Here is a 56,767-nt window from a genome sequence, read left to right on the forward strand (position 1 = left end):
GTCGGCCAGGATCAGGCGGTCGCCCACCCGCGCCCAGTTGTCCTCGGCGGCGTCCGTCACCGTATAGAGGCCGTAGGCGATGTTCTCGCCATAGGCGATGGCGCGGTTCGCCGGGATGGTCCAGGGCGTGGTGGTCCAGATCACGACCGATGCGCCTTCGAGATCGGCATCGAGGGTGTTGGTGATCTTGAACTTCACCCAGATCGTGGTGGAGGTCTTCTCGTGATACTCCACCTCGGCCTCGGCGAGCGCGGTCCTCTCGACCGAGGACCACATGACCGGCTTCGAGCCGCGATAGAGCTGGTCGCTCACGGCGAACTTGATGATCTCGCGGGCGATCTGCGCTTCCGCGTCATAGGACATGGTGAGATAGGGATGCGCCCAGTCGCCGCCCACGCCGAGGCGCTTGAACTCCTCGCGCTGCACGTCGATCCACTTCTCGGCGAAGGCGCGGCACTCGCGGCGGAATTCGACGATCGGCACCTCGTCCTTGTTCTTGCCCTTGGCGCGGTATTCCTCCTCGATCTTCCACTCGATGGGAAGACCGTGGCAATCCCAGCCCGGCACGTAGTTGGAGTCGAAGCCGAGCATGCCCTGCGAGCGGACGATGAGGTCCTTCAGGATCTTGTTGAGCGCATGGCCGATATGGATGTTGCCGTTGGCATAGGGAGGTCCGTCGTGGAGCACGAAGCGCGTGCGGCCCTTCTGGACCTCGCGCAGGCGCTCGTAGAGCTTCATCTCGTTCCAGCGTTCCAGGAAGAGCGGCTCGCGCTGGGGCAGACCGGCCCGCATCGGAAACTCGGTCTGGGGCAGGAAGAGGGTTTCGGAATAGTCGCGAGCGGCGCTCTCAGGTCTGTCGGTCATAACGGTCAATCGATCCAAGCGGCCCCTGATCGTGGGGCTCCATTCAGGCTGTATTTGAGGCGAACGGCAAAGATCCCGGACCTTCGCGGATTACGCGAGGGCCGGGCCGATAATTCGCGAAGGCCGGACACGGGCCGGGGCTTGAGCCTGAAAATCCATGGGCATGGGAGCCTTTTAGCAGCGCCGGGACGGATAATAAAGCGTGGTGATTTGCGCTCTCGATCCCTATCTTAGGAGCCAGATCACCACCAGGCCCACCAGGTTAGGATTGACCCATGGCAGACATGACCACCACGGAAGGCAAGCGCTCCAGCGCGGGCTTCGACCTGACGCCCCCCTCCTCGGACGAGTTGCGCAGGCTCGTGGACGACCTCGACGACGAGGAGCGCCGCGTTCTCCTGGAGCACGGCACGGAACGTCCCTTCTGCGGAATCTTCAACGAGGCCAAGGAGAAGGGCACCTATTGCTGCCGCCTCTGCGGGCTGCCGCTCTTCAAGTCGGGGACCAAGTTCGAATCCGGCACCGGCTGGCCGAGCTTCTTCAATCCCATCGACCGTGACCACGTCGCCTTCGTGCGCGACACGAGCTACGGCATGGTCCGCACGGAAATCCGCTGCGCCCGCTGCGAGGGCCATCTCGGCCACGTATTCCCGGACGGCCCGCCCCCGACCGGCGAGCGCTACTGCATGAATTCGGTCTCGCTGCGCTTCGTGGCGGAGGGCGACCCGCTGCCCGACGATCTCGGCCGGGGCGCTCCCGAGGGCCAAGCGTTCTCCTAGAAGTGTTCGTCTAATCGATCATCGACGGGGTTCGGTCGGCCTTCAGCATCCGCTTGGCCTCTTCCGAATCCCGGTCCATCTGCGCGATCAGCGCCTCGATCCCGTCGAAGCGCTCCTCGCCACGGATCCAGGCGACGAACTCCACATCGACCGTCCGGCCGTAGAGATCGCCCGCAAAATCGAAGAGATGCGTTTCCAGCAGGGGCGCGCCGTTGTCGAAGGTCGGGCGGCGGCCGAAACTGGCGACGCCATCGACGAGCCGCCCCTCAACCGAGGCACGGACGGCGTAAATCCCGTGGTGCAACCGGCAATCCTCGGGAAGGCGCATATTGGCCGTGGGATAGCCGAGCTCCCGGCCCCGCTTGTCCCCATGCCGGACCTCCGCGCGCACGAACCAGCGATAGCCGAGGAGCCTGTTCGCCGTCGCCACATCCCCGGCCTCCAGGGCCGCGCGGATGGCGCTGGAGGAGACCGGCTCCGTCCCTTCCACGATGGCGGGGGCGACGAAGCAGTCGAGCCCCCGCTTCCGGCACAGATCGGTCATCCGCTCCGGAGTTCCCTCCCGTCCGCGCCCGAAATGGAAATCGTGGCCGATGACGACGCCCGAAAGGTGGAGGTCCCGGGCCAGCCGGTCCACGAATTCTTCCGGATCAAGGGATGCGAGCCTCTGGTCGAAGCGGAGCACGAAGGCGCCCGCAAGGCCGAGACGGGCGAAGATTTCGAGCTTGACCGGCTCCGGCGTCAGCCGGAACAGGGGCTTGTTCGGCTGGAAGAAGAGGCGCGGATGCGGCTCGAACGTGACGGCGGCGGCCGGGCGGCCGGAGCGCAGGGCGATCTCGAGCAGATGCCGATGCCCGCGATGTACGCCGTCGAAATTGCCGATCGCCGCGACGGCTCCCTTCAGGCTCTCGGGCACGGGCTCCCCGTCGCGGCAGACCGCGAAGGAGGGGGAGACCGGTGCGAGAGCTTTGTCGGAGGGCATGAAGCGGGTCTCTACCTCAACCGGCAGCAGCGTCAAGGAGGCGCTCAGGCCTCCCAGGACAGCACGTCCGTGATGGCGGTCGGCATGACGGGCTGACGGTCGGCCCAATCCTGGACGTGATCGGAAACGAGATCGCCCTTGTGGAGGCCGAGTTCCTCCGCGTGAATGCCGCGGGCGACCATCAGGGAATCGATGCCGAACCCGACCGCTCCGGCGATATCCGTCCGGATCGCGTCGCCCACGGCCAGGATGCGCTCCTTCGGAATGGGGCAATGAATGAACCCGGACGCCACGGCGAGCGCCCGCTCATAGACGGGCGCGTGCGGCTTGCCGGCATAGAACACCGTCCCGCCCATCTCTTCGTAGGCGAGCGCGATCGTGCCCGCGCAGGGCAGGATCATATGGCCGCGCTCCACGATGAGATCAGGATTGGCGCAGACCATCAGGAGATCGCGGCGGCGCATGGTTTCGAGACGCTCGCGGTAATTCTCGACGGTCTCGCGCTCGTCATCGTCGAAACCGGAACAGACCACGTAATCCGCCTCCTCGATGGAGCCGAAGCGTACGGGAAGGCCGTCGTACATCGGCATGTCCCGAGGCGGGCCGATGTGGTTCACGACCTGGTCGATCCGCTCCTCGATGGCAAGCCGCGTCAGGTCGCCCGAAGTGACGATGGCGTCGTAGGCGGTGCGAGGAACCTTGAAGCCGTCGAGCTGCGTGCCCACCGAGGCGCCGGGGCGCGGGGCGTTGGAGACGAGAACGACGCGGCCTCCCTTGGCGCGGAAGCGCGTGAGCGCCTCGCCCGCCGCCTCGTAGGCCCTCACGCCATTGTGCAGCACGCCCCAGACGTCGCACAGGATGAGGTCGTAATTCTCGGCAAGAGATTTCAGGCCCTCGACGAGAGCGGGACGGGAAGAGGCGGTCATGGGATCTCGCTGGTGATGAAACCGGGCGGGTAGGCCCTTGCGGCCCTCAAGTCAACCAATTCGGCTCATCCGGCCCGTCGCAAACCCGCCTGCGTCCCCTCGGGAGAAGCCGGTTGTGCGGCGGCCGCGCCCAGCACCTCGGCCCGGACCGGGCGCGGCGCGGCGAACACGAAGCCCTGCGCCAGGGGCACGCCGATATCGGCCAGAACCGGCACCATCTCCTCGTGCTCCACATGCTCGGCCACCAGCCTGATTCCCTCTCGGCGCAGAGCCGAGGCGAAATCGCGTACGCCGAGCTCCGGCCTCAGGCGATGGGCCTCGTCGCGCCCGGCGGCCACCAGGAGTTCCGCCGGCAGCTTCACGAAGCGCACGCCGAGATCGGAGAGCTCCCGGGCGTCGAAGCGCAGATCGGTTGCCGTGTCGAGGGACAGAGGCACGCCTTTGGCCTGCAATACGCTCAAGGCTTCCCGGCGCTCGGCGTCGAGGTCGCGCCAGCATTCCTGCGGGAATTCGAGAACGACCCGGCCCAGGATCTCGTGAGCGGAATCCATGATGCCCATCAGGGACCAGAGGAAGCCCGGCTCCCGCACGGAATGAGGCGTCAGGTTCATGCAGACGATCGCCTCGCTGCCCTTGGCCAGGAGGTGGCGAGCCACCGCCATCGCGCGGCCGAGGACCCGGCGGTCGAATTCCGGTGCGCGGCCCAGGCGCTCGAGAACGCCGAGGAACTCGGAGGGGCCGAGGAGCGTCCCGTCCGCGAGGCGCAGGCGCGCCAGCGCCTCATAGAAGCGGATCTTGCGCTGAGGAAGCCCCACGATCGGCTGCAGGTGCAGCTCGATTCCGTCCGCCTCGAAGGCCTGCATGATCTGCCGCATCCGGCGGATTTCCTCCTCCGGCTTGCGGGTCATGGGCTGCGGAGCGGGCCGGATGGCCGGGGTGGCGTGCGGAGCCGTCTGGGGCAACAGGACGGGGGCCACCCTCTCCTGCCGCTCGCTCTCCGGCGCCGGAGAGGTCTTCAGATGGCCCTTCAGCTCGGCCACGTCGCGATTCTGGGTCGCGACATTCTTCGCCAGCTCGCGCACCACGCCTCCGAGCAGGCCCACGGTCCCGGTCACCTCCGCCATGGTCGTGCGAAGGGTGGGCGTCCCCACAGGGGCAGCCTTCAAAAGCTCTTCGAGCTTGGCGAGCCGCGCGCTCACGTAAGCGAGATCGTCTCTCGCAAGCTGCGTGGCGCTGAAAGCCTCGTCGGCCCTCTTCCAGGCCAGGACGAAGCCCGCGGACGCCGCGATGCCGAGGAACGTCACCAACGGCACGATCGCGGCCATGGGCAGAAACCCGACGGCCGTTCCCGTCATGGCGAGACTTGCGAGCGCGAGAGCGAACAATTTCGCTCTCTGCTCCTTATCGATATGGACCTTCTCGGTCACCATGGGTGCCCCCGCTCCCCTGGTTCGGCGAAAATCGGCGAATCAGCAATTCGGCGATGGTGTACGAAAAGAGTCTCAGGCCACAAGCGTCGCGATCGAACAATAGACAACAACTTTGCCACGCCTCCGCTGCCGGACCCGCGTGGCTCCGGAAGGAGACCCCGATGGAAGAACCCCGCAAGGACCTTTTGATGCAGGTCGACGGCATGACGTGCCAGGGCTGCGTCAACGCGGTCACCAGGGCGATTCAGCGCCTCGATCCCGAAGCCAGGGTCGATGTGGATTTGGACCATGGCCGCGTTCATGTGGTCACCCGTGCGCAAAGCGTCGAAGTTGCCCGCGCCCTCGACGCGGCGGGCTATGAGGCCCATGCCATGACGGGCTGACGCGGGGCTTGCGCCCGGACGCCGTCGGCGCCACGGGCCATCGCGGCCATGGACCGCGCCTTCAACGAACACCGCCTGATGCTGCCGTCACCGGCGACGCCATCGCCCTGTCCCCCTCCTCGCCACTGGGGAGCAGACCGGCGAGATCGCAGACAGAGTCCGCAACGTGATCTAGGCGGTAACTTGAGATGATGAGATAGTCGCTTTCGGCGCATCTGCTTCGCATACGCCGAAAGTATCATCAGCTCCTCTTAGTGATCATCACACATGCCGAAAAGAATACGCGTCGGAGATGTCCTGAAAATCGCAGCCCCGGGCGAGCCTATCTATTTGCACTATTTAGGCAGGCACCCATCATATGGGGATGCGGTAGCCGTCAGCACCGTGAAAAACGGCGACCAAAACTCGACCGGACCAGATCTGTTCAAAGACAGCTATTTCATTTTCTATCCAGCGGCCGCCGCGCTCAATCAAGGCATGGCGACTGTTGTTGGAAACCTGGCATCGCCCGGTATTCCCGAGCGTATGAGGAGGCCCGGCGCAAGAGTCGGGGGCCGCATCAAAACCTGGATCATTGAGGATGCCGGAGGAGACATCGCAGTGAAGCAGGAACTGACGAACGAGGAGGCGAAATTACCTATAGCAGTAATTTGGAACCACGAATTTCTGCTACACCGTGTGCACGAGGGGTGGCGACCGGAGATGTTTACCTAGCGCGTCGTGCGGAAAAGCGGATGAACTCCTGGCTGCGGCACAACCGGGAGCCTAACTCAGGAGGCCGATGATCTCCTCGGCCGATTGCGGCCGGCCGAGACCGTATCCTTGCCCTTTCTGGCACCCGAACTGCCGCAGCGCATCGATTTGCTCCTGCGTTTCCAGCCCCTCCGCCACGGTCCGCATGTCGAGGCTGGCGGCCATGGCGATCACGGCCTGAACGATGGCCACCGCTTCTCGGTCGTGCGGCACGCCGAGAACGAAGGAGCGGTCGATCTTGATCGTGTCGATGGGGAGTTTCCGGAGATAGCCGAGAGACGAGTAGCCGGTGCCGAAATCATCGAGCGCGAAGGTGACGCCGAGAGCCCTGAGCTTGTTCATGACCGCCCGGACGGAGACGTTTTCCTGGATGAACAGGGACTCGGTGATCTCGAGTTCCAGCCGCTGCGCAGGAAGGCCGGACCGGGCGAGAGCATTGGCGACGATCTTGGTCATATCCCCGCGTTCGAACTGGGCCGGAGACACGTTGACGGCAAGTCTCACCGCCCCCGGCCAACGGGCAACCTCCTCGCACGCGCGGTGCAGAACCCACTCGCCGAGGGAATCCATCAGGCCGATTTCTTCGGCGACCGGGATGAACTCGTCGGGCGGAACGAAGCCCCGTTCGGGATGAGGCCACCGCATGAGCGCTTCGACACCGATCAGCTTGCCGCCGGTCAGTTCGAATTGAGGCTGGTAGACCACCTGGAACTGCTGGCGCGCCTGCGCATCCCAAAGCTCGACTTCCAGCTTTTGACGCGCCTGGAGAGCCGCATCCATCGAAGCCGCATGGAAGCAATGGGAGCCGCCCCCCGCCCTTTTCGCGCGATAGAGGGCCGTATCGACATTCTTCATGATGATCGCCGGGTCACGCACCGCCTCCCCGAGCATCGCAATGCCGATGCTCGCGCCGACCGTGAGCCGCGTGCCGCTGACCTGATAAGGATCGCTGAGATGCTCGATGAGGTGCTGCGCCAGCAGCGCGAGCTCGTCCGCCTCCACCGGCCCCAGCCAGAGCGCGGCGAATTCATCGCCGCCGAAGCGCGCCAGCAGATGTGGCGAGGGCACCAGTTCCAGGCCGCGACGGGCAACGGCCTTCAGAAGCTGGTCTCCCATAGCGTGGCCGAACGTGTCGTTGACGGTCTTGAAGCGGTCGAGATCGAAGTAGAGCACCGCGCCGGAGCCCTTCCGGTCGAGAAGGCTCCCGAGAGCTTCCATGAAGTGATGGCGGTTCGGCAGGCCCGTCAGCGTGTCGTACCGGGCAAGATATTCCAGACGCTTCTCCGCAACCCTGCGATCCGTGATATCCCTGAAGCTGAGGCACACGACGAGGCGGTCTGCGGAGGCGGATCCATCCGCGGTCACGCCGCCGGACAGGCGAGAGGGCGTGACGATGTACTCGATCACGCGCTCGCCGGGCCCGCCCCCATGCAGGGACATCTCACGCAGTTCCGCCTCCTTCCAGAACTCCTGGGAGCAGGCGGAGATGGCCTCGCGCATGGCAATCGCCAGTTCCGCCGGCACGAGTTCCTTGACGAGACGCCCCTTCCAATGGCGACGCTCCCGCGGTTTCAGGATCCTGGCCGCGGCCCGGCTGACCGCTTGGATGGTCCCATCCTCGTCCGCGACGACGATCCCCTCGAAGCTGTCCAGAATGACCTGGTCGAGCACGACTTGTGCATGATCCTTCTCGGTGTTTGCGACGAGGAGGAGGATCCGGCGCAGGTCGATCTCCCGTCCGATCGTCAGTGCCGCATAGCCGAGGAAAGCGACATGCCAAGCCGACGTGTCCAGGGCGACAGGGCGCCAAGCCTGCAGGGAGAATGCGGCAGTTTCGACGAACGCGGCGGCGAGGGCGAGGGCGAGGAGGACGACATGCCACCTGAGCCGCCGCACCGTGAACATCAGAAGCGCCATCAGCGCGAGCCCGGCTGCAATGATGGCCCGATCCGCTTCCTTCAGCGCCCGCCCCTGCAGAACAGTCTCCGTGCCGATTGCCTGAAGAAGTGACCCTGAAACGAAGCCATGCTTCGGCACCTGAAAGAAATCGCGCAGCTCAACCGCACTGGCGCCGATGATCACCTTTTTGCCCTGCAGCCGCCGGGCCTCGATCCGTCCCTGCAGGAGGTCGACCACTGACATGCGGTCGATCTCCCGAGCCGCGATACTGAAGTCGACGAGGAAGGCGGCCGTCGTGGGCGGAGCGCCCCCATACAGGGCCGCGACGGAGGGCAGGAGTTCGCCGTCGATGATGTTTCCATAGGGATAACGCCGCACGTATCCGTCGGAATCCGGCTCGATATTGACGCTGGCTAGCCAGGAATGCGCCCGGAAACGTTCGAGCGGGCGGTTGGAAACGATGCTGTTATCCTGGAATCCCGCCGCCCGCTTCTGGTTGAAGGCCGCCATAATGACGGTGCTTCGCGCATTCCGCAGCGCCTCCTCCAGCGCCCTGTCGTCAACTTCGTTCGAAGGTGCGCTGAAATCGACGTCGAATGCGATTTCTGACGGGCTCAGGCGATCGATCGCTCTGATCAGGTCTGCATGGATGCGCCGGGGCCAGGGCCACACGCCGAGTTCCGCGATGCTCTTCGCATCGATCTCGACAAGCGCGATCGCGCCTGTGGGCGGCCTCGAAGAAGCCGAGAAGCGAATTCCCGTCAGCGTATCATGCAGCGGCTTGAGAACGCCTGCATGATGGAGCCATCCGGCAACGAGCCCGACGATGCAGATGGCGAAGGCGTGTCGGGGCACGGATGTCTCTCAGGACGGAAGGACTGGCAGTGCGCGATCGGTCATGAGAAGAGGGCCACCCTGATTGGCACGCCTCAATGGCGCCCTCCTCCTCTCCCATTGCCCCCGCCGTTGCCGCCTCCGTTATTGCCGCCGCCATTATTGCCACCGGCGTTGCCGGCGTTATTACCACCAGACCCGTTGCCGGCATTGTTGCCGCCTTTGCCGCCGGAATTGCCGTTGCCCCCTGCATTGCCGTTGCCGTTACCTCCTGCGTTGCTGTTGCCCCCTGCATTACCGTTTCCGCTGCCGCCTGTGTTGCCGTTGCCGCCTGTATTGCCGCCGCCTGGCCCGCTGCTGCCCTTGCCGCCCCCGGTGTTGCTCCCCTTGCCACCGCTGGTTCCGCCGTCCGGACTACCAGTGCCGCCACCCTTGCCGTCCGCTTTTCCACCCGCGCCCTGGTTCCCCTTGCCGCCGGTATTGCCCGCATTCGTGGAATTCCCGCCAGGCTGCCCTGCCTTTCCCGCGTCGGAGTGGAGACGCTGGGGAGTTCCATGCGTGGACTGGCTCCTGTCCTCCTTGCTCGTCCCTCTGATCTGAAGCCCCTTGCCGTCGGAGAGGTTCAGCATAGCCCTCTGGCCCGCGGCAACGTCGGCGACTGAACCGCTCCTGAGGTCGGAAACCTCAACGAGGCCGCGGTCGACTTTCACGTCTGCGGCTCGGGAGGAAACCGATACGGTGAAGTGGGTCCCCTTGACGACTGCGGCGAGAAAAGGCGTTTCGACGGAAAAATGCCTGACATTGCGCTTCTCGACCTCGTACTCGGCCTGCCCTTTCGGTTGCTGGATAAAGGTGGTTCCGAGGAAGGACGAGTGCCGGGACGAGATGGTCGCGTTGGGACCGATCACGATCATCTCCGCGCCGCGCTCGAGCTTGGCCCGGGCATTGTGGCCCGTCGAGAAGGACGCGCCATCCGGAAGGGTCATCCCGCTGACGGCCCGCTCTGCCGAGGCGTTCGGAGCCGTGACCCAGGCGTCTCCGGAAACCTTGGCGATGATCCAATCGCTCGCCAGGACGGGCGAGGCGGGCAGAACCAAGGCGATGAACAACGCGATCCGAGGCAACATGGAAGACTCACAAGAAAGTTGACGACAGAAAGGTTTTCGGGCCGACGACCCAGCAATACTTGTTATGTTATTCTGATACCAATGTCGATAGTCTGTCCGCCCGATCCGGCGCGGAGCACCCGGGCTCTCCAGGAATACGGCCTGATGGCACGTCACCGGCGATACCGCCGACCTCCCGCCCCTTCGTCATGGCCGAGGGCCAGATTGGCGACAAGTTCATCTAAGCGAGCAAGGCAGGGCTTGAGATTCCGCCTGTCATAGCTGGGCCAAGCCATGACGGGTTAGGCTTTCCCTAAGCCACACCCCTTGCCTCACGCTGCCATCCCAACATATAACTATATTACATTTCCGGGCGATGGCCTCTATGACTTTCAGCCTCAAAAAGCGAACATTCTCGAGATCCGATTTCGGGTTTTTACTTCTGACGCTTTATTGCCTCGCTGTCCTGAGCTTCTTCCTCATCGGCTCCGGCGCTGTCTGGCTTCGCTCGTGGGGGCCGGCAAAGCTCAGAACCTTCTTCATCCCTGCCGCCTCCATGTCCCCGACGCTCAATCCGGGGGACTACGTCCTGGGAGCCATGTATTCCTGGCAAGCACCCAAACTGGAGCGGGGTGATCTGATCTTTTTTGATGCCCACCTGAAGGCGACCCACCCGAGCGTCGTCTGGATCAAACGCATCGTCGGCCTGCCGGGCGATCATGTGCAGGTGATCTCCGGTCGCCTCCACATCAATGGCCAGGTGGTCCCCCGTGAGCGGGCAGACGATGATGTGATCGACGATTTAGACGGTCGGCGAGTCCAAGCCAGTCAATACGAAGAAACCCTTCCCGGGGGAAAGAGCTACCGCATCATCGAACGTGATGGGGACGACGCTTTCTACGACCAGACGAAGCTCTTTGAAGTGCCCGAGGGCGAAGTCTTCGTGATGGGGGACAATCGAGACAACTCATCCGATAGCCGCGCTATCAGTCCCGGGCGGATATCCGACGTGATCGGGCATCCTATCCTCATTTATTGGTCCAAAGATCCGCGCCGGATCGGCTCCGTGCCGCGCTGATTGCAACAACCCTTGCCCCTCCTGCCCGCACAGGTTAGGACGCAGCACGTTTTTCCTCGATAACGGCTGCTGTTTGAACCCATGTCCAAGGCCGACAAGATCAAGGCCCGCGCGCCGCGCGGCTTCGCCGACCGCACTCCCGCCGATTTGTCCGCTACCGAGCGCATGCTCGCGGCGATCCGGGAATCCTACGAGCTTTACGGCTTCGAGGGCGTCGAGACGCCCTTCGTCGAGTATACGGACGCGCTGGGCAAGTTCCTCCCCGATCAGGACCGCCCGAACGAGGGCGTGTTCTCGTTCCAGGACGACGACGAGCAGTGGCTGTCCCTGCGCTACGACCTGACGGCTCCGCTCGCCCGCTACGTGGCCGAGAACTTCGACGCGCTCCCCAAGCCCTATCGCAGCTATCGCGTGGGCTGGGTGTTCCGCAACGAGAAGCCCGGCCCGGGCCGCTTCCGCCAGTTCATGCAGTTCGACGCGGACACGGTGGGCTCCGCATCCGTCGCGGCAGATGCCGAAATCTGCATGATGGCCGCCGACACCCTCGAAAAGCTCGGCCTCAAGCGCGGCGATTACGTTATCAAGATCAACAACCGCAAGGTTCTGGACGGCGTGCTCGAAGCCATCGGCCTCGGCGGCGAGGACAAGGCCGGCCAGCGTCTCACGGTGCTGCGCGCCATCGACAAGCTCGACCGTCTCGGGCCCGAGGGCGTGAGCCAGCTTCTGGGCGCGGGCCGCAAGGACGAGAGCGGCGACTTCACGAAGGGCGCGGAACTCTCCCCCGACGCCATCGCGCGCGTTCTCGCCTTCACCTCGGCCAAGGGCGAAAGCAACGCGGCGACCGTCGAGAACCTGCGCGAGGTCGTGGGCTCTTCGGCACGGGGCCTCGAAGGCGCTACCGAACTTGCCGAGATCGCCGCCCTCGTGGCCGCCTCCGGTTACGAGGATCGCGTGACCATCGACCCGTCCGTCGTGCGCGGCCTCGAGTATTACACCGGCCCCGTCTACGAGGCGGAGCTGACCTTCCAGGTCCAGGACGAAGACGGGCGCCCGGTCCGCTTCGGCTCCGTCGGCGGCGGCGGGCGCTACGACGGCCTCGTCGGCCGGTTCCGCTCCGAGCCCGTTCCGGCGACCGGCTTCTCCATCGGCGTCTCGCGCCTGCTCTCGGCGCTTCAGATGATCAAGAGCCCCATCGTGTCCGGCGCCGACAAGCCCGGCCCCGTGGTGGTGCTCGTCATGGACAAGGACCAGGTCGCCGCCTACCAGCGCATGGTCTCCGCCCTGCGCCAGGCGGGCATCCGCTCGGAGCTCTATCTCGGCTCGTCCGGCATGAAAGCGCAGATGAAATACGCCGACCGCCGCCAGAGCCCCTGCGTGATCATCCAGGGCTCCAACGAGCGCGAGCGCGGCGAAGTGGAGATCAAGGACCTGATCGAGGGCGCCAAGGCGGCCCAGGCCATTGCCTCCAATGCCGAGTGGAAGGCGGCCCGGCCCGCCCAGTTCTCGGTGGCGGAAGACAAGCTGGTGGAGGCCGTCCGCGAGGTTCTCGGCCGGCATTTCGGGTAAGCTCCGGCGCGCCGGGAACCCCTTCGCTCTGCTTGGGGTTGTCTTCTGAAGCTTGACTATCAGGAGACCCCCATGGCGAAGGCCAAAGACAAAGAGAAGAAGAGCAGCAAGAAGAAGAGTACCGGCACGAAGCTGGCGAAGACGGCCAAGAAATCGGGCCTGATGGATCTGATCAACACGGATCTGGGCCGCGAGATCCTGGCGGATGCGCTGATCGCCGCCGCCGGCGCGGCCGCCGCAGCCCTCACGAAAACCCGCACGGCGAAGAAAGCCGGGGCCGCCGCGGCCCATGCGGGCGCGCAGGGCGCGGACCTCACCCAGACGGCGGCAGGCGCCGTGGCAGGCGTCGTCACGGAGGCCGCCCGCCATTTCCTGCCCGCCGGCATCACAGGCGCGGCGGAGGAAGGCGACGCGAGCGCCAAGGGCGAAGGCAAGAAGGTGAAGTACGTCCACCGCTCCAGCGACCACAGCAAACGCAAGACCTCGAAGGCCAAGAGCGACACCGCCCAGAAGGGGTGAATGCTCGCTCCCGCAGCCCTGAAGGGCGCTCTTTCCCGTCATCCCCGGGCTTGTCCCGGGGATGACGATATGGGCCGACGGGGCCTCCCCAGATTCCCTCCCATTCACCCTTCCCGCTGAAAACGGTCGCCATCCTGGCCGAGCGTTGCTAGAGAGCATCCGGACAGAAGGATTAGGCGAAGCCAGTGACGGAGACGGATGCCATTGTCGCGCTGATCGCGCTTTTCGAGCGCGAGGGTTATGCGCGTGTCGAACCGCCGGTTCTGCAGCCTGCGGATGTGTTCATCGACCTTTCGGGCGAGGACATCCGGCGGCGCATGTTCGTGACGCAGGATGCCTCGGGCGCGGAGCTGTGCCTTCGTCCTGAATACACCATTCCCGTCTGCCTCCAGCATCTCTTCCATCGGGGAGCCCAGCCCTCCGGCTACGCCTATGGCGGCCCCGTCTTCCGCATGCGCCCGAACGAGAGCGGCGAATTCCTGCAGGCCGGGCTCGAATCCATCGGCCGCACTGACGCCGCCGCTGCCGATGCAGAGATCCTCGGGCTCGCCCTGGAGGGATTGAGCCTGATCGGCGGCTCGGCCCCGACCGTGAAGATCGGCGACATGGGCCTGCTTCATGCCCTCATCGACGCCCTCGGCATCGCGCCTGCCGCGAAGCGCCGGGTGATCCGGGCCATCGTCTCCGGTCAGGGGCTTGCGAGCCTCTCCGAGACGGAAGGTCCGAACGCCCAGGAGCATGCGGGCCTTCTCGCAGCCATCGAGGGTCAGGCCCCGCAGGCGGCCAAGGCCTTCGTGGAAGACATTCTCTCGATCGCGGGCATCGCCACCGTGGGCGGGCGCAGCGCGGGAGAGATCGCCGAGCGTTTCCTGGCCCGAGCCGCAAACCGCTCCGGCCTGTCGGAGGACGCCCGGCAGGTTCTCGAGCGCTACCTCACGATCGAAGGCGATCCCGATCAGGCGGCGGATGCGGTCAGAACGCTCGCCAAGGACGCGGGGCTCGACCTCGGCGCGGCCGTTGGCCTCTTCGAGGAGCGCACCGGGTTCATGGCAGCGCGCGGACTCGATGTCGGCGCCTTCTCGTTCGCCGCCACCTTCGCCCGCAACATCGACTATTACACCGGCTTCATCTTCGAGGTTCAGGATACTCGCCGCAGCGACGGCAAGCCCGTCGTCGGCGGCGGACGCTACGACCGGCTGCTGGAGCATCTCGGAGCCGACAGCCCGATCCCGGCCGTGGGCTGCTCCTTCTGGCTCGACCGTATCGTGGGGAGGCCCTGATGACCGATTCCCCTCTCATTCTGGCGGTGCCCTCCAAGGGCCGCCTGCAGGAGAACGCAGCGGCGTTCTTCGCCCGCTCCGGCCTCGTCTTCTCCCAGTCGCGGGGCGCACGTGATTATCGCGGCACGCTCAAGGGCGTGCCCGATGTGGAGGTGGCGTTCCTGTCCGCTTCCGAGATCGTGACGCAGCTCGCCTTGGGCGCGGTGCATCTCGGCATTACGGGCGAGGACCTGATCCGCGAGCAGATCGCCGACGCGGACGAAGCCGTCGAGCTGCTCACCCCGCTCGGCTTCGGCCACGCCAATGTGGTGGTGGCGGTGCCGCAGGCCTGGATCGACGTGCGCAGCATGGCCGATCTCGACGAGGTCGCGGCCGATCTTCGCGCCCGCCACGGCCGCAAGATGCGGGTAGCCACGAAATACGTGAACCTCACCCGCCGCTTCTTCGCCGAGAAGGGCATCGCCGACTATCGGATCGTCGAGAGCCTCGGCGCTACCGAAGGAGCGCCGGGCGCGGGCTCGGCGGAGCTGATCGTGGACATCACCACGACGGGCGCCACGCTCGCGGCGAATGCCCTGAAGATCCTGGACGACGGCGTGATGCTGCGCTCGGAGGCCAATCTCGCCGCCTCGACCCGTGCGCCCTGGTCCGACCGGGCCCGCGCCGCCGCCACCGCCGTGCTCACGCGCATCGCGGCCGAGGAAGAGGCGCGCAACAGCCGCGAGATCCGCGCCGCGCTTGATCCGGCCAAGGCCCCAGCCCTCGCCGCCCTCGCGCGGGACTTCGACGCCACCCTGCCCTACGGCAATGCGCTCGGGCGCGAGATCGTGCTTCATTGCCGCGTCTCCGCGATGTTCGACATCGTGGGGGCCCTGCAGGGGATCGGAGCACAGGACATCACCGTGCGTCCTTTCGACTATCTGTTCCGCCCCACCAATGCGCTGACGGAAAAGCTTCTGAAGCGGATCCGCTGACGGTCATGGCCTGAAGCCCCTTCATTGAGGCTTCAGCTTGTCCGTGACATTAATGGGCATAGGACAATATCGCTCAAGGCGTTGCCTCCAAGGTCAAGGCCTCTTATGGTTCCGGCGTTTTTTATGATGAAGAGGTTCCGATGAACGCCCTTCGACTTGCAGCACTTCTGGCGACCTTCGCAACCATCTCTGCGGCCCAGGTTTCCGAGGCCGATGCTCAGAACGCGGCAACGCTCGGCCGGCCCGCGGGCCCGACCCGCCAAGTGGATGCCAAGGTTCCGCAGCCGGGCGCCAGCGGCAAGATCTTCCCCCTCAACTCCTCCTGGGTGGCCGTGAGCCTGAACGGCAAGCCGTTCGGCGGCGAGCGTCCGAGCTTCCGGCTCGACGACCAGATGCGCGCCACCGGCTTTTCCGGCTGCAACACCTATTCCACCACCGCCTATCCCCTGCGTGAGCAGGGTCTGGCCGTCGCGCCCTTCGCCGTGACGAAGAAGTCCTGTGACAAGGCCGCTATGGCCATCGAGCAGGCCTTCCTCATGGCGCTGCGCACCTCCGGCAAGTGGGACATCCAGGGCCGCAACCTGATCATCAAGAGCCAGACCGGCGAACTCGTTCTCGAGCGCTCGCTTTAAGACGGATCTGGTTTTCACTTAAAAGGCCGGCATTTCTGCCGGCCTTTTTCTGTTGCTTCCGATGTCATCACCGGCCTTGTGCCGGTGATCTCGATCCGTGTAGCGCGACGCTCATCAGAAACGGGATGGCCGGGACAAGCCCGGCCATGACAAAGCGAGGATATCCTACTCGGCCGGCTGCGGCTGCATCATGTCGACGGGGGTCGACAGGCCGCTCTCGGCCCGCTTCAGGTCGATGCGCCGGTCATGGTAGCCCAGCAGCGTCGAGCGGTGGCCGATGGAGACCACCGTCGTGTGCGGCAGCCTGTCCTTGATCACCTGGTAGATCTCGGCCTCGGTCGGCTCGTCGAGGGCCGCCGTGGCCTCGTCCAGCAACAGCCAGTCGGGCTTGGCGAGGAGCGCGCGGGCGACCGCGAGGCGCTGCTGCTCGCCGAGCGACAAGGTCTGGCCCCAGGCGCGCTCCTCGTCGAGCCTGTCGGCGATCTGCGGGAGCTTCGCGGCGCGTAAGGCATCCGCGATCTCGGCATCCCCATAGGCCTCGGCATGCGCCGGATAGGTCACCGCCTCCCGCAGGGTCCCGATCGGGATGTAGGGCCGCTGCGGCAGCAGCATCATGCTTTGCCCCTGCGGGATCAGGACCTCGCCTTCGCCGAAGGGCCAGATCCCCGCGATGGCGCGGAACAGGGTCGACTTGCCGGAGCCCGACGGACCCGTCATCAGCGTGCGCTCGCCCGGACGGAAGGACAGCCCATCCGCATGCATCAGGGTGCGGCCGTCGGGTAGACGGACATTCAGGTTCCTGAGGCGCAGCTCACGGCTTGCCGCGGGCGTGATCGCGAGCTTGCTCTCGCCGCCCACGCGCTGCGCCGAGGCAATGGCCCCCTCGAAGGTGGTGAGACGGTCGAGCACCGCCTTGTAATCGGCAAGGGTGGTGTAGATCTGGATGAAGTAGGTGAGCGCCGATTCCACGCGCGAGAAGGCCCCGACCACCTGCTGCATCTGGCCGAGCGAGATCTTGCCGATGAAGTAATAGGGCGCGGTCAGGATGTAGGGCACCACGACGTTCGCCTGGAAATAGGCGGCCGTGAAGGTGTTGAGCTTGATCAGCCGGACCACGATCTGCATGTAGTTCTCGACGATCTGGCCGAAGCGCCTGGCCAGCCCCTCCTTCTCGGCCGGTTCGCCCGAGAGAAGCGCTACCTGCTCGGTGTATTCACGCAGACGCGCGAGGGAGAAGCGGTAATTCGCCTCCACCCTCTCCTGCTGGAAGTTCAGGCCGATCAGAGGGCGGCCGATGAGATGCGTGACCCAGGTGCCGAGAATGGCGTAGCCGGCGCAGACCCAGACCAGCAGGCCCGGCACCTCGAAATCGGTTCCAGGGAAGGTGAAGCCCGCCGAGATGGTCCAGAGGATCGCGACGAAGGAAACGAGCGTTGCGGCCTGGTTCATGAGGCCCACGGACAGGGAATAGGTGCTCTCGACGAACTTGCGCAGATCTTCCGAAATGCGCTGATCCGGGTTGTCCGCGCCGCGGCCGATGAGCTGCATCCGGTAATGGGCGCCCTCGCCCAGCCACTCCCCGACATAATAGGTGTTGAGGAACGCGCGCCAGCGGATCGTGAGCACGTTCTGCAGCAGGACTTCCGTCAGCGCAATGGCGACGAAGACGGCAGCCAGGGGCATGAAGATGACGAAGAGCTGATACCAGAAGGCCGCCGCATCCTTCGCTTCGAGCGCGTTGAACATGTCGCGCGAGAAAAAGCTGAGGCGAACGTTGAGCGCAACCTGCATGAGATTGATCGCGATGAGAATGGCGATCATCCATGTGCCGATGGTACCCTCGCGGGCCCGGACGAGGCCGATGAAGGGGATCCGGATGACGCTGTCCGCCTGGGAGGCGAGATAGCGGTCGGTGATGCGGCAGATCGTGCGGACGACGGGCACGAAGGACAGGCCGTAGATGAGCGCCCCGAAGGCCGTTGCTCCGAGGGCCGAGGACGGCGGCGGGACATAACCCGTGTAATCGCCCGTGATCGCCCCGGTCGCAGCGCCGAGGATCAGCACGACGAGGACCACGTGGGTTGCCGTGAGCATTACCAGGAAGATGCGCAGGAACTTCGGGATGTCGCGGCCGATCATCAGGATGCCGGCCAAGGCCAGGGTCGAGAGCGGCAGGTAAACCGGAACATCGACCGCTCCGGCCAGGGATCCCCCCAAGACCGCCAAACCGATGAGCGCCAGCGCAATGGTCGCCTTGATCATTCTTTTCTCCTGACGGGGAACCGCTCTTCGGCTCCATAGGAACATAGCGCAGCCCGATCAACTGCGCTCGTGGCGAAAGCAAGGAGAAATGTCCGCATGACCGGGGCAATCCCCGGTTCGTGATGTCGCGGCACGAGGACTCCCTAAGGGAATGGAGGCGCTAAGGACGTTCTTCAGAACAGACTATCCTTTTTATAGAACAATTCAGTTGACATAGAGAACGGCATCGCCCATGTGTCGGAATGACCCGAACGTTGACCTCGAAGGCGACCCTATGAACGCCCCCCTCGCATATCTTGGCGATCAGCCGTCCCAGCGCCTGATCCCGGCGGAGCCCATCGTGCGCCTGGAGAAGATCTCGAAGACCTTCCCGGGGCGGGACGGCCAGCCCGTTACGGCCCTGCGCGAGATCGACCTCGCCGTGCCGCAGGGATCGATCCTCGGCGTCATCGGCCGCTCCGGCGCCGGCAAGTCCACCCTCATACGCCTGGTGAACGGGTTGGAGAAGCCCACCTCCGGCAAGGTGATCGTGGACGGCGCGGATATCGCGGCGCTCCCGGAATCCGCCCTGCGTCACGCCCGCCGCTCCATCGGCATGATCTTCCAGCACTTCAACCTGCTCTCCTCCCGCACGGCGGCGGAGAACATCGCGCTGCCTCTCGAGGTGGCAGGCTACGGCAAGGCGGAGATCAGGACCCGGGTTGAGGAATTGCTCTCTCTGGTCGGCCTGGCGGACAAGCGCAACCGCTATCCGTCCGAATTGTCGGGCGGGCAGAAGCAGCGCGTCGGCATCGCCCGGGCGCTGGCCACGAAGCCCAAGGTGCTGCTCTCGGACGAGGCGACCTCCGCCCTCGATCCGGAGACCACCCGGTCGATCCTCGACCTGCTCACGCGCATCAACGAGGAACTGGGCCTCACCATTCTTCTCATCACCCACGAGATGGCGGTGATCCGCACCGTCGCCCGCGAGGTCGCGGTGATCGAGGGCGGGCGCATCGTCGAACAGGGCGACGTGTTCGAGGTGTTCACCCGTCCGCAACATGAAGTGACGCGCTCCTTCCTCGGCGACGAAGCCGGCCGCGTGCTGCCGCCCTACGTGCAGAAGCGCCTGCGACAGGAAGCGTCGCCGAACAGCGAGACGGTCATCCGCATCGGCTTCCGGGGCCCCCATGCGACGGACCCCGTCCTGGCGAGGCTGGCGCGGGAGCAGGGCATCGAAGCCAACATCCTCTCCGGCGCGGTGGACGAAATCGCAGGTCGGCCATTCGGCACCCTCGTCGTGAGCGTCCCTGCCGCCGCCGCGCAGACGACACTCGAATTCCTGAAACAGCACGGTCTCGACACGGAGGTCCTCGGCCATGTCGCCTGAGATGATCCGCCTCATCGCCAGTTCCACCGGCGAAACGCTCTACATGGTCGCCGTCTCGGCGCTGATCGCCACGCTCTTCGGTCTGCCGCTCGGCGTCTTTCTCGCCACCAGCGGCAAGGGCGAACTGTTCGCAGCCCCCTGGGTGAACCGCATTCTCGGCGTGATCGTCAACGCGACGCGCTCGACGCCCTTCATCATTCTCGTCGTCGCGATCATTCCCTTCACCCGCCTGATCGCGGGCACCTCCATCGGCACCAACGCGGCCATCGTGCCGCTGACGATCGCCGCGGCCCCCTTCATCGCCCGCCTCATCGAAGGCGCCATCCGCGAGGTGGATCAGGGTCTCGTCGAAGCGGCGCGCGCCTTCGGCGCGAGCCCACTGCAGATCGTCCTGAAGGTTCTGATCCCCGAAGCCCTCCCCGGCATCGTCCTCGGGCTCACCCTCGCCATCGTCTCGCTGCTGGGCTTCTCGGCCATGGTGGGCGCGGTGGGCGGCGGAGGCCTCGGCGATCTCGGCATCCGCTACGGCTACCAGCGCTTCATGCCGGAAATGATGCTCGCTGTGGTCGTGGTGCTGATCGTGCTCGTGCAGGCCGTGCAGAGCATCGGCGACCGCCTCGCCCGCCACCTCAACAAGCGCATCCGCCACGGTTGATCTTTCCCATCTCTCGGACCTCGCATTAGGAGTACCCGCATGTCCCTGAAGAAATTGGGCCTCATCGCCCTTCTCTCCCTCACCGCCCTGCCGGCCGCCGCGCAGACGCAGACGATCCGCATCGGCGTCACTCCCGGCCCGCACGCGCAGATCCTCGAAGCCGTGAAGCCCATCGCGGCCAAGAAGGGCCTCGACATCAAGATCGTGGAGTTCTCCGACTACGTGGTGCCGAACGAGGCGCTCGCCTCGGGCGAGCTCGAGGCCAATTCCTTCCAGCACCAGCCCTATCTGGACAACCAGAAGGAAAATCGCGGCTACAAGATCGAGTCGGTCGCTCCGACCGTGAATTTCCCGATCGGCATCTACTCGAAGAAGCACAAGGCCTTCGACGCCCTGCCGAACGGCGCGCGCATCGCGATCCCGAACGATCCGACCAACGGCGGCCGCGCGCTGCTGCTGCTGCAGGACAAGGGGCTGATCAAGCTGAAGGACAATGTGGGCTTCAAGCCGACCATCCTCGACATCACGGCCAACACCAAGAACCTGAAGTTCACGGAGATCGACGCGGCTCAGGCTCCGCGCGTGCTCGACGACGTCGATGCGGCGGTCATCAACACCAACTACGCCACGCAGGCGGGTCTCGACCCGGTCAAGGACGCCTTGACCCGCGAGAACCCGAAGGGTCCCTATGTCAACATCATCGCTGTGCGCAGCGAGGACAAGGACAAGCCCTGGGTGAAGACGCTCGTCGAATCCTATCACTCTCCCGAGGTGAAGAAGTTCGTGGAAGAGACCTTCAAGGGCGCTGTTCTCACGAGCTGGTAAATACCGTAACATGATCGACAGAAAGGCCGGGCAGTTGCCCGGCCTTTCTTGCTTTTGACATCCTCGAGGGACCCGCTTTGAACAGTCACGCGGCCGCGACACCTTGACAATAAAGCCGGCTAAGCTCCCTGATGGGCCCGTCTGTTTCAAGGACGTATAAGCCGGACGGATCACGCCCGGCCCTTCAGGAGGAAATTGATGCGCCTTTCCCTTGCTGGTCTCGCTTTGGCCGCCTCGGTCTGCGCCGCTCCGTTCGCCGCCCAGGCTCAGGAGCAGCTCACGATCTACTGCTCGATCCTCGAGGAGCAATGCCGCGTCGGCGTCGCCGCCTTCGAGAAGGCATCGGGCATCAAGGTAACGATGGTGCGCAAGAGCACCGGCGAAACATTGGCCCAGATCCGCGCCGAGGCGTCGAACCCGCGCGCCGACGTGTGGTGGGGCGGGCCCGGCGATTCCCACATTCAGGCGGCCGAGGAAGGCCTCACCGTCGCGTACAAGTCGCCGAAGCTGCCGGAGCTTTACGACTGGGCGCAGCGTTTTGCCGAGCAATCGGGCCATCGCGCGACGGGCACCTATCTCGGCGCACTCGGCATCGGCTACAACACGGAAGTCCTCAAGAGCCGCAATCTGCCCGAGCCGAAATGCTGGGCCGACCTGCTCGATCCCAAGTACAAGGACGAAGTCCAGATATCCGACCCGAACTCCTCGGGGACGGCTTATGTCTTCCTGGCCTCGCTCGTTCAGCTCATGGGTGAGGACAAGGCCTTCGAGTACATGAAGAGCCTGCACAAGAACGTCAATCAGTACACGAAGTCGGGCGCTGCTCCCGTCAAGGCCGTCGCCCTGGGCGAGACCGCCATCGGCATCGCCTTCATGCACGACATGGTGACCATGATCGTCGACGGCGCCCCGGTGAAGACGATCGCTCCCTGCGAGGGAACGGGCTACGAGACGGGCTCGATCTCCGTCGTCAACGGCAAGAACCAGGACGCCGCGAAGAAGTTCGTGGACTGGGCCCTCACCGCCGAAGCGCAGAAGCTCGTGGGCGCGGACCAGAAGATCTATTCGATTCCGTCCAACAAGAACGCGCCCATTTCGGAGAAGGCGCCGAAGCTCTCCGAGATGAAGCTTATCAACTACGACACCGCGAAATACGGCTCCGTGGCCGAGCGCACGCGCCTGCTCAAGAAGTGGGACGCGGACGTGAAGTCCGCACCGAAATAGCGCACTCCGAAGAGCATCGTTCATGGCAAGGCCGGGATCGCTCCCGGCCTTTGTCTTGGAATGAGAGCCGCTCTGCCGCCGGACTCGGCGTCAAACCTCTTTTACTTCTGGCGTGGCTCCTGAAGGCGCTCGCCCGCCTCCGTCCAATGCCTCGCCCTCTTCGCCTGAACCGCGTTCAGCAGCGTCCAGGCGGCGTTGCGTACCTCTGATTGCACATCGAGATCCCGGTCCAGCTCCTCATGGCTGGTCGCGTAAGGCTTCCAGTAGCCGATGTAACGATCGAGCTCGGCGAGGCTGCCAGCGGGCGTCAACTCCATGGCGCGCAGCCAGTCCGACAGGCTGCGGCGAACACCCTCCGCGCCTTCCGCGTCGCCGTGCACGACGACGGAGAACAGGCGGCCCGACAGGTGCTTGGGATAATCCCATCCCTTCAGCTCCAGCGCCTTGGCCTCCTTCACCGTCTTGCCGTGAGTCGAGGTTGGATCCGGGTTGCCGCCATCGGCGCAAACGAGGCGATCCATCATCAGCTTGAGGGGCGAGGACGCCTGATACCAGTTCACGGGCGTCACGATCATGATTCCATGCGCCTCCACCCATTTCGGGTAGATGTCGTTCATCCAGTCCTGCGTCTGCCCGAGGGAGTAGTTGGGATAGCACGAGCACGGCCAGTGACAGAGCGCGGCCGCCGTCGAGAAGCAGGTTTTGCAGGGATGAATGTGGCGGCCGTATTCGGATGCCAATCTGCTGAGATCCAGAACCTCGACTTCGACGTTCGGTACGCTTGCGATGACCTGCCGCGCAATCTCGACGAGCCGGTAGGTCTTCGACATCTCGCCCGGGCAGGTGTGCTCGCTGCGCGTGGCGGACGAGACGAGAAGAAAACGTGCGGGCCCCGCGGGATCCTCGTGCCGCGTCCGAGCGAGATCGATGGCCTCCTTTGCGGCGATCCAGTCGACGGCAAGGTCGTAATCGGGATCGGCGAAGCCCGGTCCTGCCTTGCGGGTTCTCGGGCTCTTGCGGTGATGGCTGTAAGCATCCCACGCCGCATCGGCGATGCGCTGCAGCTCCTGCGTCAGGGGCTCAAAAGCGGGATCCTGAAACGGTTGCAGGAATCGCCTGCGAAACTCGGTTTCGTCGAGCGTCGGATCGGGTGTGCCGGTTCTTGCTTCGGGGATGGACAAGGCGCACTCCCATTCTTAGATCTCTTCGGCGCTAAGCTGCGGAACGCCGGCCTCGCTGCACGGGTTCCTTCCACCCATTCCAGCTTGGTCACAGTTTGTTTATCGCACACGAAACCCTAGCTCTGTCTCTCCCTCTTCTTCTCTCCCCAGGAGCAGCCGATGCCGACCATCCCACCTCTTCGCCTGAACGATGGAAACTCGATCCCTCAGCTCGGCTATGGCGTCTGGCGGGTTTCGAACCAGGAAGCCGTCGCGTGCGTGACTGACGCCATCAACGCGGGCTACCGCTCCATCGACACGGCGGCGATCTATGAGAACGAGGAAGGCGTCGGTCGGGCGATCGCCGCGTCCGATGTGCCGCGCAGCGATCTCTTCATCACGACGAAGGTGTGGAACGACAAGCGCAACTATGATGCGGCCCTGACCGCCTTCGACGAGAGCCTGAAGCGCCTGAGGCTCGACTTCATCGACCTCTATCTGATCCACTGGCCGGGCGTCAGCGGGGAAGGCTTTCTCGACGCATGGCGCGCCCTGATCCGCCTGAAGGAGGAAGGACGCGTGAAATCCATCGGCGTCTCGAACTTCCAGGCCAAGCATCTGCAGCGGCTGATCGACGAAACGGGCATCGTGCCCGTCCTGAACCAGATCGAGCTGCATCCCCGGTTCCAGCAGAAGGAGCTGCGCGCCTTCCACGCGAAGCACGATATCGCGACGGAGTGCTGGGGCCCTCTCGGCCAGGGCAGCCTCGTCACGGACGAGAAGCTCGCCGCCATCGGACGCAAGTACGGCAAGACCCCCGCGCAGGTGATCCTGCGCTGGCACCTCGACAACGGCTTCGTCGTGATTCCGAAATCCGTGACGCCCTCGCGCATCCGCGAGAACATCGACGTGTTCGACTTCAAGCTCGATGCCGACGACATGCGCATCATCGAAGCGATGGATGACGCGAGCGGCCGCATCGGCCCGGATCCCGCCGTCTTCGGCTGATCAAACATGAACGGCTACAAGCGGTCCTTCGACGGGGCGCTTGTGGCCTCGAACTGGTGGTAGATCGCCTCCGCGATGGGCAGGAGCTGTGCGCGATCCGCTTTGGCGGAGACCACATAGGACAGCCCTCCATCGATCCACGAGAATGCCGAAACCCCGTCCTGGCTCTCGAAGCGGAACGCGGTTTCCTTCTCCTGCGCACTGGATCGCGCGTAGAGCGTCAGGCGCTTGCCGCCTTCGTTCTCATACATGAAGAGGGCGGCCGCTTCGCTTCCAGAGGGCAGAAGCCGTCCGCCGATGAGGTGATACCCCTGCGCGTTCAGATCGGGAGCCTTCAACGGCTTTCCGACCCGGCGGGAGAGCCATTGCACGAGATGCGCCTCCTGGTCGCCGGGCACTTCGACCGGGTGCAGCCGCTCGCCCACGTACAGGCGATACGCGGCGATGGCATTGTCGGCGACGGCGGCCTGCGCGGCAGATTGCGGCGCGACGCCGGCGTCCCACCACGTTGCGCCAGCGGCGCCCAGAACTCCGCCCAGCACCAGCCACGCGAGGGCGGCGGCCATTCCAGTGAAGGAGCGGAGGGACGGACGCCTTTGCGCGGCGGCGAGATGCGCGACGCGCAACCGCGCCGGGATCGGCTCCTGGGCCTTGAAGGCGAGCCGCGCGCGTAGCGCCTCTCGCTGCTCGGTCTCGCGCTGCACCTGTGCGGCTTCCGATGGATTGGATGCGAGCCAGGTTTTGACGATCTCGATCCGTGACGGATCGAGCCTCCCGTCAACGAAGGCCTGCAGGTCGTCCTCACCGATGGGTCGCTCGCCCGTCACTTCACTCTCCTCAAAACGGCGCTGCGGCCGTTTTCCATGAATTCACGCAGGCGTCCGCGCGCCCGGCTCAGACGCGACATCACCGTGCCGATGGGGATCTGAAGAACCTGCGCAACCTGCTCGTAGGACAGATCCTCGACGCCGACCAGAAGCAGCACCGAACGCTGCTCCTCCGGCAGCATGTCGAGGCCCATCAGGATGTCGCGCAGACCTGAATGACCGTCCGCGAGATCCGCGGAGGCGGATGAATTCTCCAGGACCTCGACTCCGACCTGCACGCCGCGCGCCTTGCGGCGCCGCACGCCGTTCAGGAAGAGGTTGCGCTGGATCGCGAAGAGCCACGCCTTCAGGTCGCCGTCCCGGTGGCGCCGGCCCCAATGGCGGATCGCCCGCTCCAGCGTGTCCTGGACGAGATCGTCCGCCGCCTCGTCGTCGCGCAGCAGCGCCCAGGCATAGCGGCGCAAGCCCGGAATCTGCGGCTCGAGAAGGGAGGCGATCTCGTCCACGATCAAACCTTCACATGTCGGGCATCATCAAAGATGAACGCGCGCCCTGTTGCAAGAACTAGGGCTGGGCCACGTGCCAGACGTTGTTGACCCCATCGCCCGTCGCCTCGCCGGGCTTGGCGTCCTTCGCCCACAGGTAAAGCGGCTTGCCCTTGTAGGCCCATTGCTTGGAGCCGTCCTCGCGCGTGACCACGCTCCAGTCGCCCGAGGCGGAAGCACCGGCAGCGGCCACGAGGGGCGGCCAGTTCTGGGCGCATTGCCCGTTGCAGTTGGACTTGCCGGCGGCGTCGCGGTCGAAGGTATAGAGCGTCATGCCCTTGGCGTCGACGAGCGCCTTACCCTTGCTCGTATCCGCGACCTTCGCGGGAGCGGCGGTTTGCGCGACGGCGCCGGTGGCGATGAGAAGGCCGGCGAGAAGGGCCGTGGGGAAAAACAGCTTCATGGGTGTCCTCCTGAAGGTCGTGATGACCACGACCTGTAAGACACGCCGGGAGAGGCATTATTCCATCGTGGCGAAACTTTTTCTTCAGCGCCCTGTCGGGTTGAAGTCGCCGCTCTCCTCGATCGGCTCGCGCAGCTCGATCCGATGGCGGCCGTTGTCGCGGATCTGCGCCGTGCGGTAATGTCCGCTGAGATCATCCTCGGGGTCCTGGAGCACCTCGACCCCTGCCTTGCGCAGGCGCGCAACCTCCTTGTCGACATCAGGCACGAACAGGCTGAACACGGGCGCCCGCGTGACCGCGGCGTCGGGGGACTGGGACTCACCGGCTTCGGGAAGAATGTGATCGACCTCGGTGATCTCGAGCAGGAGGCCGCTCCGCTCCAGAACCGCCGTCCGCCCCTGGACGAAACTGGTCGAGGAGATCAACCGGAACCCGAGCTTATCCTGATACCAGCGGACGCTCTCGTCGAAATCCGGCGTGCGGATGGAGGTGGATCGCGCCGTCGAGCCGGAGGAATGCTGCGCGCGAACGGAGATGAGGCCGGAGAACAGGAAGGCTGAAGCCGGCAGAAGGACAAGGCTCGCCAGGAGGCCGCGCCGCAGCCTGGAAACGGAAGGGAAGCATGCTGTCACGGGTCATCCCTCGTCGGTCGCCGGAACTTAGCCGTCTTCTCTCATGAACGCCTAACGGCTCAGATCGTTCGTGCCCCTTTCGAGGCGCAACTATATTGCACAAATAAGAAGAACCCCGGAGGATCCTCCAGGGCCCTCTCCTGCCGGTCTTGAAAGAGGCTCGCCCAATCCTCAGGCGACGAAGAAGTCGTCCGCCTTCAGCAGCGTCATCGGCTTGAGCTGCGCGAACTTGACCGCTCCATACTTCATTCCCGAGCCGTCCGCGTCGAAAGACAGCGCGCCCGTCTTCGGGTCGTAGACGATCCGGTCGCTCTTGTCGTGAGCTCTGGCCCCAGTCCAGAATGCGTCCTTCAACAGGACACCCTTCTTGAGATTGCTGAAAACGGCCTTTGACAACCTGATCGTGTCGTCGGCATGTTTGAAATCCACGATCCGGTCCACATTATCGGAACCGACCTTGGTGCTGAACCTGAACGTGTCCTGCCCCTTACCACCGGTCAGCTTGTCTTTGCCGAGACCGCCATCGAGGAGGTCGTGTCCTTCGCCGCCGATGAATGTGTCGTTTCTGGCCCCGCCCTTGAACGTGAGATTTTCGATCGCGGGTGCGGTGGGAGGAACGGTCGGTGATGCGGGCGTGGTGGGTGCCGTGGGCAGCGTGAAGATTCTGTCGCTGAAGATCGCGAACTCCATGCCGCCGAGATAATCGGTGCCGTCACCATCGACGCGGTGGTCGACAACGGTGATGGTGCCACTTTCTCCAACGGTGATGGTGTAATCGGAGAACTTGCCGGTGAACACGGCCGTGTCCGAACCTGCGCCACCCACGAGGAGATCGTTCCCCGCACCGCCGCTCAAAAGATCATTGCCGTCATAGCCATCGAGGGTGTCATTGCCGGCATTGCCCATGAGGGTGTTGGCGGCAGCATTGCCGATGAACCTGTCGCTGAATGTACTGCCATTCAAGTTCTCGATATTGAGGATCGTGTCCCAAGCCTCCCTCCCGGTCTGTTGCTGCGCCGTCATCCTTAAATCGACCGAGGCTGGGAAACTGTACACAAGCGTATCGACGCCCCCGCCACCGTCGACAACGTTAGTGTTTACGCCCAACACAAACGTTTCGGAGCCCTCGCCGCCGTAAGCGATATCGTTACCGGCTGAGAAACGGACAATTCCAGAAATGGAGCCGCCACGACCGTCATACACATGGGTCGGGGGACCGGCGGGCGTGACCCAACCCCCTCCGCCAAGAATGACATCTCCTTCAATCCGCCCACTATTCGTGATGACGTTGGGACCGTTGACCGCGCCATAGATTGCCACGCCATCGGTACCTGTGATTAGTCCTGTATTGTTGATGATGAGGCTCTGGTTCGAGTTGGACGCTTCAATCCCGACACCACCCACGATTGTGCCGGAATTGTTGACGATATTCTCGGCGCCTTCGAGGCGAGCCCCCCAAGAGCCTCCACTGATGAAACCTGCATTGATCAGCGTATTGGGCTCGCCGGGTGCGGTTTCTCCATAGAGGTAAACGCCATCCAATGCTCCGGTGACCGAACCGGTCACCCCGACATTGATCACGCCCTGAATGCTGATGGCCGAAAAACGTTCGCTGTGGACACGGCCATCGATCAGCAGAGTGTTATCCCAAAAACCAGAGATTGCGACCGAGCCCTCACCATAGGCTGAAATGGCCGCTCCAGCCTTGAGGATGACGATTTCGCCAACGCCGATGTCGAGAGCGTCCTCATTGTCCCCATAAGTTGGCGGCAACGGACTGGACGAGTCGATGATATGGACGGCCACGCGCACCTCCTAGGCTTCAATTTTTTTGTTATAATATTTCACATAGGTAAGCAACATCCTGGCTTTAGGCAATAAAAAGCCCCGGAGTTTCCTCCGGGGCCTTCTTTCGTTCGCTGTGCGAGGACTTAGAAGTCCATGCCGCCCATGCCGCCCATGCCGCCGCCGGGCATGGCGGGAGCGGCGCTCTCGCGCTTGGGAGCGTCGGCGACCATGGCCTCGGTGGTGACGAGGAGACCAGCCACGGAGGCTGCGTCCTGCAGAGCCGTGCGCACGACCTTCGCCGGATCGACGATACCGGCCTGGAGCATGTCCACGAACTCTTCCGTCTGAGCGTTGAAGCCGAAGGTGTCGGCCTTGTTCTCGACGATCTTGCCGACCACGATCGAGCCTTCCACGCCGGCGTTCTCGGCGATCTGACGGATCGGGGCCTCAAGGGCGCGAAGCACGATGTTGATGCCGGCCTTCATGTCGGCATTGTCGCTGGAGAGCTTGGCGACCGCAGCCTTGGCGCGCAGCAGAGCGACGCCGCCGCCGGGGACGATGCCCTCTTCCACCGCAGCGCGGGTGGCGTTGAGCGCGTCGTCGACGCGGTCCTTCTTCTCCTTCACTTCGACTTCGGTCGCGCCGCCGACGCGGATCACCGCGACGCCGCCCGCGAGCTTCGCCAAGCGCTCCTGGAGCTTCTCACGGTCGTAGTCCGAGGTGGTCTCCTCGATCTGCGCTTTGATCTGGCCGACGCGGGCTTCGATGTCTTCCTTCTTGCCGGCGCCGTCGATGATCGTGGTGTTCTCCTTCTCGATGCGAACGCGCTTGGCGCGGCCGAGCATCGGGAGGGTGACGGACTCGAGCTTGATGCCGAGGTCTTCGGAGATCGTCTGACCGGCGGTCAGGATCGCGATGTCCTCGAGCATGGCCTTGCGGCGGTCACCGAAGCCCGGAGCCTTGACGGCGGCAATCTTCAGGCCGCCGCGCAGCTTGTTGACCACGAGGGTGGCCAGAGCCTCGCCCTCGACGTCCTCGGCGATGATGAGCAGCGGCTTGCCGGTCTGCACCACGGCCTCGAGGATCGGCAGCATGGTCTGCAGCGAGGAGAGCTTCTTCTCGTGGATGAGGATGTAGGGATCCTCGAGCTCAGCCACCATCTTCTCGGCGTTGGTGATGAAGTACGGCGAGAGATAGCCGCGGTCGAACTGCATGCCTTCCACGACGTCGAGCTCGGTCTCGGCGGTCTTGGCTTCCTCGACCGTGATGACGCCCTCGTTGCCGACCTTCTGCATGGCATGGGCGATCATCTCGCCGATGTCCTTGTCGCCGTTGGCCGAGATCGTGCCGACCTGGGCGACCTCGTCGGAGGACTTCACCTTCTTGGCGCGGGCCTGGATGTCCTTGATGGCCTCGGCGGTGGCGAGATCGATGCCGCGCTTGAGGTCCATGGGGTTCATGCCGGCGGCCACGGCCTTGGCGCCCTCGCGGACGATCGACTGGGCGAGCACGGTCGCGGTGGTGGTGCCGTCACCAGCGATGTCGTTGGTCTTCGAGGCCACTTCGCGCACCATCTGGGCGCCCATGTTCTCGAACCTGTCGGCGAGTTCGATTTCCTTCGCGACCGACACGCCGTCCTTCGTGATGCGCGGAGCGCCGAAGGACTTCTCGATCACCACGTTGCGGCCCTTCGGGCCGAGGGTCACCTTCACCGCATCGGCGAGGATATCGACGCCGCGCAGCATCTTTTCGCGGGCTTCGGAAGAAAACTTAACGTCTTTGGCAGCCATGGGCTCAGCCTCCAGTTAAATTGGAAATCGTGTGACGGGTTCGCCCGGCCGATCAGCCGACGATGCCCATGATGTCGGATTCCTTCATGATCAGGAGATCCTGACCGTCGATACGCACCTCGGTGCCGGACCACTTGCCGAACAGAACGCGGTCACCGGCCTTCACATCGAGAGCAGCGACCTTGCCGTTCTCATCGCGGGCGCCGGGGCCGACGGCGACGACTTCGCCCTCTTGCGGCTTTTCCTTGGCCGTATCCGGGATGATGATGCCGCCGGCCGTCTTCTCTTCGGCCTCGATGCGGCGGACGACGACACGGTCGTGCAGCGGACGGAACTTCATGGAACTTCCCCTTTGACGGTTGACGCAGCCCCGATGGCCGCGCCCTGGTCTTATCCCTGTTAGCACTGTCCAGAGGCGAGTGCTAACACTGTTGGCGAGATAAGGAGGTCCTCGCAAGGAGTCAAGGCACGCAAAGGTCGAGTCATCGTGTTACATGTCGACCGTCGAGGGCTTTCGCCCGCTCCCCTCGCCGCGACGGCTACCGGCGACTAGTGAGCAGGGCCGCGGCGACGATGAGGAGCCCTCCCCCGAGGGTCGCCCAGGTGGGGATCTCGCCGAAGACCCCGTAGCCGATCAGAACCGCCCAGATGAGAGCGGTGTATTCCAGAGGCGCGAGCCGGGCCGCTTCCGCCTTGGCATAGGCCGTCGCCATCAGGACATGGCCGATGACGCCGAGCACGCCCATCAGCATGAACCAGGCCAGATGGGCGAGGTCCATGGGCTGCCAGGCCCAGAGGCCGAAGGGCAGAGCCAGGGCGGCCGGACCGGCATTCTGGAAGTAGACGATGTGCAGGAACTTGTCGCGCTGGGCCCGCTGGCGCAGCAGAACGAGGCTCAAGGCATAGGTGATCGCCGACGCCAGGGCTGCGCCGACACCCAGCCAGGAGCGGGCCGCCGAAGCCTCCTCCGTCTGCCCGAGGACCACCACGAGCGTGCCGCCGAATCCGATGGCGATGGCCGCGATGATCCTCGGATCCACCCGCTCCTTCAGCAGAAGCACCCCGAAGAACGCGATGAACATGGGTGCGAGGAACGACAGGACGAGGGTCTCTGCCAGGGGCAGCTTGCCCAGCGCATAAAAGAAGCACGCCGCCGTGACGACGGCGATGACGGATCGCAACAGGTTCGCCTGCACCGTCTCGCGGCTCGGCCAGCCCGGACGCATCGCCGCGACCACGCCCGTGGCGATAATGGTTCCGCAGGCGAAGCGCAGGAAGGTGACCTGGAGGGTCGGGTAATGGGCGGACATCCCTTTGATGACCGCATCCATGATGGAAAGCACCGCGATGCCCGCGGCAGCCCGAACGGCCGGACCGTATTGCATGTAATCACGACGATGTGAGGCGCGAGCCCCCGGGATGGCGGCCTTCGCAGAAGAATGAAGCTCTTAGCGCAATTCAAATGCCGCTTCATCCTTCCTTTCTCGCTGTCGACAGAAAAGCCTGATCGGTGCCGGCGCACAGGCAAAACAAAGTCGATGGAAACAAAAGCCGCGCTTGTCGTTTAATAAGCGCAACAACGACAAACAGGATACTTCGATGCGCGCCTGGATCCCTTGCTCCGCAATGCTGCTTCTCGCCCTCATGCCATCTTCCGGATCGGCTCAGTCGGTCTATGGGGGCGGGTCTTACTACGGCAATACATACATTGCGCCGGAATACGACTATCCCTATGCCCGCACGCAGGATGGGTATCGCGAGACCTACCCGCTCGTCACGCGTCCGGCGACGCGCGGCGCGGATCCCTATGCTACGGGCTCCGTGCGCTCCGGCACTCAGGTCGCGGGCCTGCCGCAGACCTATTCTGATCCCGGCTACGACAACAGCATCGACTATGCCATCTCGCCGGAATTCCAACGGCAGATCGTGTCCTATCGCGGCGCCGAGAAGCCCGGCACGATCGTCGTCGATACAAACGACAAGTTCCTCTACCTGGTGCAGGCCGACGGGCGCGCGATCCGCTACGGTATCGGCGTCGGACGCCCCGGCTTCGAATGGGCGGGCCGCAAGACCGTCTCGATGAAACGCGAATGGCCCGATTGGCGTCCGCCGTCGGACATGCTCAAGCGCCGCCCCGACCTGCCGCGCTACATGAAGGGCGGAATCGACAATCCGCTCGGGGCGCGGGCGCTCTATCTCGGCTCCTCGCTCTATCGCATTCACGGCACGAACGAGCCGCACACCATCGGCCAGGCCGTTTCCTCCGGCTGCATCCGCATGCTCAACGAGGACGTGGTGGATCTCTACAGCCGCGTGAAGGTCGGCACCGCCGTCATCGTGATCTGAGCACGTCTCCCTTTAGATCATCGTCATGGCCGGGCTTGACCCGGCCATTCACGTTCAAGGCCGCTGAGGCGAAGGCGCGGATCCCTGTTCAGGTCCAGTCGCCGTCGTCTCCGGCATCCCCGCCGAAATCGGAGAAGTCGTCGCGGTTTTCCGAAGGTTTATCGTAAAGGGAATCCGTAATGCCGGCGAAATCCGTGTTTCCGCTCTGATCGTTGCCGAGATCCGCGAGAGAGGACTGCCCGCCCGCCGCATTCTCCTCACCGCCGAAAGCATGCGACAGCGCGTTGGCGATCATCATGCCGCCGGCAACGCCAGCCGCCGTCGAGAGCGCGCTCTGCAGAAACCCGCCGCCGCGCGGCTGCATCATGCCGCCACCCCAGGGACCCTGAGATTGAGGAGGCATTCCATAGGGCGGCTGTTGTGTCGGCTGGGGAGCGCCCCAGGGCGAGGCGCGCCGCGGGGGCGGCTCGTTATAGGCCGGCTCCGGCGGACGAGCGCCGCCGCCGAAGATGCCCGACAGAATCCCGCCCTGCTGCGGCTGTCGGCTGAGGTGATCGAGCTCGGCGCGCAGCTGGTCGTTCTCGGCCTGGAGCCTCGCCAGGGCCTGCTCCTGCACGAAGATCGCCTGCGCCATGGCGTAGGGTGCATAGGGCTGCTGGCGGATCCTGTCGGCGATGAAGCGCTCCGCTTCCGGATCGCGCGGCTGGTTCGCCACCTGTTCGAGCCGTCGGAAGATATCGGTGATGACCTCACGCTCCTGATCGTTCATGGCAAACCTCCTTCGCGCATGGATCATGTGATTTCCATGTAAGAAAGGCCTCGTGTTTTGTTAGAGGCGGGCAAGGCCGAGCCTGCACATATTCCCCAGAGCCTCGGGCGCAATCAGGTCCAGCTCCGCCACGTCGCGCCATTCGGCGCCGTGCACCTCGGACAGGTCGGGGCGCAGGCCGCCCTCCTCCGCCCGCAGGACGTAGCGGATGTCATGGTGCCAGTGCTCCGGCTCCCCTTTGTGTGGGCGAGCGGGAATGAGATGGCTGTCGATGTCGATCGGCAGGCCGGCCTCGCCGTGCCAGGGATCGAGGGTCAGCCCCTCCACGCCCGTCTCTTCGAAGGCCTCCCGCATGGCGGCTTCTTCCAGGCTTTCGGGCGCCTCGTAATGCCCGCCCGGCTGCAGCCACCGGGCCAGGGACCGATGGTGGATCAGCAGAACCCGACAGCCCGGCGGGTCGAGGATGAAGGCCGATGTGGTGACATGGCCGGGAAACGTGGACCGGCTGTGAATGGCATCCCCGGCCTCGATCTGCCGGCGCAGCACGGCGTGCCGTTCACCCGCGCTGCCGAAGGCGCGGGCATGGCGGTCGAGAAGCGCCCCTATCCGGACGCGGAAGGCCGATGGATCGAACGAGCCGCTCATTTTTCCTCCATCGCCTTCGCGAAGGCGTCCTTGAAATCAGGGTGCCACCGGGACAGGGCGGGACGGTTCTCGACGATGTCCCCTGCGGCCCAGCGGATCCGCTTCTCGTCCATCGCGCGGGTCGTCTCGTTGTCGGGACAGAGCACGTAGAAATCGCCTCGCTCCAGGGCCGGGAGCAGGAAATCGATGACCTGTTCGGGGCTCCAAGCTCCGGCAGGCTTCTCCGTGACGCCCCTCGCCCGGGTGAAGCCCGTGAACACGAAGCCGGGGATCAGAAGATGCGCCGTCACGTGGCATCCCGGCCTGTTGCGCAACTCATGGGCCAGGGCTTCCGTCACGACCTTAACGCCGGCCTTGGACACATTGTAGGCGGTATCCCCAGGCGGGGTGGTGATGCCCTGTTTCGAGCCCGTATTGATGATGGCGCAAGGCGTGCCCTGCTCGACCATGGCGGGGGCGAAGACCTGCACGCCATTGAGAACGCCCCAGAGATTGGTCTGAAGAATGGCCTGCCAGCGCTGCGGATCGCCGAAGACCTGGCCTCCGCCTTCCGTGCCCGCGTTGTTCATCAGCACCGCGACCTCGCCGAAGGCGGCCGTCACCTTGTCCCTCAGCGCCTCCACGTCCTCACGGCGGCCGACATCGGTGGGAACCGCGAGCACGTTCTGAGAGCCGCCGATTACGGCCACCTCTCCGGCGGCGCGCTCCAGCGCCTCGCCGGGCAGGTCGGCCAGGCAGACCTTCATGCCAAGCTGGGCAAAACGCTTGGCTGCGGCAAGGCCGATGCCGCTCGCCGCTCCGGTGATGACGGCGACGCGGTTCGGCGCGATTGCAGGATGCTGGGCCATCGGTCTTGTCCTTCTCGCATGATTGTCCGGGCTTCAGCGACGATGCCGAGCCTCAGGGAGATGAAGCGAGATAGGACAGACCGCAATTCGCGCAACCGCTCAAGAGGCGAAGGGTGGAATGCTCAAGAAAAAGCCCCGCTCCGGCGGGGCCTTTCGGTTCGTCATTCGCCGTCCGCCGATTTCAGCGGATGGACATTCGTCTCGACCTCTTCCTCGTCGACGAGGCCGGCATCCTCCTCCTGCGAGTCGAGCCGGGTTTTCTTGCGAAGCGCAATGTACTTCTTCTGAATCTTGATGCGGCTTTCGCGGGCGATTTCGAGCGCGCCCTGTACGAGAGACCGCTCGGCCTTCTCGTTCTGAAGCTCTTCCGTGAGGCGGCGATTGGCGGCCTCCAGGGTGTTGCGCTCCTGCTCGAAGCGTTTGGTGAGCTGGTCGATGCGCTCGCTGAGGCTCGCGAGCTTGTTGTCCGAGCTCTCGATCTGGAAGTCCTTGGCGGCAATGGCCTTGTTGAGCATTTCGACGCGCTCCTGCAGCTCGATGCGCGAGCGCTGAAGCTCGTTGACCATGGCCACCTGACGCTCGACCTCCTGCTGGGTCGCCTCTAGGCGGCGATCGAGGGTGTTCTTCTCGATGGTGGTCTCTTTGAGATTGCGCTCGACGCCACGAAGCGCCGCGTTCTTGTCGCGCAGCTGGTCGCGGGTATGAGCCAGGATCTTGTCCGTGGCGCCGAGGCGCGAGTTGAGCCCCTCGATCTTCATGTCGAGCGCCGAGAGGTCGGTCTGGTGCGAGGAGCGCTCGGAATCGAGCTGGGTTTCGAGCCGCTGGCGCAGCACCTGCTCGGCCATCAGCTTGGTCTCGAGCTCCGAGGCGCGCTGGCGGGTGGCCTCCAGCTGGGTCTCCAGCTCGCCATAGCGGTTCGTGAGGCTGGAGAGACGGTAATTCTGCTCCTCCGCCACTTTCTGCAGGCGCTTCACCTCGTGATCGAGAAGACCGTTGCGCTCACGGGTCTCGATGAGCTCCCGCTCGGCGCGGGCGACGGTCTGGTCGGCCTCCTGCGCCTCCAAGCGCAGGGCCTGGTTCTCTTCCGTGATGTTGCGGGCGCGCTCTGTCTCGATGGCGAGCTGGTTCTCGAGATCGGCGACCGTCGCCTCCTTGTCCTTCACGCTGAGGCGCAGATCCTCGATGTAGGATTCCTGCTCCCGGGTCCTGGACTCGGCCTTGCGCAGCTGCGACACCGTCGCGGCGAGATCGTCCATGGTGCGGGCATGGAACGTGTTGAGGTCGTGCAGCTCGCGGCGGAGCGATACGGTGGTCTCGGTCTCCTGCCTGAGCACGGCCTCCGTCTCCAGCAGGCGGGACTGGAGCTGCGGATAACTGCGGATCAGGTCGTTCACCGGCTCGCTCAGGAGCGCGAAATCCTCCTTGAGGCTGCGGATCTCCTCGAGCCGGTCGATCATGTTGGCGAAACGGACGCGGATCAGCTCGTTCTTCTGGCCCACGGAATCGAGGGCGGTGTTCGGACGAACGACAATCGGCTCCGCCTTCTCCTGCGGCGCAGCGGAGGCTGCCGATGCCGCTACGTCACGCTGGACAGGCAGGACATTGATGGCCTCGTCCTGCGGCTTCTTGTTGCCGAAACGGTTCCTGAAAGACGTCCAACCCGAAGACATGGGGCCGCCCCTTCGCACTCATGATCACATTCCGGCATCTTTTACCCCAGAGTCACCTCCATTGGAAACGAAATTTCATTTCACGAGATGCGGCGGTTTCACTCGGCCGCAACGGCCAGGGGCCGGGACAGACGGTTCTTGAGGTCTGTCTTTTCCAAGGTTTCCGGCATCGGCCCGCCTGTTGCCCAATCGAGGAGCTCGACCGTATGGACGATGGGGATCTCCGTTCCCTGGCCGATCTGGGTCATGCAGCCGATATTGCCGGTGGCGATCAGATCGGGCTTCGTGCGCTCGATATTGGCGACCTTCCGGGCCCTGAGCTGCGCGGCGATCTCGGGCTGGAGCAGGTTGTAGGTGCCCGCCGAGCCGCAGCAGATGTGGCCTTCCGGCACATCCTTCACGGTAAAGCCCGCCTTCTTCAGCAGGGTCTTGGGTTCCGTGCGGATGGCCTGGCCGTGCTGCATGGAGCATGCGGAGTGATAGGCCACAACCAGGTCGGTTTCCCGCACCGGTTCGATCAGGTCGAGGGACATGGCGTATTCGGTGATGTCCTTGGCGATCGCGGAAACCCGAGCCGCCTTCTCGGCATAGACCGGATCGTTCCGGAACATGAAGCCGTAATCCTTGATCGTGGTGCCGCAGCCGGAGGCCGTGATGATGATGGCGTCGAGCCCATCCCCGTCCATTTCGGCGATCCAGACGTCGATATTGCGCTTGGCGAGTTCATGCCCCTGCTCGTCGCGCCCCATGTGATGGACAAGCGCGCCGCAGCAGCCCTCCCCCTTCGGCTGGACCACCTCCACCCCATGCCGGTTGAGGAGGCGGATGGCGGCCTGGTTGAAGCCGGGTTTGAGCACCGGCTGGGCGCAGCCGGACAGGATGGCCACGCGGGCGCGCCGCTCCCCTTCAGCCTTGAAAGTGCCCGGCTGGTCCAGGGGAGAACGGGCCGGCACCCTGGCCGGAGCCAGCTCGATCATCGCGCGGAGGCGATTCCCGAAGAAGGGCAGCGCGCCGATCAATCCCTTGAAGGGCTTTACCAGCAACGCCGCACCCAGGGCGGCGCGGAAGCGGTTCGGATAAGGCAGGACGCGCGCGAGCAGCCCGCGCAGAAACCGGTCGTGTCCGGGGCGCGTATAGGTGGCCTCGATATAGGAGCGGGCATGATCGACGAGGTGCATGTAATGCACGCCGGACGGACAGGTGGTCATGCAGGACAGGCACGAGAGGCAGCGGTCGATATGTTTTACGACCTCCGCCGAGGCGGGTTTGCCGCTCTCCAGCATGTCCTTGATGAGATAGATGCGCCCACGCGGCGAATCGAGTTCGTCGCCGAGAAGCAGATAGGTTGGGCAGGTTGCCGTGCAGAAGCCGCAATGGACGCAGGTGCGGAGAATCTTCTCCGACGAGGCCGTCGCGGGGTCCTTGAGCTGCTCAGGCGTGAAATTGGTTTGCATCGCTTTATCTCAGATCGCCGATTGCCACCGGTTGATAGCCTCGACCGGGTGGATCAGCATGATGATATTCAGGGCGAGGTTGTCGTGGATCCAGTATCCGACGAACAGTTCCATCAGCACGGCTGCGGCAATCGTCAGCCAGACCGGGAAGGCTCGAGCCAGGAAAAATCCGAGGATCATGGCTAAAAGATCCGACACCGAATTGATGACGCTGTCGCCGTAATAGTCGAGAGCGATATTCGTCGCACGGTAGCGGTCGATCACCATGTTGGTGTTCTCGACGATCTCCCATGCCGCCTCCACCCCGAGCGCGAGAAGGAGCGCCACACCGAGCGGCAGTGGTTTTCCCCTCAGGCGCCCGATGATCCAGGTGCCCAGATAGAACAGGAAGCCGTGAATGACGTGAGAGGGCGTGTACCAATCCGTCAGGTGCTGGGAATTGCCGGAATCGCGCACGACGCCATGCCAGAGCTCCACGTATCCGCATTTGCAGATCGGCGTGCGGCCCATGGCGAAGAGGATCGCGGCGGTCAGCGCGACGAGCGCGACGGCCAGAGCCGCATAAACGGCGGGTCTCACCGGGCTCTTAGCCGCGGCGGGGTTCAGCGCGGCTGCCCCGCTCATCTCAGACGCCTGCATACATGCGCCCCGGATTGAGGATCCCCGCCGGATCGAAGGAAGCCTTGATGCCTTTCGTGAGCGTCATCAGAGTCTCGTTCTGAGGCTCGAACACATCGACGGCCGAGCGCGTCTCGGCAGGCGCACGCACGAGAGTGGCATGGCCACCGAGCGCCCGCGTCGCCTCCCGGAGGACGGAAGCGCCCGCGTCGTCGTCGACGGGCGTCGAAATCCAGATGAGGCCGCCGCCCCAATCGTAGAACCATTGCGCGTCGAGTGACTGCGCGATGCGCTTCATGAATTCGGGACCCTTCGTGGGCGCCGTCGAAACACGCCAGATCGCGCGGTCGGCGCCGTCCGTCAGCAGGGTGGCGTCGCGCAGGGATTGCCAGACCGCCTCCGCCCCCCTTCCCTCCAGGATGTCCGTGGAGACGCCGAAGTGTTTGAGCAGGCGGCGCAGCTCGCCAAGGCGGTAATCGACCGAAACGGAGAAGCCTTCGAGCCGGATCACCGTGCTCGCCCCCTGCCGGTTGCGAGCCGGAATATGCGCCGCGCCCGTCACGTCGAAGGGTGAGCCGAGCGCCTGCGAGAGCGCCTCCACGGCCTGAGCATCCTTGAGGCCGCGCAGCACCAGCGTCGCCATGCGCTCCTGCTTCGGCAGCACCTTGAACGTCACTTCCGTGAGGAAGCCGAGCGTCCCCCAGGAACCGGCCATGAGCTTGACGAGATCGAGGCCGGTGACGTTCTTCATCACGCGCCCGCCCGATTTCACCACCTCACCCCGGCCGTTGACGAAGCGCACGCCGATGAGACTGTCCCGGGCGGCACCCGCCATGATGCGGCGCGGGCCCGAGATGTTCATGGCCGCCACCGCGCCGATGGTGGGCTCCGCCTTCGTGCCGAGCAAGGGACGGTAATCCATCGGCTCGAAGGGCAATTCCTGTCCCTTCTCGGCGAGCGTGCGCACCACCTCGGATAAAGGCGTGCCGCTTTTTGCGGAAATCACCATCTCGGCGGGCTCGTAGAGCGTGATGCCGGTCATCGCACCCGACGAGATCGAGGCGTCGGTCTGATTGGGACGACCCATCTCGGCTTTCGTGTTCTGGCCGGAGAGGCTGAGCAGAATGCCCTTTTCGGAGGCGCCTTGGATGATCGCGGCGGCGTCCTGCTCGTCACGGGGGAGATGGGTGGTCACGCAGCGAGCCTTCCTTCCAGGGGGAACACTTTGGCGGGGTTGAGCAGCCAGTGCGGATCGAAGACGCCGCGCACGCGCATCTGCTGGGCGAGATCGACGTCGTTGAACTGGCAGGTCATGAGATCGCGCTTCTCGATGCCGACGCCGTGCTCGCCCGTGAGGCAGCCGCCGACCTCGACGCAGAGCCTGAGAATGTCCTCACCGGCCTTTTCGGCCTTCTCCATCTCGCCCGGCACATTCGTGTTGAACATGACGAGCGGGTGCAGATTGCCGTCGCCCGCATGGAACACGTTGGCGACGCCGAGGCCATAGGATTTAGCGATCTCGTCGATGCGCCTGAGCACGTAGGGCAGCTGGCCCGTGGGGATCGTTCCGTCCATGCAGATGTAATCGGCCACGCGGCCGGTCGCGCCGAACGCCGACTTGCGACCCTTCCAGATCGCGGCGCTTTCGGCTTCCGACTGCGACACCTTGATGGTCTTCGGCTTGAAGGGCTCCGCGATCGCGACGATGCGCCGGAGCATGTCGTCGATCTCCTGGTCGGATCCTTCGACCTCCACGATGAGCATGGCCTCCACGTCGAGCGGATAGCCCGCATGGGCGAAGGCCTCGCAGATCTGGATGGCGGGCTTGTCCATGTATTCGAGCGCCACCGGGATGATTCCCGCGCCGATGATCGCTGCCACGCAGGCGCCCGCATCCTCCACCGATGCGAAACCGAACAGGGCCGGACGCGCGCCTTCCGCCGCGCGAAGGATGCGCACCACGGCTTCGGTGACGACGCCGAGCTGGCCTTCCGACCCGCAGATGAGGCCGAGAAGATCGTAGCCCGGGCTGTCGAGATGTTCGCCGCCGATCTCCACCACCGAGCCGTCGAGCATCACCAGAGTGACGCCGAGCAGGTTGTTGGTGGTCACGCCGTATTTCAGGCAATGCGCCCCGCCGGAATTCATGGCGATGTTGCCGGCGATTGTGCAGGCGAGCTGGCTCGACGGGTCGGGAGCGTAGAAGAAACCCTCATAGGCCACGGCCTGGCTGATGCCGAGATTGGTGATGCCGGATTGCACCCGGGCCGCCCGGCCCTCGAAATCGACATCGAGCACGCGGTTCATCTTGGCGACGCCGAGAACGATGGCGTCCGGCTGAGGAATCGCCCCGCCGCAGAGCGAGGTCCCTGCCCCGCGAGGCACCACCTTCACGCCGTTCTCATGGCAGAAGCGCATCACGGCCGAAACTTCCTCCGTCGAGGATGGCAGCACCACGGCGAGCGGCATCTGCCGGTAGGCTGTCAGGCCATCGGTCTCGAACGCCCGGCGTTCGTCCTCGGAAACGATGAGGGCCTCCGACGCGACAAGTCGCCCCAATCCCTCGATAATTTCCTTGCGGCGAGCCAGAATCGCCTCGTCCGGCTTGGGAAATGCGATGGTCATGAAACCCTCCCTTGGCGTTGTCCGGCTGCTTTCATGGCATAATTATCCTTCTCCACAAGGTAGCTGGCCTTGAGGGATTTTTCCAATAATGTAGAGCCCCTCTAAGGTGGGACATCGGTCCAGAAAAGGAGTTTTTGATGCGTTCCTTGGTTCTCTCTGCCGCCATCCTGCTCACCGGGCTCGCTCAGGCCCAGGCGCAGGACGCCGCTGCCGGCGAAAAAGTTTTCGCCCAGTGCCGCGCCTGCCATCAGATCGGCCCGAACGCCAAGAACGCCGTCGGCCCCGAGCTGAACGGCGTCATCGGACGACACTCCGGATCGGTCGAAGGTTATAACTATTCGCCGGCCAACAAGAATTCCGGCCTGACCTGGGACGAGGCGACGTTCCGCGAATATATCCAGAACCCCAAGGCGAAAGTCCCGGGCACCAAGATGATCTACGCGGGTCTCAAGGACGAGCAGAAGATCAACGATCTCATCGCCTATTTGAAGCAGTTCGACGCTCAGGGTCAAAAGGTCTCTCAATGAGCGCCGTGCCCTCCAGCCGATCCGGGAGCCCCCGGGTCGGCCTTTTCGTGACCTGCCTCGTCGACCTGATGCGCCCCTCCGTGGGCTTTGCCGCCGTGAAACTCCTGGAGGATGCGGGCTGCATCGTCGACGCGCCGGTTCAGACCTGCTGCGGCCAGCCCGCCTACAATTCAGGCGACCGGGGCACCACCCGGGACCTGGCCATGCGGATCATCGAGACCTTCCAGGATTTCGATTATGTCGTCGCCCCCTCCGGGTCCTGCGCCGGCATGATCCGGAAACATTATCCGGAACTGTTCGAGGAAGATCCGAACTGGCGCGCGAAGGCCAGCGCCCTGGCCGCCAAGACCTATGAGCTGACGAGCTTCCTCGTGGACGTGCTCGGGATCACCCAGGTCGATGCGTCCTATCATGGCACCGTGACCTATCACGATTCCTGCTCCGGCCTTCGGGAGCTCGGGGTGAAGACCCAGCCGCGCATGCTCCTGTCCAGCGTCAGAGGCCTGACTCTCGTCGAGATGAACGACAGCGACGTATGCTGCGGCTTCGGAGGCACCTTCGCCGTCAAGTACAGCGACATCTCCGGCGCCATCGTCGACGCCAAGGCCAGGAACGTGGAAGACACCCGTGCGCCGACCCTGCTCGCAGGCGACCTCGGCTGCCTCATGAACATGGCGGGCAAGCTCAGCCGCGATGGCAAGCCCGTCGAGGTGCGGCACGTGGCCGAGATTCTCGCCAACATGACGGACGAGCCGGCCATCGGCCTCGCCAAGAATGCGGCGCTCAAGAACTGAAGGGCGTCAGAGTATAGGATGCTGCATGGCGAGGCCTGAGCTGCAAAGGCTCTTTACAAGATGAAGGGGTATATCGGGCCTTGCCCTTCGACCTACCAACAACGTCCCAGTTCATCTTTAGCGGGTACGGAGACAGCAACAAGTAAGAATTTAGGCCTATAAGCAATAGGGTTTATTTTCCTGCAATACTACAATATGTTATATTAAATCTTCCAGAAGATCAAAATTGTTACGTTGTAAAGTGATAATTACCTCCCGTATATTGGCTTCGCGACTAACGGATACGCTCCGAAAGAAGCCAATTTGGAAGGACCACTTTATGACCTACTATTTCATTGCCCCGAACACGCCTCTTCCTGTGACGGCGGGTCCCCACCTGATCAACCTGTTTGGAGAGGAAGCCGTTTTCCTGACCCCCGGAGCATCGCTTATGGCCGACGCGATCGGCATGGATGCGATCAACTCGGATGGCTCACTGGATAAAATGATGATCAATGGCTCCATCTATAGCGTTCAGGCCAACGGCCTCAGCAGCAATTGGGGCACGAGCAAAATAAACATCGGCGCCTCAGGATTTGTTTACGGCGCATTAGCCGGGCTTCGCCTGGGCGCTCACATCAGTGAGCGCGGTCTCGTCGGTGACAATGTGGTTTCGAACTCTGGCACGATCCAGTCCGCCGGGATCGGAATATCGGCGGCAGGCCACGGCAACGAGATCGTGAATTCGGGTAGGATCTCAGGCCTGGAATATGGCATCAAACATCAGTTCCGGTTTGAGGAAGGGACCCAATCGCCCCTTGGATACGGGCTCGTCGTACGCAACACGGGGACCATAGAAGGCGATACGGCAATCGAGGGCTCGATCATCAGGGAGTTGATCGAGAACAAAGGAACGATTCATGGCTCCATTCGCCTCGATGACGGAGCGGATATCTACGACGGCCGCTTCGGCTTTGCGAGCGGCCACATCGACATGGGGTCGGGAGATGATACCGCCCTTGGAGGTGCCGGCGATGAAACCTTTCTTGGACAGGAAGTGCCGACAGAGGCCGGTTACGGCAACGATGTCTATAACGGTGGGAGCGGGATCGATACCGTACTCTTCGTCTCCAGCGCTCAAACCTCTAATCCCATCACTGTTGATCTGACGAAAACGACGGCTCAGAACACAGGATATGGCCTCGATACATTCATCGACATCGAGAATGTCATCGTTCAGGACTCGTTCGAGTATGCCGTATCCGGGGCCGTCCTCATCGGCAACAACGGCAACAATATCCTGGGTGGCGGATTGAGCGACAGCACACTTGAAGGAGGATTCGGAAACGATACGCTCCTTGGCAACGAGGCCGGCTTAAACACAGTTCGCTTTTCAGGAAAGATAGGCGCCACCGCCAACCTGACGATCACGGCGGCACAGAACACGGGTTACGGCTACGACAAACTCGTCAGCATCGAGAACCTGGTTGGCGGCTCGGGTAAGGATCGCTTCACCGGGAACAACGGAGTCAATCAGCTGAAGGGTAATGCCGGCGACGACCTCCTCTCCGGGGGGCAGGGCGATGATCAGCTGTATGGAGGAACTGGGAGCGACGTGCTCATTGGCGGGAGTGGCAGCGATACATTCGTTTTCGATACGAAAATCGGAAAGGATGTTGACACGATCAAGGATTTCCAGACCTTCGACGCCCTTCATGGCAAGGACGATGCCAGTGATCTGATCTATCTCTCAAGGAGCATCTTCAAGCAAGTACGTCCCCAATTGGATCCGGATCTTCCCGAAATTCCATTCGGCAAATTGCTCAAGGCGCAATTCCACCTAGGCCAAAAGGCCAACAACAAAGATCAACACATTATCTATAATGATAAAAGCGGCGATCTTTATTACGACCCTGACGGAAATGGATCACAGAAGCAAATCAAGTTCGCCCAACTCAGCAAGGGTCTACTGTTGAGCTACAATGACTTCCTGGTCGTTGGATAGAGCTCACGAGTAGCATAGAGCCTTCATTGAAGACACATAGAGTGCCGCCGCTTTTACAGCGGCGGCTTTTTCTTCTATATGCAGTCAGAAGCATAAAAGCCGTATTCTTGCCAAGGCTAGGCTGTATGACCGTTCACACCACGTCCCCTCAGTTCAAGCAGAATGCAGCCCGGGCGCTGCACGATGACCAGCTCCAGAAAGCGCTGGGCAACGTGAAGCAGGGCTTTATCGACAAGCGGCAGGCCGCCGCCGACAAGCTCCCCGAGTTCGAGGCCCTGCGGGATTCCGCGCGCGACATCAAGAACCACACGCTCGAACATCTCGACCTCTACCTCGAAGCCTACGAGAAAAAGGTGAAGGATTCCGGCGGCCATGTGCATTTCGCCCGCAATGCCGAGGAGGCCCGCGAGATCATCCTGACGATCTGCCGCGATGCGGGCGCGAAGACGGTCACGAAGGGCAAGTCGATGATCTCCGAGGAAATCGAGATCAATCACTATCTCGAAGCCCACGGCATCAAGCCCGTCGAGACGGATCTCGGCGAATACATCATCCAGCTGCGCAACGAGCTGCCGAGCCACATCATCGCTCCTGCCGTGCACCTCAACGCCACCCAGGTTGAGCAGGATTTTCGCCGCGTTCACACGCATCTCGATGCGAAGCGCGATCTCTCCGAGCCCGTGCAGCTGCTGACCGAGGCGCGCGCCGTCCTGCGCGAGCGCTTCCTCGCGGCGGATGTCGGCATCACGGGAGCGAACTTCCTGGTGGCGGAGACCGGCACGTCGATCATCGTCACCAATGAAGGAAACGGCGATCTCACGCAGATCCTGCCGAAGACGCACATCGCTCTCGCGTCCATCGAGAAGCTGGTGCCGACGCTGGAAGACGCGAGCCAGCTGCTGCGCGTTCTCGCGCGCTCGGCCACGGGCCAGGAGATGTCGGTCTACACCACCTTCTCTACCGGCCCGCGCCGCCCCGGCGATGCGGACGGCCCCGAGAACTACCATGTGGTGATCATCGACAACGGGCGCTCCTCCATGCTGGGCACCAGCTTCGAGGAGATGCTGCGCTGCATCCGTTGCGGCGCCTGCATGAACCATTGCCCCGTCTATCATGCGGTGGGCGGGCACGCCTATGGCTGGGTCTATCCCGGCCCCATGGGCGCGGTCCTCACCCCGTCTCTCATCGGAGTCGACAAAGCGGGCCACCTGCCCAACGCCTCCACCTTCTGCGGACGCTGCGAGAGCGTGTGCCCTGTGCGCATTCCGCTGCCGAAGCTCATGCGCCACTGGCGCGAGCGGGAATTCGAGCGCCACCTTTCTCCCGCCTCCGTGCGCTCGGGCCTGAGCCTCTGGGGCTTCTTCGCAAGGCGCCCTGCCCTCTATCGCCTCGCGACGCGCGCCGCCATGGCGACCCTCGGTCTCGCCGGACGCCAGCGCGGCCGCTTCTCCTGGCTGCCGCTCGCGAAGGGCTGGACGAAGTACCGTGATTTCCCGGCGCCCCAGGGGGAGACGTTCCAGGCGCGCTGGAAGCGTGAGCGTAAAGGACGAGCCGCATGAGCGCCCGTGACGAGATTTTCGCCAGCATTCGCCGTTCTCTGGGTGTGAACGGCAACGAGACGATCCGCAGGCAGATCGTGCAGGACCGCCTCGAACGGTCACCCAAGGGCGTGATCCCCGCGCGCGGACAGGTTTCCGGCGAGGAGCGCATCGCGCTGTTCAAGACCATGGCCGAGGCGTCCCTCGCCACCGTGACGGAGGTGGCCTCTCCCGCGGAGGTGCCGCAATCCATCGCGCTGTTCCTGCGCGGTCACAACCTGCCGGCGACCCTGCGCATGGGCGAGGATCCTCGCCTGAAGGCCATGCCTTGGGGTGAGACGACCCTGGAGATCTCGCATGGGCCGAGCCAGGGGGGAGACCTCAACGCCGTCAGCCATGCCTTCGGCGGCGTGGCCGAGACCGGCACGCTCGCCATGATCTCGGGGCCGGAGAACCCCTCCACCCTCAACTTCCTGCCGGACAACCACATCATCGTGGTCTCGGCCAAGGATATCGCGAGCGACTACGAATCCGTCTGGAACCGGGTGCGCTTTTCCTTCGGCAAAGGCAGCATGCCGCGAACGGTGAACTGGATCACAGGCCCTTCCCGCTCCGGCGACATCGAGCAGACCCTGCTGCTCGGCGCCCACGGTCCCCGGCGGGTGCATGTGGTGGTTGTGCGGGAGTAAAAAGGCGGACTCGCAAAGGCTGCGCGGCGGCGTATTCTTGTACTGCGCAGCTTGGAGGCCTCCATGTCGTCTCGCCCCCTGATCTTCCGCACGCTCCGCTGGTCGTCCTGGGACGGGAGCGAAGCAGGACTGGAACACGCCGATATACGCCCCGCCGACGGCGGCCTCACGATCTCCGGCGTCATCATCGGTCGGGAGGGAGGCGCGAAATTCGGTCTTCACTACCGGCTGTGGGTGGATTCCGCCTGGAGGACCAAGGCGGTTCATCTCCAGACCACATCCGGACGGAGCCTGGACCTGGAGAGCAACGGGCAAGGCGCCTGGACCGAGGACGGCAAGCCCCAGCCCGAGCTTCAGGGCTGCATCGACGTGGATATCCAGGCCACGCCTCTGACCAACACCCTGCCGATCCGCCGCCTCGAATGGGCCGCCGGACAGGCTGTCGACATTCGCCTGTGCTACATCGCCGTTCCCGACCTGAGCGTCTCGGCCCGCACCCAGCGCTACACGGCGCTCGAACCTGGCTCCCTCTACCGTTTCGAAAGTCCCGAGAGCGGCTTCACCGCCGATCTGCCGGTCGATGAGGACGGGTTCGTACGGAATTATCCTGGCTTGTTCCGCCGCCTGGACTGACGGATTCTCAAGCCAGCGTGACAACTTCGCGCGCCCTCGAGGACTGGCGCACGCTGGGCATTTCAGCTAAGTGTTTGAAATCAAACATAGTTTTTAATAGTTCTAAACTAGAAAAACCAATGATCGTCTGCTCCTGCAACGTTCTCTCCGACGGCGATGTGAAAGCCTGCATGAAGCCCGGGCCCGACTGCCCGCGTTCCCCCGCGCAGGTCTACCGCTGTCTTGGCTGCAGCCCGAATTGCGGCCGCTGCGCCCGGACGATCCGGGACATCATGGACAAGGCGCTCGCCGATGCGGGCGATGCTCCGGTCGCCGCGTGCCAGCGGGGCTGCTGCCCCGCCTCTCTCGAAAAAGTGGCCGCGGAACCTCACCTTTGAACAAAGGGGGTTTCACCCTAGTTCCTAAATCCTCTAAGGAAGGTTCGACGTTTTTTGTCGCCGTTTTGACGTGAGGGTAGGATGAAGGGTGATCCGAAGGTTATCGAGTATCTCAATCGCGGCCTGCGCAGCGAACTGACGGCGGTCAATCAATACTGGCTTCATTACCGGCTGCTGGACGACTGGGGATACAAGGAACTCGCCAAGACGTGGCGTAAGGAATCCATCGAGGAGATGCACCACGCGGACCGCTTCATCGAACGCATCATCTTTCTCGAAGGCTTCGCCAACCTCCAGGTGCTCGACCCGCTCCGCATCGGCCAGACCATCCAGGAAATTCTCGAGTCCGACCTCGCGGCCGAATACGACGCTCGCAACCTCTACGGCGAGGCGGCGGCGTACTGCGACAGCATCGGCGACCGGGTGTCCAAGAACCTCTTCGAAGAGCTGATGGCCGACGAGGAGGGCCATATCGACTTCCTCGAGACCCAGCTCACCCTCGTCGAGCAGGTCGGCGTCGAGCTCTACGCTCAGAAGCATATCGGCGGCCTCAAGGACGACGACTGACATCGGTCTTGCTGGACAACCGACGAAGGGCGGTGGAGTGCCGGAGCGCTTCACCGCCCTTTTCGCATGCGAGCCATTCGAATTTAAGGTGAATCCGCCAGCTTTCCGGGCTCCTCGATGGAGGCGATGGGAAGCGTCACGACGCGCAGCTCCGGATCGTCGGGATCGATCCGCACGGAGAAGCCGAGATTGCGGCACATGTCGAGCATCGTGCTGTTCTCGCGCAGGACCTGCCCCTCGACCTCGCGAAGCCCCTCCACCTTCGCCCATTCGATCATCAGGCGCATGAGGATCCACCCGAGGCCGATCCCCTTGAGATCGGAGCGCAGGAGGATGCCGTACTCGCCCGTCTCGTGATTGGCGTCCGCGTGCACACGGACGGCGCCCATCATCTCCCCGGTCTGGCCATCGAAAGCCACGAACGCGATCGCGCGGGCGTAATCGAGCTGCGTCAGGCGCGCGAGGAAGGTATGGCTGAAATCGCGGACCGGCGCGAAGAAGCGCAGGCGCAGATCCTCCGGCGTGATCTTCTCGAAGAAGCGCTTGAACTCCTCCTCGTCCTCGGGCCTGACGGGGCGCACGAATGCCGTGCGTCCGTTGCGCAGGGTGATGGTGCGCTCCCACTCCGTCGGGTATGGCCTGACGGCGAAGCGCGGATGGCCGCTCCCCTTCCTGACCTCGGGAGCCACGAGCACGCGGGCATCGACCGCGATGACGCCTGTGTGATCGGCCAGCAGCGGATTGATGTCGAGCTCCCGCACCTCCGGCACGTCGGCAGCGAGCTGCGCGATCTTCACGAGGGTGAGCGCGATGGCCCCCTCGTCGGCGGCCGGCACGTCGCGATACGCCTTGAGACGGCGCGCCACGCGGGTGCGGGCGATGAGATCGTCCGCGAGCTTCAGATCGAGCGGCGGCAGGGCCAGCGCCCTGTCGTTGATGACCTCCACCGCCGTTCCTCCGCGCCCGAACAGCACCACCGGCCCAAAGGCCGGGTCGTCCGCGAGGCCCGCGATCAGCTCACGCGCCTTGGCCCGGCGCACCATCGGCTGAACCATCACGCCCGTGATGACGGCATCCGGCCGCAGGCGCGCGGCGCGCTCGAAGATGTCGGCTGCGGCCTTTCGCACCGATTCCTCCGTCGAGAGATCGAGCTGCACGCCGCCGATATCGGATTTGTGCACGATATCGGGCGAGAGCACTTTCACCGCGACGCGGCCGCCCTCCCCGATGATGGGCCTTGCCGCGGCGACGGCCTCGTCCGGCGTCCTGGCCAGCCTCACGGGCGCGGTGGGAATATCGTAGGCCTGGAGGAGCGCATCGACCTCGAGAGGGTTGAGCCAGCGGCGGTTCTCCGCCAGCACCTTCGCGACGATCGCGCGCGCGGCCTCCGGGTCCGGCGAGAAATCATGCGGCAGGTTGTCGGGCGTCTCCATCAGCTCCGTCTGCGCCTCGCGGTAACGCACCAGCTGAATGAAGCCCCGCACCGCATCGGCCTCGGTGGCATAATGGGGAATCCGCGCCGCCTCAAAAACACGCGCCGAATCCGGATCCTCGCCGATCCAGGCCGCGAAGACCGGCTTCTGCTGAAACCCCTTCGCGCGATGACGCCGGATGACCTCCGTCACGGCGCGCGCCACGTCGGCTGCGCCCGCGATGGCCGTCGGCACGTTCAGAATGAGCACGGCATCGTTCGCCGGATCGGCGAGCAGCGCATCGAGTGCGCCTGAATAGCGGGCGGGATCCGCGTCGCCGATGATGTCGACGGGGTTCGACTGCGACCATGTCGGCGGAAGAATGGCTTTCAGCTGCTCGAATGTCTGGGGCGAGAGTTCGGCCAGCACTCCGCCCATGTCGATGAGGCGATCCGTTGCGAGAACGCCGATGCCACCGCCATTGGTGAGAAGCGCGAGGCGATTGCCGGGGAACGGCTTCTGCCGCCCGAGAGTCTCGGCCGCCGCGAAGAGCTGGTCGAGATCCAGCACCCGCAGCAGGCCGGCCCGGCGGAATGCAGCATCGTAGACCGCATCCGAACCGGCCAAGGCGCCGGTATGGGTCGCCGCCGCCCTTGCTCCCTGCACATGGCGGCCCGCCTTGATCACTACGACGGGCTTGATACGCGCCGCGGCGCGCGCGGCCGACATGAACTTCTTCGCGTTGTCGATCGACTCGATGTAGAGCAGGATCGCGCGCGTGCCCGCGTCGGCGGAAAAGAAGTCGAGGCAGTCGCTGAAATCCACGTCCATCTTGTCGCCCAGGGACACGATGGCGGAGAAGCCGACCTGCCGCTGCGCGGCCCATTCCACTAGGCCGACAGCGACGGCGCCCGATTGCGAGATGAGCGCGAGATCCCCGGGCTTCGCGTCACGGGCCGCAAAGCTCGCATTCATGCGCGCCCGCGGCGACAGAATGCCGATGCAGTTCGGCCCCACGATGCGCAGACTGTAGCGCCGCGCGGCGAGCCTCACCTGCTGCGAGAGGGAATCCGCTCCGTATCCGAGCCCGGTCGTCGCGATGATGGCGGCGGCGACTCCTCTTTTTCCCGCATCCTCGATGACGCCCAGCACGTTGCGGGGCGGCACCGCGACGACGACGAGGTCGGGTGTTTCGGGAAGCTTGGCGATCGAGGCGTAGCAGGGCTTTCCCTCGACCTCGTCATGATGCGGATTGACGGGATAGAGCGGCCCCGCGAAGCCGCCCTGGATCAAATTCTTCAGGAAGGTCAGCCCCAGGGAGCGAGGGCGAGGGCTCGCCCCGACGACCGCGATCGACCGGGGGGAGAACAATGTGTCGAGGCGATAGGTGGACATGAAGCGATCCTTCGTCTCACAGAATTTCAGCCGCGCAGAATAAGCCAATCATCGTTCGTGTCTCGGCAATTTACCCTGGCAGCGCATCTCGTTCTCTATCTTAGGGCCAAGAGCTCCCCTGACCTCCCGACAATGACAGCATCGCAAGATCAGCCGTGAACTCCATGACCTGGATCAACGGGGAGACGCCACCCGCGAGCACCAAAGCCATTCCCCTTGGCTTTAAATCCACTCTCCTCTCCGGTCCACTTCGCCGAAAAAGGCTCTAATCATCAATGCGGTAAAAGCGGAAGCTGAACACATCTTTGCTGACACTCGTCAGGTTGATCAACTTTAGACCGAACCCTTTTTGCAATTCCACATCCTTCCCCATGGGCGAAGCAATTTTCATCGATGACCTGATGTCGACTTCACTCCCCCCGGGAAACTGGGCGAACCTGAGAGCGTCCTTCATCAAGGCGGCGGCAAGCTGAGCCCTGCTGGAATGAAACGTAATGCTCAGCATTCTGATGTTCTGCGCAGATTCGTCGACCATGAAGAGGGCTGCTGCCATGGGGCTTTCCGACTGAAAGACGCAGATGCTATTCCGGCACTCCAGAAACTTGACCGGCGTTCGCGAAGTCTTCGGAAAAACTGTTCTAATCTGCTCGGGATCGTAGGCTTGTGATCGCGCCTCGCTGGCGAACATTGCGCAGACAGCGAACATAATAGCGACAACGTGTTTCAGCATGGCAGCCTCCTCGTGGGAAGCTGCGTTATATCATCCGTCAGATGAAATTTAAATGTTATCCCGTTTACGGAACCAGGACTCGCGTCGGCGGGAAGATCACCTCCACAAGCGTGCCCTCCTTGGGGCTGCTCGTGATCTGCAGGGCGCCGCGATTGGCCTCGACGAGGGCCTTAGTGAGAGGAAGTCCCAGGCCCGTTCCTCCAGGCCTGCGGGAGGTCGCGATCTGGCGGAACGGTTCGAGCGCCGCCTCGACCTCCGACGGGGTCATACCGATGCCCGTATCCCGTACGCGAAACGCCACCTCGCCCCGATCCGTCATGGCGGTCGAGACGATCACCTGCCCGCCCGCATCCGTGAACTTGATGGCGTTGGACACGAGATTGAGCGCAATCTGGCGCATGGAGCGCTCGTCGGCCACCACCGGCGGCAACTTGGAGGCGAAGCTCGTGCGCATGACGATCCGGTCCCGCATGGCCTGCGGCTGAAGCAGGGTCACGCAGCCCGAGATGAGGTCGTTGAGATTAACGCCGGTAAACGACAGTTCGAGACGGCCCGCCTCGACCTTCGCAAGATCGAGCAGATCGTTCACGAGGCTGATCACATGCGATCCCGAGGCGTGAACGTCGCGCAGATATTCCTTGTAGCGCTCGTTCCCGATCGGCCCGAAGCGCTCCTCCAGCATCACCTCGGCAAAGCCGATGATCGCGTTGAGCGGCGTGCGGATCTCATGGCTGATCTTGGCGAGGAGATCGGATTTCTGGGCGCTCGCCTCTTCCGCCGCGCGCCGGGCCCCGACGAGTTCGCCCTCCGCCTTCTTGAAGGTGGTCATGTCGCGCAGCACGGCGCAGAACTTGCGGCTCGCGCCCTCGCCCGCATTGCCGCCAACCTGGCCGATGGTCATGAAAAGCGGGATGGTGCCTCCCTGGCGCTCCTGTCCCAGGACTTCGCGGCCGTCGTTCAGCAGGCTCGCGACGCCGGGCGAGCGAAGGCCCTCGAGGTAATCGAGCGCTTCCTTGTGGCTTTCGGGCGCAAGCAGAACCGTGATCGCGCTGCCCGCCACCTCCCGCTGGTGATACCCGAACAACGCCTCGGCGGAGCGGTTGAGGGACAGGATTCGGCCGGTCTCGTCGAACAGGATGACGCCATCGGTGGCCGTGTCCAGGATCGATTCCAGCTCCTGCACGCGGCTATCCTGCGCGCTTGGGACTTGAACTTGGCCGAAGGACCTGCGGATGAGCATCAGCTGCGCGGGTCCTCCGTTCCACTCGACATCCGATCCGCGCACGGCAACGGCGACAATCTCACCATTGCGCGTCGTGAGCGAAAGCCCCGCATCGTCCTCCGCGGACGGGTTCAGGGCGGGAGAGCCGCGGAACAGCTGCACGAGACCGCCGTCGTCCATCACCTCATCGGTTGTCCGGTAGCCCGTGAGATCGAGCAGGAAGCGGTTGGCGAACAGAATGGTCTCGTCACGGTGAACGAGGATGCCGACCGGGAGACGGTCGAGGATTCGATCGGAGCTGTCGGAAGGCGGTGACGCGACAGGCGCAATCTCAGCGCCCTCGTCGGGACCTGCGACGTCGCGGGCGCCGCCCTCGCCCGGGCCCGCCTCCTCGGGGGCGGCGGTTTCAGAGTTCTTTTCCTCCAGCCGCGCGCCCAGGGCGCGGGCAATTTCGCGGAAGGCATTGCGCTCCGCCGAGGACAGGGTGGAGCTGGGCGCCGGACGCGCCTTTTCATCCGCGTCGCCCGATTGCGGAATCTCGTTGGTCTTAGGAGGATCGTCGGCGGGCCGAGGACCGGAAAGCGCTTCCGCGACGCGGTCGCGCAAGTGTGCGAACCAGCCCTCGTCCTCCTGAGGAGCACCGTCAGGGCCTCCCTGTTTCTCGGGCCGCGTCTCTTCCGGCGGAGAGAAAGGCAGGGCCGCATCGGTGAGGTAGGGCTCGGCCTCGGTGGCGAGACGGATCGGCTCGTCCCGCTCGCGCATTTCGTTCATGCGCAGCAGACCGAAGCCGCGAAACCCGATGAGCTCGCGATCGGTCCCGAAGACCGGCATGCCGCCAAAATCGACCGGCACCACCATGGACCGGCCATCCACGGCCCAAGAGACGGTCAGTGCGCTCCAGGTCTCGCCGCGGGCGAAGCGGCCGGCAATCTCCCCATCGGGATCGGAGACCACCGTGGCGGCCAGCTCGTCCCACGTTCGCCCCACGATCGTCCCGGCCTGGCCGCCGACTGCTTCGGCGAGAGCTGGCGACACTTGGGTAAAGCGTGCCCGGGCATCGGTCTGCCAGAGGAAACGAATAGAGCCGGACGGCTTGTCCTGCCGCGCCGGTGCCTGGTCCGGAGAATCCTGCCTGGGGCCCGACCTGGGCCCCAAATCCGCATTCCGGTCCGCTGGCGGAACGGCAGGCGCGCTCCCGCGCTCGAAGCCGTAAGGGACCGGGCCCAACAGCGCGGTGACGAGAACCTCCTCCCCCGTCTCGAGGACGGCCAGGCGACAGGCGCAGGGAACGGGTTGCCACGGACGGACCGGATTGAGGCGCAGCCGTTCCAGGCGCGCTCCCTTGCGGGGAGCCGCTCCGCCGGCCAGCACTCTCAGGCGGTCACGGGCGCGAAGACCGGGAACGAGCCTTCCCGCTTCATCCGTGAAGGCCTCACCGAGTCCTTCGGCGGCGGGCGAGGCCCAGAGGAGCCGTTCGATGCCGTGGTCCCAGATGAGCACGGGCGCTCCGGGCCGGGCCATCAGCCCGAGATCCGGTTCGGCGGCAAGCCGCGCGATCAGCGCTTCGTATCGGTTGGGAGCCCCATCCATGGCGGCCTCGATCCTACCTCTAAATAGAAGAGTCGTATGGAAACGGTTTTAGACGATTGTTGGCAAGGTGACAGCAGGTCCGGGCTCTTGAATCCTTTTACTTTCAGGTAACCTTAATACGCAGGCCCGAAGACGGTTGATTTTGCACCGCACAATGTGATATTGCAGTGCACAAATATCTGCAAAAGGAGCGACCCATGGCAACGAACCCGAACCAGCCCTACGAAATCCCCACCGAGATGCGGGACTTTGCGGAAAAGAGCGTCGAGCAGGCCCGCAAGGCCATCGACGGCTTCATGAACGCCGCCCAGAAGACGGTCGACACCTTCGAGGGCTCGGCCAACACGGTCCAGGCCAGCGCGAAGGATGCGACCCGCAAGACCTTCACCTATGCCGAACAGAACCTGTCGGCCGCCTTCGACCTCGCCCAGCGCATGGTGCGCGCCAAGGATATGCAGGAAGCCATGCAGATCCAGGCCGAGTTCGTGCGCACCCAGTTCGAGGCCATGCAGACCCAGATGAAGGAGTTCGGCTCGATCGCCCAGACAGCGATGAAGCAACCGGGTTCGAAGAAGTAAGCGCCTTTCCGGACACTTCGCCCAGACACTTCGCCCAGAGACAAGGACGTTCCGATGACGGAAACCAGGAAGACCAGGACCCGCAACGCCAAGAGCGCGCCGAAGGCCGATCTCATCGAGCTGGCTGCAGAGCCTGTCGTCGAGGCAGGCGAGACGGCGCGGGCCCCGGACCCCGCGCCTGCTCCGCAGCCCTTCGTTTCCGCCGCGAAGATGGAGAGCGAGCCCTTCGTCTTCGCCCTGCGCGACCAGGGCGAGGCTATCCGCCGGGCGATGCGCGAAACGGTTGCCGCTTCCGCCGAGGGCGTTCTCGAAGTGAACGAAAAGGTTATGGAGGCCCTGCAGATCCAGGGTCACGCGGCCATCGACCTGTGGCGCACGGCGCTCGACAATTCACGCCGGCCGGAAGGCTTCAAGGCCCAGACCGGCGCCGCCCGGCAGGCTTTCGAGACCGCCTCCGCCCCATGGAAGGACGTCGCGGAAGCAACGGCCCGCTGGATGACCCGGAGCATGGAGCCGCTGCAATCGGCTTTTCTGCGGCAAACCCGCTGACCGCCCGCTACCGGAAATCCGCCTCATGCTTTAAGGCTTGGCCATGATCGGCCAAGCCTTTTCTCATTCCCCCTCCCCCATTCCGGCGGTCATCGCCGTCGTCATTCACGAGGGACGCGCCCTTCTCGTGCGCAGGGCCAATCCGCCGGACGCAGGGCTCTGGGGCTTTCCAGGCGGCAAGATCGATTTCGGCGAGACGGTCGCGGATGCCGCGATCAGGGAGCTCATGGAAGAGACCGGCGTGGAAGCCGAGGCGCAGGAGGTCATCACCACGCTGGACATCCTGGTGCCCGCCGACGACGGCGCCATCCGCCAGCATTACGTTCTGATCGCCGTCCGGTGCCGCTGGCTGTCGGGCGCTCCCCTGGCCGGCGACGATGCGCTGGAAGCACGCTGGTTTTCCCTGTCCGAGCTCGACGCTGCAACGCTGCCCATGAGCGCGGATGTGGACGTGATCGCGCGGCGAGCCGAGGCCATGGCCCGGCAGGCGGACGGCTTCTGATCCGCCCGGATCATCAGCGCCAGGCAAGAAAAAGCCCCGCCTCGAGGGCGGGGCAGAGTTTCGTCTCTAAACTTTGGTTCGGCAGATTTAATCCGAGAGCCCTTTTGCAACGGAGGCATTGCGACAGCAATTGCTCCAAGTTCTCATGGTTTATGAGAAGTAAACGTTCATAAAGCATCAAGCATATCTCCAGTCGAGGCGGGCAATCATA

53 protein-coding genes (1 of these 53 cut by a window edge) are annotated in these 56,767 nt (G+C 64.0%); 26 read left to right on the top strand and 27 right to left on the bottom strand.

Annotated features, from left to right (window positions below):
* A protein-coding gene (gene ileS, locus ACS5Q0_RS06940) for an isoleucine--tRNA ligase (RefSeq protein WP_473125881.1) crosses the window boundary here: on the bottom strand, positions 1–864 show its beginning. 2,085 nt of this gene lie to the left of the window's left edge; the window shows 864 of its 2,949 coding nt (coding positions 1–864); its start codon is at positions 862–864; the stop codon falls past the left edge of the window.
* Between the two features lie 275 nt (positions 865–1,139).
* Between ileS and msrB the strand changes: the two genes are divergently transcribed.
* On the top strand, positions 1,140–1,643 hold the full coding sequence (gene msrB / locus ACS5Q0_RS06945) for a peptide-methionine (R)-S-oxide reductase MsrB (protein ID WP_473125882.1): 504 nt from the start codon (positions 1,140–1,142) through the stop codon (positions 1,641–1,643).
* Positions 1,644–1,653: 10 nt separating this feature from the next.
* Here msrB and ACS5Q0_RS06950 read toward each other — a convergent pair whose 3' ends face one another.
* From ACS5Q0_RS06950 to ACS5Q0_RS06960, 3 genes are all read right to left on the bottom strand, one after another.
* Complete coding sequence (locus ACS5Q0_RS06950; protein ID WP_473125883.1) at positions 1,654–2,625, bottom strand: bifunctional riboflavin kinase/FAD synthetase; 972 nt, start codon at positions 2,623–2,625, stop codon at positions 1,654–1,656.
* 44 nt (positions 2,626–2,669) lie between these two features.
* Positions 2,670–3,551: a TIGR01459 family HAD-type hydrolase gene (locus ACS5Q0_RS06955; RefSeq protein WP_473125884.1), complete on the bottom strand. Its 882-nt coding sequence runs from the start codon at positions 3,549–3,551 to the stop codon at positions 2,670–2,672.
* Positions 3,552–3,616: 65 nt separating this feature from the next.
* Complete coding sequence (locus ACS5Q0_RS06960; RefSeq protein WP_473125885.1) at positions 3,617–4,981, bottom strand: EAL domain-containing protein; 1,365 nt, start codon at positions 4,979–4,981, stop codon at positions 3,617–3,619.
* A gap of 161 nt (positions 4,982–5,142) precedes the next feature.
* Between ACS5Q0_RS06960 and ACS5Q0_RS06965 the strand changes: the two genes are divergently transcribed.
* Positions 5,143–5,364, top strand: coding sequence for a heavy-metal-associated domain-containing protein (locus ACS5Q0_RS06965; protein ID WP_473125886.1), 222 nt, complete (start codon positions 5,143–5,145; stop codon positions 5,362–5,364).
* A gap of 267 nt (positions 5,365–5,631) precedes the next feature.
* Positions 5,632–6,078: a hypothetical protein gene (locus ACS5Q0_RS06970; protein ID WP_473125887.1), complete on the top strand. Its 447-nt coding sequence runs from the start codon at positions 5,632–5,634 to the stop codon at positions 6,076–6,078.
* A 51-nt stretch (positions 6,079–6,129) separates the two neighbouring features.
* Here ACS5Q0_RS06970 and ACS5Q0_RS06975 read toward each other — a convergent pair whose 3' ends face one another.
* Complete coding sequence (locus ACS5Q0_RS06975; protein ID WP_473125888.1) at positions 6,130–8,871, bottom strand: EAL domain-containing protein; 2,742 nt, start codon at positions 8,869–8,871, stop codon at positions 6,130–6,132.
* Between the two features lie 74 nt (positions 8,872–8,945).
* Entirely contained in the window at positions 8,946–9,977 is a 1,032-nt protein-coding gene (locus tag ACS5Q0_RS06980; RefSeq protein ID WP_473125889.1) for a FecR domain-containing protein, read from the bottom strand.
* Positions 9,978–10,341: 364 nt separating this feature from the next.
* Between ACS5Q0_RS06980 and lepB the strand changes: the two genes are divergently transcribed.
* From lepB to ACS5Q0_RS07010, 6 genes are all read left to right on the top strand, one after another.
* A complete protein-coding gene (gene lepB / locus ACS5Q0_RS06985; RefSeq protein ID WP_473125890.1) occupies positions 10,342–11,034 on the top strand; it encodes a signal peptidase I in 693 nt (230 codons plus the stop codon).
* Between the two features lie 81 nt (positions 11,035–11,115).
* The gene (gene hisS, locus ACS5Q0_RS06990) at positions 11,116–12,600 is read left to right on the top strand and encodes a histidine--tRNA ligase (protein WP_473125891.1); all 1,485 of its coding nucleotides are present in this window, start codon (positions 11,116–11,118) and stop codon (positions 12,598–12,600) included.
* Positions 12,601–12,672: 72 nt separating this feature from the next.
* Positions 12,673–13,119, top strand: coding sequence for a hypothetical protein (locus ACS5Q0_RS06995; RefSeq protein WP_473125892.1), 447 nt, complete (start codon positions 12,673–12,675; stop codon positions 13,117–13,119).
* Positions 13,120–13,304: 185 nt separating this feature from the next.
* Positions 13,305–14,399 carry an ATP phosphoribosyltransferase regulatory subunit gene (locus ACS5Q0_RS07000; protein ID WP_473125893.1) on the top strand — a complete coding sequence of 365 codons (1,095 nt, stop codon included), beginning with the start codon at positions 13,305–13,307 and terminating at the stop codon, positions 14,397–14,399.
* Positions 14,399–15,373, top strand: coding sequence for an ATP phosphoribosyltransferase (hisG, locus tag ACS5Q0_RS07005; protein ID WP_473125894.1), 975 nt, complete (start codon positions 14,399–14,401; stop codon positions 15,371–15,373). The genes ACS5Q0_RS07000 and hisG overlap by 1 nt, the downstream gene beginning before the upstream one ends.
* A 140-nt stretch (positions 15,374–15,513) precedes the next feature.
* On the top strand, positions 15,514–16,005 hold the full coding sequence (locus ACS5Q0_RS07010; protein ID WP_473125895.1) for an META domain-containing protein: 492 nt from the start codon (positions 15,514–15,516) through the stop codon (positions 16,003–16,005).
* A gap of 165 nt (positions 16,006–16,170) precedes the next feature.
* On the opposite strand, the gene ACS5Q0_RS07015 is transcribed toward ACS5Q0_RS07010, so the two are convergent.
* Positions 16,171–18,267 (bottom strand): ABC transporter ATP-binding protein/permease, encoded by a 2,097-nt coding sequence (locus tag ACS5Q0_RS07015; protein WP_473125896.1) that lies wholly within the window; start codon positions 18,265–18,267, stop codon positions 16,171–16,173.
* Positions 18,268–18,541: 274 nt separating this feature from the next.
* On the opposite strand from ACS5Q0_RS07015, the gene ACS5Q0_RS07020 reads away from it, so the two are divergent.
* The 4 genes from ACS5Q0_RS07020 (at position 18,542) to ACS5Q0_RS07035 (ending at position 22,340) form a co-directional block, all read left to right on the top strand.
* Entirely contained in the window at positions 18,542–19,636 is a 1,095-nt protein-coding gene (locus ACS5Q0_RS07020; RefSeq protein WP_473125897.1) for a methionine ABC transporter ATP-binding protein, read from the top strand.
* On the top strand, positions 19,626–20,291 hold the full coding sequence (locus tag ACS5Q0_RS07025; RefSeq protein WP_473125898.1) for a methionine ABC transporter permease: 666 nt from the start codon (positions 19,626–19,628) through the stop codon (positions 20,289–20,291). The genes ACS5Q0_RS07020 and ACS5Q0_RS07025 overlap by 11 nt, the downstream gene beginning before the upstream one ends.
* A 39-nt stretch (positions 20,292–20,330) precedes the next feature.
* A complete protein-coding gene (locus ACS5Q0_RS07030) occupies positions 20,331–21,116 on the top strand; it encodes a MetQ/NlpA family ABC transporter substrate-binding protein (protein WP_473125899.1) in 786 nt (261 codons plus the stop codon).
* A 198-nt stretch (positions 21,117–21,314) separates the two neighbouring features.
* Positions 21,315–22,340, top strand: a complete 1,026-nt coding sequence (locus ACS5Q0_RS07035) for an ABC transporter substrate-binding protein (RefSeq protein WP_473125900.1) — start codon at positions 21,315–21,317, stop codon at positions 22,338–22,340.
* 101 nt (positions 22,341–22,441) lie between these two features.
* On the opposite strand, the gene ACS5Q0_RS07040 is transcribed toward ACS5Q0_RS07035, so the two are convergent.
* Positions 22,442–23,521, bottom strand: coding sequence for a flavodoxin family protein (locus ACS5Q0_RS07040; RefSeq protein WP_473125901.1), 1,080 nt, complete (start codon positions 23,519–23,521; stop codon positions 22,442–22,444).
* A gap of 159 nt (positions 23,522–23,680) precedes the next feature.
* Between ACS5Q0_RS07040 and ACS5Q0_RS07045 the strand changes: the two genes are divergently transcribed.
* Positions 23,681–24,508: an aldo/keto reductase gene (locus ACS5Q0_RS07045; RefSeq protein WP_473125902.1), complete on the top strand. Its 828-nt coding sequence runs from the start codon at positions 23,681–23,683 to the stop codon at positions 24,506–24,508.
* A 14-nt stretch (positions 24,509–24,522) separates the two neighbouring features.
* Here ACS5Q0_RS07045 and ACS5Q0_RS07050 read toward each other — a convergent pair whose 3' ends face one another.
* The 8 genes from ACS5Q0_RS07050 to ACS5Q0_RS07085 all read right to left on the bottom strand — a co-directional run bounded on the left by ACS5Q0_RS07050 (position 24,523) and on the right by ACS5Q0_RS07085 (position 31,879).
* Positions 24,523–25,335 carry an anti-sigma factor family protein gene (locus tag ACS5Q0_RS07050; protein ID WP_473125903.1) on the bottom strand — a complete coding sequence of 271 codons (813 nt, stop codon included), beginning with the start codon at positions 25,333–25,335 and terminating at the stop codon, positions 24,523–24,525.
* Positions 25,332–25,841: a sigma-70 family RNA polymerase sigma factor gene (locus tag ACS5Q0_RS07055; RefSeq protein WP_473125904.1), complete on the bottom strand. Its 510-nt coding sequence runs from the start codon at positions 25,839–25,841 to the stop codon at positions 25,332–25,334. Before ACS5Q0_RS07055 ends, ACS5Q0_RS07050 begins: the two co-directional genes overlap by 4 nt.
* Before the next feature lie 58 nt (positions 25,842–25,899).
* On the bottom strand, positions 25,900–26,283 hold the full coding sequence (locus ACS5Q0_RS07060) for a COG4315 family predicted lipoprotein (protein WP_473125905.1): 384 nt from the start codon (positions 26,281–26,283) through the stop codon (positions 25,900–25,902).
* A gap of 84 nt (positions 26,284–26,367) precedes the next feature.
* Complete coding sequence (locus tag ACS5Q0_RS07065) at positions 26,368–26,916, bottom strand: VOC family protein (protein WP_473125906.1); 549 nt, start codon at positions 26,914–26,916, stop codon at positions 26,368–26,370.
* Between the two features lie 171 nt (positions 26,917–27,087).
* On the bottom strand, positions 27,088–28,722 hold the full coding sequence (locus ACS5Q0_RS07070; protein ID WP_473125907.1) for a hypothetical protein: 1,635 nt from the start codon (positions 28,720–28,722) through the stop codon (positions 27,088–27,090).
* A gap of 125 nt (positions 28,723–28,847) precedes the next feature.
* Complete coding sequence (gene groL / locus ACS5Q0_RS07075; protein ID WP_473125908.1) at positions 28,848–30,494, bottom strand: chaperonin GroEL; 1,647 nt, start codon at positions 30,492–30,494, stop codon at positions 28,848–28,850.
* 52 nt (positions 30,495–30,546) lie between these two features.
* Positions 30,547–30,834: a co-chaperone GroES gene (groES, locus tag ACS5Q0_RS07080; RefSeq protein ID WP_114945189.1), complete on the bottom strand. Its 288-nt coding sequence runs from the start codon at positions 30,832–30,834 to the stop codon at positions 30,547–30,549.
* A 199-nt stretch (positions 30,835–31,033) separates the two neighbouring features.
* Positions 31,034–31,879 (bottom strand): DMT family transporter, encoded by an 846-nt coding sequence (locus ACS5Q0_RS07085; RefSeq protein WP_473125909.1) that lies wholly within the window; start codon positions 31,877–31,879, stop codon positions 31,034–31,036.
* A gap of 214 nt (positions 31,880–32,093) precedes the next feature.
* On the opposite strand from ACS5Q0_RS07085, the gene ACS5Q0_RS07090 reads away from it, so the two are divergent.
* Complete coding sequence (locus ACS5Q0_RS07090) at positions 32,094–32,840, top strand: L,D-transpeptidase (protein ID WP_473125910.1); 747 nt, start codon at positions 32,094–32,096, stop codon at positions 32,838–32,840.
* An 88-nt stretch (positions 32,841–32,928) separates the two neighbouring features.
* On the opposite strand, the gene ACS5Q0_RS07095 is transcribed toward ACS5Q0_RS07090, so the two are convergent.
* From ACS5Q0_RS07095 to ACS5Q0_RS07130, 8 genes are all read right to left on the bottom strand, one after another.
* Complete coding sequence (locus ACS5Q0_RS07095) at positions 32,929–33,609, bottom strand: DUF2076 domain-containing protein (RefSeq protein WP_473125911.1); 681 nt, start codon at positions 33,607–33,609, stop codon at positions 32,929–32,931.
* Between the two features lie 60 nt (positions 33,610–33,669).
* On the bottom strand, positions 33,670–34,254 hold the full coding sequence (locus ACS5Q0_RS07100; RefSeq protein ID WP_473125912.1) for an NUDIX hydrolase: 585 nt from the start codon (positions 34,252–34,254) through the stop codon (positions 33,670–33,672).
* The gene (locus tag ACS5Q0_RS07105) at positions 34,251–35,102 is read right to left on the bottom strand and encodes an SDR family NAD(P)-dependent oxidoreductase (protein ID WP_473125913.1); all 852 of its coding nucleotides are present in this window, start codon (positions 35,100–35,102) and stop codon (positions 34,251–34,253) included. Before ACS5Q0_RS07105 ends, ACS5Q0_RS07100 begins: the two co-directional genes overlap by 4 nt.
* A gap of 161 nt (positions 35,103–35,263) precedes the next feature.
* Complete coding sequence (locus tag ACS5Q0_RS07110; RefSeq protein ID WP_473125914.1) at positions 35,264–36,772, bottom strand: chromosome partitioning protein ParA; 1,509 nt, start codon at positions 36,770–36,772, stop codon at positions 35,264–35,266.
* A 98-nt stretch (positions 36,773–36,870) separates the two neighbouring features.
* Positions 36,871–38,226 carry a glycolate oxidase subunit GlcF gene (glcF, locus tag ACS5Q0_RS07115; protein ID WP_473125915.1) on the bottom strand — a complete coding sequence of 452 codons (1,356 nt, stop codon included), beginning with the start codon at positions 38,224–38,226 and terminating at the stop codon, positions 36,871–36,873.
* A gap of 9 nt (positions 38,227–38,235) precedes the next feature.
* A complete protein-coding gene (locus tag ACS5Q0_RS07120; RefSeq protein WP_473125916.1) occupies positions 38,236–38,850 on the bottom strand; it encodes a DUF2585 family protein in 615 nt (204 codons plus the stop codon).
* Position 38,851: 1 nt separating this feature from the next.
* A complete protein-coding gene (locus ACS5Q0_RS07125; protein ID WP_473125917.1) occupies positions 38,852–40,039 on the bottom strand; it encodes an FAD-binding protein in 1,188 nt (395 codons plus the stop codon).
* Complete coding sequence (locus ACS5Q0_RS07130) at positions 40,036–41,469, bottom strand: FAD-linked oxidase C-terminal domain-containing protein (RefSeq protein ID WP_473125918.1); 1,434 nt, start codon at positions 41,467–41,469, stop codon at positions 40,036–40,038. The genes ACS5Q0_RS07125 and ACS5Q0_RS07130 overlap by 4 nt, the downstream gene beginning before the upstream one ends.
* A 137-nt stretch (positions 41,470–41,606) precedes the next feature.
* On the opposite strand from ACS5Q0_RS07130, the gene ACS5Q0_RS07135 reads away from it, so the two are divergent.
* The 8 genes from ACS5Q0_RS07135 (at position 41,607) to bfr (ending at position 48,578) form a co-directional block, all read left to right on the top strand.
* Positions 41,607–41,996 (top strand): c-type cytochrome, encoded by a 390-nt coding sequence (locus tag ACS5Q0_RS07135; RefSeq protein ID WP_473125919.1) that lies wholly within the window; start codon positions 41,607–41,609, stop codon positions 41,994–41,996.
* Positions 41,993–42,790 carry a (Fe-S)-binding protein gene (locus ACS5Q0_RS07140; protein ID WP_473125920.1) on the top strand — a complete coding sequence of 266 codons (798 nt, stop codon included), beginning with the start codon at positions 41,993–41,995 and terminating at the stop codon, positions 42,788–42,790. The genes ACS5Q0_RS07135 and ACS5Q0_RS07140 overlap by 4 nt, the downstream gene beginning before the upstream one ends.
* Positions 42,791–43,109: 319 nt before the next feature.
* Complete coding sequence (locus ACS5Q0_RS07145; protein ID WP_473125921.1) at positions 43,110–44,774, top strand: calcium-binding protein; 1,665 nt, start codon at positions 43,110–43,112, stop codon at positions 44,772–44,774.
* Between the two features lie 125 nt (positions 44,775–44,899).
* Positions 44,900–46,333: a LutB/LldF family L-lactate oxidation iron-sulfur protein gene (locus ACS5Q0_RS07150; protein ID WP_473125922.1), complete on the top strand. Its 1,434-nt coding sequence runs from the start codon at positions 44,900–44,902 to the stop codon at positions 46,331–46,333.
* Complete coding sequence (locus tag ACS5Q0_RS07155; protein ID WP_473125923.1) at positions 46,330–47,001, top strand: LutC/YkgG family protein; 672 nt, start codon at positions 46,330–46,332, stop codon at positions 46,999–47,001. Before ACS5Q0_RS07150 ends, ACS5Q0_RS07155 begins: the two co-directional genes overlap by 4 nt.
* Before the next feature lie 63 nt (positions 47,002–47,064).
* Positions 47,065–47,634, top strand: coding sequence for a putative glycolipid-binding domain-containing protein (locus tag ACS5Q0_RS07160; protein ID WP_473125924.1), 570 nt, complete (start codon positions 47,065–47,067; stop codon positions 47,632–47,634).
* Positions 47,635–47,753: 119 nt separating this feature from the next.
* Complete coding sequence (locus ACS5Q0_RS07165; RefSeq protein ID WP_473125925.1) at positions 47,754–48,011, top strand: (2Fe-2S)-binding protein; 258 nt, start codon at positions 47,754–47,756, stop codon at positions 48,009–48,011.
* 81 nt (positions 48,012–48,092) lie between these two features.
* The gene (bfr, locus tag ACS5Q0_RS07170) at positions 48,093–48,578 is read left to right on the top strand and encodes a bacterioferritin (RefSeq protein WP_473125926.1); all 486 of its coding nucleotides are present in this window, start codon (positions 48,093–48,095) and stop codon (positions 48,576–48,578) included.
* A gap of 83 nt (positions 48,579–48,661) precedes the next feature.
* On the opposite strand, the gene ACS5Q0_RS07175 is transcribed toward bfr, so the two are convergent.
* The 3 genes from ACS5Q0_RS07175 to ACS5Q0_RS07185 form a co-directional block, all read right to left on the bottom strand.
* Positions 48,662–51,385 carry a bifunctional acetate--CoA ligase family protein/GNAT family N-acetyltransferase gene (locus tag ACS5Q0_RS07175; RefSeq protein ID WP_473125927.1) on the bottom strand — a complete coding sequence of 908 codons (2,724 nt, stop codon included), beginning with the start codon at positions 51,383–51,385 and terminating at the stop codon, positions 48,662–48,664.
* Between the two features lie 265 nt (positions 51,386–51,650).
* On the bottom strand, positions 51,651–52,115 hold the full coding sequence (locus ACS5Q0_RS07180; RefSeq protein WP_473125928.1) for a hypothetical protein: 465 nt from the start codon (positions 52,113–52,115) through the stop codon (positions 51,651–51,653).
* Between the two features lie 64 nt (positions 52,116–52,179).
* Entirely contained in the window at positions 52,180–54,927 is a 2,748-nt protein-coding gene (locus tag ACS5Q0_RS07185; RefSeq protein ID WP_473125929.1) for a PAS domain-containing sensor histidine kinase, read from the bottom strand.
* A 197-nt stretch (positions 54,928–55,124) separates the two neighbouring features.
* Here ACS5Q0_RS07185 and ACS5Q0_RS07190 point away from each other — a divergent pair, with 197 nt between their 5' ends.
* From ACS5Q0_RS07190 to ACS5Q0_RS07200, 3 genes are read left to right on the top strand one after another with little or no spacing between them, the layout of a single operon-like run.
* Positions 55,125–55,505 carry a phasin gene (locus tag ACS5Q0_RS07190; RefSeq protein ID WP_473125930.1) on the top strand — a complete coding sequence of 127 codons (381 nt, stop codon included), beginning with the start codon at positions 55,125–55,127 and terminating at the stop codon, positions 55,503–55,505.
* A gap of 54 nt (positions 55,506–55,559) precedes the next feature.
* On the top strand, positions 55,560–56,054 hold the full coding sequence (locus ACS5Q0_RS07195) for a phasin family protein (protein ID WP_473125931.1): 495 nt from the start codon (positions 55,560–55,562) through the stop codon (positions 56,052–56,054).
* Between the two features lie 43 nt (positions 56,055–56,097).
* Entirely contained in the window at positions 56,098–56,556 is a 459-nt protein-coding gene (locus ACS5Q0_RS07200) for an NUDIX hydrolase (RefSeq protein WP_473125932.1), read from the top strand.
* Positions 56,557–56,767 lie beyond the last annotated feature (211 nt).

Source organism: Microvirga sp. HS2, assembly GCF_055792805.1.

Bases quoted from the DNA above. Each gene is read 5' to 3' on its own strand.
- msrB (WP_473125882.1), top strand. From the start codon at position 1,140: ATGGCAGACATGACCACCACGGAAGGCAAGCGCTCCAGCGCGGGCTTC.
- ACS5Q0_RS06950 (WP_473125883.1), bottom strand. From the start codon at position 2,625: ATGCCCTCCGACAAAGCTCTCGCACCGGTCTCCCCCTCCTTCGCGGTC.
- ACS5Q0_RS06955 (WP_473125884.1), bottom strand. From the start codon at position 3,551: ATGACCGCCTCTTCCCGTCCCGCTCTCGTCGAGGGCCTGAAATCTCTT.
- ACS5Q0_RS06960 (WP_473125885.1), bottom strand. From the start codon at position 4,981: ATGGTGACCGAGAAGGTCCATATCGATAAGGAGCAGAGAGCGAAATTG.
- ACS5Q0_RS06965 (WP_473125886.1), top strand. From the start codon at position 5,143: ATGGAAGAACCCCGCAAGGACCTTTTGATGCAGGTCGACGGCATGACG.
- ACS5Q0_RS06970 (WP_473125887.1), top strand. From the start codon at position 5,632: ATGCCGAAAAGAATACGCGTCGGAGATGTCCTGAAAATCGCAGCCCCG.
- ACS5Q0_RS06980 (WP_473125889.1), bottom strand. From the start codon at position 9,977: ATGTTGCCTCGGATCGCGTTGTTCATCGCCTTGGTTCTGCCCGCCTCG.
- lepB (WP_473125890.1), top strand. From the start codon at position 10,342: ATGACTTTCAGCCTCAAAAAGCGAACATTCTCGAGATCCGATTTCGGG.
- hisS (WP_473125891.1), top strand. From the start codon at position 11,116: ATGTCCAAGGCCGACAAGATCAAGGCCCGCGCGCCGCGCGGCTTCGCC.
- ACS5Q0_RS06995 (WP_473125892.1), top strand. From the start codon at position 12,673: ATGGCGAAGGCCAAAGACAAAGAGAAGAAGAGCAGCAAGAAGAAGAGT.
- hisG (WP_473125894.1), top strand. From the start codon at position 14,399: ATGACCGATTCCCCTCTCATTCTGGCGGTGCCCTCCAAGGGCCGCCTG.
- ACS5Q0_RS07010 (WP_473125895.1), top strand. From the start codon at position 15,514: ATGAACGCCCTTCGACTTGCAGCACTTCTGGCGACCTTCGCAACCATC.
- ACS5Q0_RS07015 (WP_473125896.1), bottom strand. From the start codon at position 18,267: ATGATCAAGGCGACCATTGCGCTGGCGCTCATCGGTTTGGCGGTCTTG.
- ACS5Q0_RS07020 (WP_473125897.1), top strand. From the start codon at position 18,542: ATGAACGCCCCCCTCGCATATCTTGGCGATCAGCCGTCCCAGCGCCTG.
- ACS5Q0_RS07025 (WP_473125898.1), top strand. From the start codon at position 19,626: ATGTCGCCTGAGATGATCCGCCTCATCGCCAGTTCCACCGGCGAAACG.
- ACS5Q0_RS07030 (WP_473125899.1), top strand. From the start codon at position 20,331: ATGTCCCTGAAGAAATTGGGCCTCATCGCCCTTCTCTCCCTCACCGCC.
- ACS5Q0_RS07035 (WP_473125900.1), top strand. From the start codon at position 21,315: ATGCGCCTTTCCCTTGCTGGTCTCGCTTTGGCCGCCTCGGTCTGCGCC.
- ACS5Q0_RS07045 (WP_473125902.1), top strand. From the start codon at position 23,681: ATGCCGACCATCCCACCTCTTCGCCTGAACGATGGAAACTCGATCCCT.
- ACS5Q0_RS07060 (WP_473125905.1), bottom strand. From the start codon at position 26,283: ATGAAGCTGTTTTTCCCCACGGCCCTTCTCGCCGGCCTTCTCATCGCC.
- groL (WP_473125908.1), bottom strand. From the start codon at position 30,494: ATGGCTGCCAAAGACGTTAAGTTTTCTTCCGAAGCCCGCGAAAAGATG.
- groES (WP_114945189.1), bottom strand. From the start codon at position 30,834: ATGAAGTTCCGTCCGCTGCACGACCGTGTCGTCGTCCGCCGCATCGAG.
- ACS5Q0_RS07085 (WP_473125909.1), bottom strand. From the start codon at position 31,879: ATGCAATACGGTCCGGCCGTTCGGGCTGCCGCGGGCATCGCGGTGCTT.
- ACS5Q0_RS07090 (WP_473125910.1), top strand. From the start codon at position 32,094: ATGCGCGCCTGGATCCCTTGCTCCGCAATGCTGCTTCTCGCCCTCATG.
- ACS5Q0_RS07095 (WP_473125911.1), bottom strand. From the start codon at position 33,609: ATGAACGATCAGGAGCGTGAGGTCATCACCGATATCTTCCGACGGCTC.
- ACS5Q0_RS07100 (WP_473125912.1), bottom strand. From the start codon at position 34,254: ATGAGCGGCTCGTTCGATCCATCGGCCTTCCGCGTCCGGATAGGGGCG.
- ACS5Q0_RS07105 (WP_473125913.1), bottom strand. From the start codon at position 35,102: ATGGCCCAGCATCCTGCAATCGCGCCGAACCGCGTCGCCGTCATCACC.
- ACS5Q0_RS07110 (WP_473125914.1), bottom strand. From the start codon at position 36,772: ATGTCTTCGGGTTGGACGTCTTTCAGGAACCGTTTCGGCAACAAGAAG.
- glcF (WP_473125915.1), bottom strand. From the start codon at position 38,226: ATGCAAACCAATTTCACGCCTGAGCAGCTCAAGGACCCCGCGACGGCC.
- ACS5Q0_RS07120 (WP_473125916.1), bottom strand. From the start codon at position 38,850: ATGAGCGGGGCAGCCGCGCTGAACCCCGCCGCGGCTAAGAGCCCGGTG.
- ACS5Q0_RS07130 (WP_473125918.1), bottom strand. From the start codon at position 41,469: ATGACCATCGCATTTCCCAAGCCGGACGAGGCGATTCTGGCTCGCCGC.
- ACS5Q0_RS07135 (WP_473125919.1), top strand. From the start codon at position 41,607: ATGCGTTCCTTGGTTCTCTCTGCCGCCATCCTGCTCACCGGGCTCGCT.
- ACS5Q0_RS07140 (WP_473125920.1), top strand. From the start codon at position 41,993: ATGAGCGCCGTGCCCTCCAGCCGATCCGGGAGCCCCCGGGTCGGCCTT.
- ACS5Q0_RS07145 (WP_473125921.1), top strand. From the start codon at position 43,110: ATGACCTACTATTTCATTGCCCCGAACACGCCTCTTCCTGTGACGGCG.
- ACS5Q0_RS07150 (WP_473125922.1), top strand. From the start codon at position 44,900: ATGACCGTTCACACCACGTCCCCTCAGTTCAAGCAGAATGCAGCCCGG.
- ACS5Q0_RS07155 (WP_473125923.1), top strand. From the start codon at position 46,330: ATGAGCGCCCGTGACGAGATTTTCGCCAGCATTCGCCGTTCTCTGGGT.
- ACS5Q0_RS07160 (WP_473125924.1), top strand. From the start codon at position 47,065: ATGTCGTCTCGCCCCCTGATCTTCCGCACGCTCCGCTGGTCGTCCTGG.
- ACS5Q0_RS07165 (WP_473125925.1), top strand. From the start codon at position 47,754: ATGATCGTCTGCTCCTGCAACGTTCTCTCCGACGGCGATGTGAAAGCC.
- bfr (WP_473125926.1), top strand. From the start codon at position 48,093: ATGAAGGGTGATCCGAAGGTTATCGAGTATCTCAATCGCGGCCTGCGC.
- ACS5Q0_RS07175 (WP_473125927.1), bottom strand. From the start codon at position 51,385: ATGTCCACCTATCGCCTCGACACATTGTTCTCCCCCCGGTCGATCGCG.
- ACS5Q0_RS07180 (WP_473125928.1), bottom strand. From the start codon at position 52,115: ATGCTGAAACACGTTGTCGCTATTATGTTCGCTGTCTGCGCAATGTTC.
- ACS5Q0_RS07185 (WP_473125929.1), bottom strand. From the start codon at position 54,927: ATGGATGGGGCTCCCAACCGATACGAAGCGCTGATCGCGCGGCTTGCC.
- ACS5Q0_RS07190 (WP_473125930.1), top strand. From the start codon at position 55,125: ATGGCAACGAACCCGAACCAGCCCTACGAAATCCCCACCGAGATGCGG.
- ACS5Q0_RS07195 (WP_473125931.1), top strand. From the start codon at position 55,560: ATGACGGAAACCAGGAAGACCAGGACCCGCAACGCCAAGAGCGCGCCG.
- ACS5Q0_RS07200 (WP_473125932.1), top strand. From the start codon at position 56,098: ATGATCGGCCAAGCCTTTTCTCATTCCCCCTCCCCCATTCCGGCGGTC.